This window comes from Streptomyces sp. NPDC036764 (assembly GCF_055609385.1).
On record NZ_JBVJPT010000011.1, the window covers coordinates 228,119 to 283,245 of the forward strand.

Below are 55,127 nucleotides of genomic sequence, written 5' to 3' on the forward strand. Positions count from 1 at the left end.
CGTACGCACACCGTGCGGGAGGTGGCCGCGGATCTCCCGCGCTTCGAGTACACGGTCCGAGGGCTGCAAGGCGAGTACGACTGTGCGCTCTGCATGATCGCTTCGACGCAGCGGTACCACAAGCGCGACCTTGCTCCGATCCATCCGGGCTGTGACTGCCTCGTTACTGCCCCCGGACGCCTGTCCGGGTGGACGGGCGATCACGTCTATCCACCCCTACGGAGATCGCTGAGAGCCCGATAGATAGAGCCCCCGCCGGTTGCTCGTCCGGCGGGGGCTTTTCGCGTTCTGCCGCCCGGATGAGGAGTTTGGCGTCTCGGTCGACTAGATCTAGCCATGTCCGCGCACAGGGTTCTACGCGCCCTTGACGCTAGAGACTGTGGGCGTGATGGCCATAGAACATTGCGCAATCCGCGTGCCGACGGAGGACACCATGGCTCTACGATCATTCGGCAAGGACCCCGAGACGAACGGCGACCACTGCCCCACCGTGTGGCTCGACGACGAGATGCAAGAGTTCGTGTTCCAGGGATGGAAGGCGGGCGAGGCTCTCCAGGCAGAATGCCTTGCGACGGGACCTATCCCCGACAGTGAGGCAGTCGTCCGGCTGCCCGTACGTATGGCGCAGCAGATCAGGGAGGCGCTCGATGCCACAGACGGTTCCGCCGTTCGCTGAGTTGCTCGCCGGGTGCTCGCGCTCCGCCGTCCACCTGGAGACGCGCGACGTCTACGGCGTTGTGGAGGAAGATGCGGACTTCGCCGCCTGGCGCAAGGGGCACCGGTACGACCTCGACGACCGCTCGTCGTGGTGGAACGGCTTCCATGACGTTGTAGCGGACGCTGTCAGCCGCGGAGTCGTCATGCGCCGTGCTCGCGTCGTCTCGGAGCCGGCGAGCGCGTACATCCGGTACGAGCACTCATGCACGCCGCAGAACATCGCGGCCGGCGAAGCCGTGCGGTGGCTCCCGCGCCGTCTGGCGTCGGACCTCCTGCTCCCGGGCAACGATCTGTGGATCTTCGACGACCGGCTGATCCGATTCAGCCTGTTCGCGGGTGACGGACGGTTCGTCGAAGACTTCATGGAGGACGCAGAGGACGTCGTGAAGCGTCACGCGGAGGCGTTCGAAGCGGTCTGGGAGCGAGCCATCCCGCACGACGACTACCAGATCTGAGCGACGCCAACTGATGCAGTCTCCCTACCCGTCGACGGCACTCGACGCCGCCCGCCGTGCGATTGCGGAGCAACTCCGCGAGATCCGACGCGACGCTGGCCTGTCGGGTAGGGAGGTTGCGTCACGCGCGGGATGGCAGCCGTCGAAGGTGTCCCGCCTCCAGAGCGCCACGACACCACCATCAGACGAGGACATCCGCGCGTGGTGCCTGGCGTGCGAGGCACAGGATCGAATCCCGGATCTCCTCGCCGCGAACCGTACGGCTGACTCCATGTACCTGGAGTGGCGCCGGGTCCAACGCACCGGGCTCCGACGACTCCAGGAGTCGCGCATCCCGCTGTACGAGCGAACGCGTCAGTTCCGCGTCTACAGCTCGACCGTAATCCCGGGGTTCCTCCAGACCTACGAGTACGCCGCCGCTCTCCTGGGGATCATTGCGCGCGTCCACGGGACGCCGGACGACGTCGCCGACGCTGCTTCAGCGCGCGTCGAGCGCTCCCACATCATCCGTGAGGGCGACCACCGGTTCGCGATCCTCCTGGAGGAGTCCGTCCTACGTCACGTCGTCGGCGACTCCGCCACGATGGCGGGGCAACTGGGCTATCTGCTCTCCGTCATGGCGCTGCCGGCCGTGTCCGTCGGCGTCGTTCCTGCGGGACAGCCGCGGGACATGTGGACGTTGGAGACGTTCACCGTCTTCGACGAGGAGCGCGTCCACGTGGAGTTGCTGACGGCAGCAGTCACCGTGACGGCGCCCGGTGAGATCGCTCAGTACGCCCACGCCTTCGACGAGATGGCAGCTCTTGCGGTGTACGGAGCGCCGGCGAGGTCACTCATTTCCGCAGCAATCAACTCGCTCGACTGAAGCCGCATAGAATTCCGTAGAACGTCGTGGAACCTCCTCTCTGCCATTCGTCACACTGGCATTGCCAGGTGATCGCAGTAGGGGATTAGGAGGCGCCGTGCCGCTCCCGGATTCAAGAAAACCGCCGGCCGTAGGAACGGCCATGGTGGATACCGCGCGCAGCCTGCTTGGAGAGTTCCGGGGCGTCACGGGGACCCGCTACTTCCTTCGGCCGCTCAATGGCGGCCGAGAGTGGGACGTCGACGAGAAATGGACGCGCGAGGCGACCGACGCTGATCTCAGTAGCGAGTGGCTAACTAGGCGACGGATGCAGTGGATGTCTGCCCTTGCGGGGCGGGGCGAATGAGCGCCTTGCACCCCCCGCTGACGATGGTGTTGAAGAGTACGGGGTTGCCTGTTCAGCAGTTCGTTGAGTGCACCAGATGCCTTGAGGTCAGTCACGACGAGAGCTGCGTTCAGGAGTGGACCGAGAACCACGCCAAGGAACGTCAGGGCCACACCCTTTTCCGCACTGTCAGTCAGGCGACTTGGTTCCTAGTGCCACGACAGAACACCCCCTAGACCCGCGGACTGGCGCCCCGTGCGCCGGCTCACGGTGGGCGCGGCAGGGGTTGGTGAGTCGAGTGAGGCCGGCGGTGGCGAGCGAGAGCGCGAGCACGACCGAGCCCTGTGCACGGCGATGTGCGAAGAGCGTCACTGGATCTCCCTGTGATCGAAGGGGGTTGAGTGGCGCCGCACATCAAACCATCAGGGATTACCCTTGGGTAACACTCGTGCAGGCATTGGATGTCGCGGGGACGTACGGACGGAACTTGTTCAGACAAGCCAGGTTCCGTTTCGCATCAGATGCCGCTGCGGCAGCTCGCGCACCTCGTGCCAAGCCTGCACCGCGTGCGGGCGGACCCGGTAGTAGGCGTACGTGGCGGACTCGCCGCGCGGATCCCAGCCGGTCTTCGCGTGGAACGCCGCGGCCGCCGCGGCCGGCACCTCGTCGCGGGCGTGGACCTCGACCTCGCCGTCGATGAGGACGACGTCACGCGTGTCCCCGAAGGCCAGCCTGGTGCGGCGGCCGGCGGCGAGGTTGCGGCCCGTGGGGTTGCCCGGGCGGATGGCCAGCCAGAGTGCATCGCCGTCCCAGACGAACCACAGCGCGACCAGACAGGGCACCCCGTCGCCGTCCGCCGACGCAACCCAGATGTCCGTCTCCCGCTCCAGCCGGTCCAGAACGTCCTGCCTGCGTCGCTCCGGGCTGCGCGGCTCATCCATGATCGTCATGCCGGGAACGCCAGCCGCCGGCCGCTTCGCGCACCTTGGGCGGCAGGCGTAGGGCTCAGGTTCCGGTGGTGACTGGCGCCGCGTAGGTTTTACGTATAACCTCTCCCGTCAATCGAACCTCCCGGAAGGCCCCGATGAGACGCATCGCCCTGGTCACCCTCGTCGTCGACGACTACGACGAGGCGATCCGCTTCTACACCGAAGCCCTCGGCTTCCGGCTCGTCGAGGACGCCCCGCGCCCGGACGGCTCCCGCTGGGTCGTCGTCCAGCCCGGCGACCAGGGCACCGCGCTGGTGCTGGCCCGGGCCAAGGGGGACGAGCAGAGTGCCCGGGTCGGCGACCAGACCGGCGGGCGGGTCGGGTTCTTCCTGCACACCGACGACTTCGCCCGTGACCACGCCCGCATGCTCGCCGCCGGCGTGACCTTCCTGGAGGAGCCCCGCCACGAGCCGTACGGCTCGGTCGCCGTCTTCCAGGACCTGTACGGCAACCGCTGGGATCTGCTCCAGCCCGCGGACTGATCCCCTCCCGCTCCTCCCGCAGCTTCGAACCGCCCCGCTCAAAGAAAGACCGCACCATGACCGCTACGCGCGTAGACGCCGACGTGATCCGCCGTCTCCCCAAGGCCGTCCTGCACGACCACCTCGACGGCGGCCTGCGCCCCGCCACCGTGGTGGAGCTCGCGGCCGAGGTCGGGCACACCCTGCCCACCACCGACCCGGACGAGCTCGCCGCCTGGTACTTCGAGGCCGCGAACTCCGGCGACCTGGTCCGCTACATCGCCACCTTCGAGCACACCCTCGCCGTGATGCAGACCCGCGAGGGCCTGCTGCGCACCGCCGAGGAGTACGTCCTCGACCTGGCCGCCGACGGTGTCGTGTACGGCGAGGTCCGCTACGCGCCCGAGCTGAACACCAACGGCGGGCTGACCCTCGCCGAGGTCGTCGAGACCGTCCAGGAGGGCCTCGCCGCCGGTATGGCGAAGGCCGCTGCCGCGGGGACCCCGGTGCGCGTCGGCACCCTGCTGTGCGGGATGCGGATGTTCGACCGGGTGCGCGAGGCGGCCGACGCGGCCGTGGCCTTCCGGGACGCCGGTGTCGTCGGCTTCGACATCGCCGGTGCCGAGGCCGGCTTCCCCGCCGCCGACCACCGGGACGCCTTCGAGTACCTGCGCCGTGAGAACGTGCCGTTCACCATCCACGCCGGTGAGGCCGACGGCCTGTCCAGCATCCACCAGGCCCTGCAGATCTGCGGCGCCCAGCGCATCGGCCACGGCGTCCGCATCACCGACGACATCGTCGACGGCAAGCTCGGCCGCCTCGCGGGCTGGGTGCGCGACCGCCGTATCGCCCTGGAGATGTGTCCGACGTCCAACCTCCAGACCGGCGCCGCCACCTCCATAGCCGGGCACCCGATCACCGCGCTGAAGGACCTGGGCTTCAGGGTCACCCTCAACACCGACAACCGTCTGGTGTCGGGGACGACGATGACCCGGGAGATGTCGCTGCTGGTCGAGGAGGCCGGCTGGACGGTGGAGGACCTGCGCACGGTCACCCTGAACGCCCTGAAGAGCGCGTTCATCCCGTTCGATGAGCGCAAGGCCCTCATCGACGACGTGGTCCTGCCGGGGTACGCGGCCGCGCTCTGAGCCGGCCCGGGGGCTACGCGTTCAGCAGCAGCCCCCGCACATAGGCGGCCTGTCCGACGTGCTGGAGATCGTCGGACAGGACGCTGACCAGCCGTACGCCCAGGGTGACCGGCGGATCCCAGCGTTCGTCGACGACCCGTTCCAGATCCCTGGCGGCCACCTCGCGCAGTTGTCCGAGGGTCTGGGCGTGCACAGCGTCGTAGTAGCCGGTCAGCAGGTCACCGGTCTCGACGCGCACCTTGGCGACCTTCGCCGGGGTGTGGCCGTATCCGGTGTCGTGGCGCGGCAGGTCGAGGCCGAAGGTCTTCTGGTAGTCCTGCGTCAGCCACACCTGGTCGAGGTCGAAGGCGTCGGCGATGTGATCGTCCTGGACCCGGGTGAGATGCCAGATCAGCCAGGCGACGGAGTTGGCGTCGGGGGAGGGGCGGGCGCTGAGCTCGTCCGGGCCGAGGCCCTCGACGGCGGCGTGGACTTCTTCCTGGATGCGGTTGTACCCGTCGATGAGGATGTCCTTCGCATGCATGGCTCCACCATCGCGCACCCGTCCGTCAGGCGCCTTCCGTTTCCAGCAGCGCCATCAGCGCCCGGGCCGCCGGGCTGGTGGCCTGCGCGGGCGGCAGCAGGGCGACCGTCTCGTAGACGGTCTCGCCCGCGTCCTTCACCGGCAGGGCGGTCAGGGACGGCCGCTTGTGCCGGAAGTGGCGCGGCACGACGGCGACGCCGAGGTCCTCGTCCACCAGGTCCAGAAGGCTGTGCACGTCGTTGACCTCCAGGGACACGGTCCGCCGTACGCCCGCGGCGGCGAACACCGCGTCGGTGGCGCGGCGCGGCCCCCAGTCCGGGTGGAAGTCGACGAAGACCTCCCCGCCCAGGTCCTCCGGGGTGACCGCGGCTCCGGCCAGGGCCAGGCGGTGGCTCGGATGGCACAGGACGGTCATCGGCTCACTGGTCAGCGGTACGACCCGCAACTGGTCGGTGTCCTCCTGCGCGGTCCGCACGGCGAAGGCCAGATCGAGGCGGCCGGCCGCGACCTCCTCCGCCAGCGCCCCCGAGCCCGCCTGCCGCAGACAGATCTCCACGTCCGGATGCTCTCGCCGGAAGGCCGCGAGCAGCCCGGCCACATGCACCCCGGCGATGCACTGCTCGGAACCGAGCGCCAGCATCCCGCGCAGGACGCCCTGCACCGCGGCGACCGCCTCGTGGGCGGACCGCACCTGCGCCAGGATCCGCTCGGCCTCGCACAGCAGGGCACGGCCGGCCGGGGTGAGCGTCACGCGGCGGGTCGTGCGTACGAACAGGGGGGTCTGCAACTCCCGCTCGAGTGCCCGGATCGAGGCCGACAGGCCCGACTGGGAGACCATCAGGCGCTCGGCCGCCCGGGTGAAGTGCTGGTCCTCGGCGACCGCCACGAAATGCTGGAGATGGCGCAGTTCCATGATTGAGCAGCGTAGCCGCTCAATCCCATCTGATTTACCTGTTGGACCACTGCCCGCAGGTCGCGACAGCATGGACGGCGACTGGAATACCGGCTCTTCGGAGCCGTCCTTCGTGTGCCAACCCCTCTGGAGTCGCGTTGTACACCGCACACACCGACCGCTACGCGGACATGCCCTACCGGCGCACCGGACGCAGCGGCCTGAAGCTTCCCGCGCTGTCCCTCGGACTGTGGCACAACTTCGGTCCGGACCGCCCGGTGGAGACCCAGCGGGCCATCCTGCGCCGCGCCTTCGACCTCGGCGTCACGCACTTCGACCTGGCCAACAACTACGGCCCGCCGCCCGGCGCCGCCGAGTCGGCGTTCGGCGAGGCTCTGCGGACGGACTTCGCGCCGTACCGCGACGAGATGATCATCTCCACCAAGGCCGGCTATCTGATGTGGCCCGGCCCGTACGGCGAGTGGGGCTCGCGCAAGTACGTGCTGTCCTCGCTGGACCAGAGCCTGAAGCGGATGGGCCTGGACTACGTCGACATCTTCTACTCGCACCGCCCGGACCCGGAGACTCCGCTGGAGGAGACGATGGGCGCCCTGCACTCGGCTGTGCAGCAGGGCAAGGCGCTCTACGTCGGCGTCTCCAACTACTCGCCCGAGCAGACCCGCGAGGCCGCTCGCATCCTGGGCGAGCTGGGCACCCCGCTGCTCATCCACCAGCCCGCCTACTCGATGCTGAACCGCCGCCCGGAGGAAGAGGGTCTCCTCGACGCCCTGGACGAACTCCAGGTCGGCTCGATCGTCTTCTCCCCGCTGGCGCAGGGCCAGCTCACCTCCCGCTACCTCGACGGCATCCCGAAGGACTCGCGGGCCGCGAGCGGCAGTCCGTTCCTGAACGCCGACGCGATCACCGACGAGCTGCTCGGCAAGCTGCGCGCGCTCGACGAGATCGCCAAGTCCCGTGGCCAGACGCTGGCCCAGCTCGCCCTGGCCTGGGTGCTGCGCGGCGGCCGGGTGACCTCTGCGCTGGTCGGCGCGAGCAGCGCGCAGCAGATCGAGGACAGCGTCGCCGCGACCCGCAACCTGGACTTCGACGCCGAGGAACTGGCCCGGATCGAGGCGATTCTCAAGCCGTAAGGCGCTCGCTGACCTCCCAGAGGCGGGCCGCCGCCTCTGGGTCCACGGCGTAGGACAGCACGCCCGGCGTCTCCGCCCCGGCGCGCCATTCGGCCTCGTCGGCGTCGGCCACCAGGGGGCTGACGTCGCAGTTCTCGCAGTAGACCCCGCCGAGTGCGGCCAGTTGCGGGCTCGTGGCGCACCAGACGCTGGTGGCGGCCCCCTGCTCCACCGTCTTGAGCTGGCGGGACGGGTCCCGTACGGGCCGCCCGTGCTCGTCGAGGACACCGGCCGCCCGGACGACCTCCGCGGAGACGTGCTTGGCCAGGCCGGTCTCGATGATCGTGCCGGGGTGCAGGGAGAAGGCCCGTACTCCCTCGGCCCGCCCGCGCCGGTCCAGTTCCACGGCGAAGAGCGCGTTGGCCGTCTTGGACTGGCCGTAGGCGACGAAGGGCTCGTAGGGCCGGTGCTCGAAGTGCAGGTCGTCGAAGTCGACGTTGCCGAAGCGGATGCCCCGTGAGGACACGGACACGACCCGCGCCCCGTCGGCCGCGACCAGCGCGGGCCACAGCCGGGCGACCAGGTGGAAGTGCCCCAGATGGTTGGTGGCGAACTGCGCCTCGTACCCGCGCGGGTCCCGGGTCAGCGGGGTCGCCATGATCCCGGCGCTGTTGACCAGGATGTGCAGCGGACGCCCGGAGGCCAGGAACTTCTCCGCGAAGGCGTCGATCGACGCCGGGTCCAGCAGGTCCAGGTACTCGACCTCGGCCCCGGGCACGTCCTGCAGCGCGGCGCGTGCCCGCTCCAGGTCCCGCGCCGGTACGACGACCTCGGCGCCGGCCGAGCGCAGCACCCGGGCCGTCTCCAGGCCGATGCCGGAGTAGCCGCCGGTGACGATCGCGACCTTGCCGGTCAGGTGTACCCCCTTGATCACCTCCTCGGCGGTGGACGCGGCGCCGAAGCCGGAGGGCAGGGGGTGCTGTGCGGTGGTCATGGTGCGTATCTCCTCAACGTGAGCCGACCAGACCACCGTAAGGACGCGGTTCCGTACGATGAATACTTGAGAATCCGCATTACTTGCGTGATAGTTCGAGCATGACCGCAGATCCGCTGTCCGAGGCCCTCGCCGTCGCCGATGCCCGCAGCGTGTTCTCCGGTGGCTTCACCGCCGGCGGCACCTGGGCGATCCGGCTGCGCGGGCGCGACAAGCTGAAGGTCGTAGCCGTGGTGCGGGGCACCTGTCTGCTGGTCCGCGAGGACGGCGGCGAGCCGTTGAAGCTGTCCGAGGGGGACGTGGTGGTCTCCGACGGGCGCCGGCCGTACGTCCTGTGCAGCGAGCTCGGCGTCGAACCGCTGGACTCCGCCGATGTCACCGTGGACACCGTCAGCCGGACGGCGCGGCTCGGTGACGGCACGGACGAGGACGTCGCCTGCGTCTCCGGGCACATCGACCTGAGCCGGGACAGCGGCGAACTGCTGCGCCGGGCGCTGCCGGAGCTGATCCACGTCACGTCCGACGCGGCCGAGGCGTCGGCGCTGCGCTGGCTGATCGGGCAGTTGGCCGAGGAGGTGAAGACACGCCGGGCCGGTGTCGAGTTCGCCTCCGACCATCTGGCCCAGTTGATGTTCGTACAGGTGCTGCGGGTCTGCCTCGTCGAGTCCGAGGGGCTGCCCCCGGGCTGGCTGCGCGCCCTGGCCGACGAACGGCTCGCCCCTGCCCTGCTCCTGATGCACGGCGATCCGAGCCACCCCTGGCAGTTGGAGGAGCTGGCCCGGGCGGCCGCGATGTCCCGGACCACCTTCGCCGTACGGTTCAAGGAGGCGGCCGGGGTGCCGCCCCTGACGTATCTGCTGAACTGGCGCATGAGCCTGGCCGCTCGCGCCCTCAGGCAGGACACGGCCCCGGTCGCGGTGCTCGCCCGTTCCGTCGGCTACACCTCCGAAAGTGCCTTCAGCAACGCCTTCAAGCGGGCCGTCGGCGTCGCGCCCCGGCGCTACCGGGAAGCCGCTAGGAGCTGATCCGCTCCTCCAGGCGGACAGTGACCGTGTCGCCCTCCGCCTTGCCGATGGCTTTGCGGATGTCGGCCTTCACCGGCAGCTTGTGCGTGCCGTCGCCCAGGGCCATGAACGAACTGCGGAAGGGGTGTCCGTCGATCGTGCCGCGGACCTTGACGAGCCCGCGGGTGCCGAAGAAGTCGACGCTGCGCGGCCAGACGAGATAGGTCCAGCCGCCCTCGTTCGGACTCTTGCGCAGGACGGCCGTGAACTCCTCGTCGAGCTTGGCGGTCGTGGTCATGGTGGTTCCTCCGCTCGCGGTGGTCGTGTGGTGAAGACCGCCGCGAGCGCGGAAACTCATCGCGGAACTCACGCCTCGGCCGGCACCCTGTCCAGAAAGCCGAGCACGGCCGTGATCCGCCCCTCGGCATCCAGCGTGATCACATCGGAGCCCGCCACCGGCGCCGAGCCGGCGACTTCGCTCACGAGCTCCCAGGAGAAGCGGGCCGTGTCGTGGTGGCCCTCGACGGACCCGGTGAGCCGGAAGACGAAGCCGGGGAATTTCGCGTGCGCCGCCGAGATGACGGCCACGATCCCCTCGTGTCCGCGGACCTCGGCGAGAGGGTCGGTGTATCCGCCCTGCGGGCTCCACGCCGTGGCGACCGCCCGGGCCAGGGCGTCGGGCTCGCGGGTGTTCCAGGCCGCGAGGTAGAGGGCGACGGCGTTCTCGTAACGATCGGTGTGCGCGGGCATGGCGGATCAGCCTCCACGAGGTCGTCGTTGCTGCTCAGGAACCGGATCCCGGTCTCGGTGACCCGGTACCGCAACGATGCCCGCCCGCGCCGCAAAGCTCGATTACGCCCGAGGTAATGCTCGGCCTGTGATCAGGGGTTGACGTGTCCTCGTCGCGTTTCGGCCAACAAGTGCTGTGAATATGCCAGGAGAGTGGCCGGAAAGTCGTGGTGACAGTGTTTCAGTAGTGAACATACTCAACTACGGGGGCGCGTCACATGGGGCGACGGCGCCCTCACGCACCGCTCACGAGCCGCACGGAAAGCGAGGTCCGCCGACAGGCGAACACGGCACCACGGGGGAGGCTACGTGCACGACGAGTTCCTTTGCCATGTCACCGCGTACGGCGTCTGCGACGGGCGGCGTATCGGGGTACCCCTGGGAACCTACCGGGCACCCACCCTGGCCCTCGCCCTGTGGTGGTTACGCGACCGGGCGTCCTGGATCGCCGAGCGATTAGACCCGCGACCGGAGGCCGAGCACTTCCCGCCCAGCTCGCTCGTCCCGGTCGCCGACACCGTTCCCGACATCCCCGCAGCCCTGCGCACCTGGTGCGGCGACCCCGACCAACAGGAGCTGGTCGCCGACGAGTTGGCCGCCGGCCGACTGGTGCGGATCGCCCTGAGTGACGAGACCACCGAGTACGAACTGCTCGCCGAGTCGGTGGACGCGCTGCGCATGCAGCGGACCATCCCGGCCCTGGTGGTCCCCGTCGCCTGACCCCGCATCGAGGCGATCCCCGCCCGCCGAACCGCCTCGCCGGTTTTCCGGCGGTGAACGGCGCCGGTCTTGTGGTGTTGAACGGCGGCCCGTTCAGCGCTCGGCCCGCGCCGCGACCTCGCCCCTGTGCCGCAGCGGTCGCGCCAGCAGCCCGCCGAGGAAGCCGGTGACCAGCCCCCACAGCAGCGCCAGACCGAAGGCACCCCACACCTCGGGGTTCAGGAACAGCTCGCCGGCCAGATCACCGCCGAGGTCTCCGATGCCCAGCACCGACAGCCCGTAGTGCGCGGAGATCCGGCCCACGAGGCAGATCATCAGCACCGTGAGCGCCAGCGCGACCGCCATGTGCACGGCGTGCTGCCAGGCACGGATGCGGGCCGGTGAACGCCGTGCCATGACGAACGCGGCGGCCAGCAACAGCACCGCGTCCACGACGATGAGCCACCACACCCGCCCGTCCTGCTCGGCGAGCGTGCCGAGGTTCACCTCGGCCACCTCCTTGCCGCGCAGCACCTCGTCCAGCACATGCGGCATGGGCAGCCCGAAAGGCCCGTCGACCCGGCCGTTCCAGGTCGCGCCGAGCCCGATCGTCAGGGCGAACCACACCAGGTTCGGCATCCCGAGCAGGATCACCGCGAACGTCTCGGCCGCGTGCCCGCGCGTCGCCGCGACGACCAGCCCGATGACCACGCCCAGCCCGACGTAGGCCAGCAACAGCACCACCATGGCGTACGCGGCCGGCCGCACCGACTCCTGGAAGCGCAGCAGCCGCCCCGGCAGCGGCGCCCCGCGCGAGACCAGCAGGGCCAGCACCAGCACGCCGGCCAGCCACAGCAGTCCGAAGAACACGGTCGCCACGACGTCGGTCGTGAAGCCGATCTCGGGCGAGATGCCGAACAGGTCACCCAGGTCGCCGAGCACGTCCTGCCCGAGGTCGCGCAGGGACAGGGAGAAGGTCTGGCGGGCGGCGAAGGACAGCCCCAGCACAGCGACCAGCCACAGTACGGCGATCCTCGCGGCCCACCCCGCCAGCTCCCGGGCACCGGCGACCGCCCGGTGCCGAAGCGGCCACAGGAAACCCGCGGCCATCACGAGCGCGCCGGTGAGTGTGACGGACAGCGGCATCACGGTCAGGCCGGCATCGGACTCGGCGAGCCCTCCGGCGTTCCCCGAGAGCTCGACCGTGCCGCCGACCGCCGTGACCACGGTCGCCGCGACGACCCGGGGGAACGCGCCGTCGGGCAGGTCCGCCGCCCCGGCCGCCCACAGTCCGAGGGCCGCGACCGCCCCCATCGCGACCAGCCCGGCCAGCACCACGGCGAGAGCCCGCACCCAGCCATGGGCGGCCACAGCCGGACGGGAGGGGGTCGCGACACTCACCCTGCCCACGCTAGGCAGCGCCTGTGCGGTGCGCCCGCCGGGAGGTCCGTATGCGTCGGCTTGCGGTCGGCGCGGGAACGGAACACAGAATGGGGGCGGCGTGAAATGCCGTAGGAGATCGCGAATACAGCGAAATCGGATCAGGTGTCGCGGGAGCTTCGTACAGGTGGAAGAGGTCCCCGCAGAGGGAGACTCGACGGAGTCCCCCGTCGGGAAGAAGGCTTCGTGAGCGACGAACCTCCGTCGTCCGACCGGCCCACAGGACCTCCCTCGGGCCCCCTGCCGGGCCCCTCCCAGCCGCCCGGGCCGCCCTCGCAGCCCCCGTCCGGCGCAGGCACACCCGAGCCCGACGGCCCCGGACCGCACCGCCCTTGGTGGCGGTCCCCGCCCCGCATCGCGGCACTCACCGCCGTGGCCGTGGCCGGCATGGTGCTCGCCGTCGCCCTCTCCGACGGCGACGGCGGCACCGGACAGAGCGGCGAAGTCTTCCTCCAGGCCGCGGACAAGACGGGCCCCGACCCCTTCACCGAGTCCACGGCCAACGACAGCTCCGCCGCGCCCGCCACCCCGTCCCCGCCCGCCGAGTCGGCACCGTCGAGCCAACCGCGCGGCGTCGACGGCGGCGCGCCGGGCCTGTACGGCGGCACCCGCAACGTCGCCAGTTGCGACGTGGAGAAGCAGATCGGCCACCTCCGGGCGGCCCCCGAGAAGAACAAGGCGTTCGCGTCGGTCGCCCGCCTCGACGCCGACGACGTCCCCGCCTACCTGCGCTCGCTCACCCCCGTCCAGCTCCGCCTGGACACCCGGGTCACCAACCACGGCTACGTGGACGGAGCCGCCACCGGCTACCAGGCCGTCCTCCAGACGGGCACGGCGGTCCTCGTCGACGACCGCGGGGAGCCCCGGGTGCGCTGTGCCTGCGGCAACCCGCTGACCCGGCCCGTCGCCCGGCAGGGCACCCTGAAGCGGACCGGCGACTCCTGGCCGTCGTACCGCTCCTCGAACGTCGTGGTGGTCACCCCCGCGCAGACGGTCATCAACGTGTTCGTCGTCTACGACGCCGCCGGCGACGAGTGGGTCGCCCGCCACCGCGGCGACGACGGCGACAGGACAGGAGGACCGGCCGCCCGGCGAAGCCCACCCCGTCGCTGAGCGCGTCGACGCCGACCTCTGACCGAGCCTGAAACGCCCGACACCTCCACCCCGCCGCCGCCCCCGGACGACGACTCGAACACCACGTCGCAGTCGGCGCCCACCGAGGCCGCACCGCGGTCCCCGGCGCTGTGACGTACGGCGCCACCTGCACGGTGACTGCGCCGCCGCGCTCTGGGTAACAGGACAGGTGCAGCAGCATCCGGCCAGTGCCGGCTTCCGAGAGAGAAACGCATGATCGAGCACGCGGACGGGGCAGTGATTCCTACTGGTTTCGACGTGCCCGTGGAACCACTGAGGCGGGCAGCGCACTTCAGCGGTGAACCGGGATGTATCGCCGAGGCGCGGTCCTTCGCCGCGCTGTTCCTCGGCCGGCTCAGGACCGAGTGGTGCGCCAAGATCGGCGCGCCCGCCGAGGACAAGGTGCTCCTGGTGGTCAGCGAGCTGGTCACCAACGCCGACCGGCACAGCAACGGCCCGTACATCCTGGACCTGGAGGGCACGGACGACGCGGTGTCGGTCTGCGTGTACGACAGCAGCTCCGCCCTGCCCCGCCGTTACCCCAAGGACCCGGAGCGGGTCGGCCGGCACGGCCTGGAGATAGTGCACGCCCTCGCGGCGGAGGTCGCCGTCGAGCGGGTACCGGTGGGCAAGCGGGTGCGGGCGGTCCTGCGACTGGCCGACGAGTGAGGCGCGGCCGGAAATCGGGTGGTGGTCCCGATGCCGACCGCCCATGCTCGCCCATATGACCGATGTCACGCAGCCGGAAGGGAAGCTGCCCCGACGCAGCTTCGGGTGGTGGGACATGTGGGTCACCCCCGACGACGATCCCCGCAGTGACGGCGGCTACGTCGGCGAACTCGCGACCCTCGTCGGATACCTCGGCGACCAGCGGCTGACGTTCGAGATGAAATGCGCCGACCTGGATGCCGAGGACTTGGCCCGCCGCTCGGTCCCCCCGTCCGACCTCTGCCTGCTGGGCCTGCTGCGCCATCTCGCCGGCGTCGAACAGACCTGGTTCCGCCGTGTCATGGCCGGGCACGACATCCCCCGGCACTACCGCACCGAGGACGACCCCAACGGCGAGTTCACCGGCGCCGTACCCCACCCCGGCGTCGTCGCCGAGGCCTGGGCGACCTGGCGCTCGGAAGTCGCCTTCGCGGAACGCTTCGTGGCCGAGGCACCGAGCCTCGACGTCATCGGCAACGGCGGCGACGAGCCGATCGCCCTGCGCGAGGTGCTGGTCCACATGATCGAGGAGTACGCCCGGCACAACGGCCACGCCGACCTCCTGCGGGAGCGGATCGACGGGCGGGTCGGACAGTAGCGGCGATTTCTTCCAGGGCGCAATGCCGATCCCTTCCCCTCGCGCCCCGCGTTCCTAGGCTGGGAAGGTGAGCGAACAAGTGTCGAACGAAGCCCGCGTCATCGCCCTGCGCCCGCCGGCCGCCCGCCCGCCGCTGGCCCGCCCGTCGGCCACGCGCCTGCGACCGACCCGCCCCGCGTCCGAACGCCCTCCCGCCGCCCCGCCGACGACCGCCCCCTCAGCCGCGCCGTCCTCCGCCCCGTCACAGGCGCCCGCGCCCAAGGAGCCCCTCTGGCGCGACCTCGTCGGCGACGTCCTGCGCCGTGAGCGCCTCGCGCAGGAGCGGACGCTCAAGGACGTGGCCGACGCCGCCCGGATCTCGATGCCGTATCTCTCGGAGGTGGAGCGCGGCCGCAAGGAGGCCTCCTCGGAGGTTCTCGCGGCCGCGGCCCACGCCCTGGGGCTCGGCCTCGGCGACCTGCTGTCGCTGGCGCAGGGAGAGCTCGTCCGGGTCACCAGCCGCAGGGTGCCCGGCGGTGGCCGCGGCAGGGCGGGTTCGTCGTACGACGGGCTGTGCCTGGCGGCGTGACGGATGCGCCGGCGCCTCAGACCCTGACGAGGCGCCGGCTCACCACCTCGTCGGCGAGGCAGTACGCGACGGCCTCCTCGGCGGTGAACACCTTGTCGCGGTCCATGTCCGCCCGCAGCGTCGCGATGTCGTGCTGGGTGTGCCGGGCCAGCACCTCCTCGACCTGCGAGCGGATCCGGACCATCTCCTTTGCCTGGAGGGCGAGGTCGGACACCATGCCGCGACTGCCCCCGGACGCGGGCTGGCCGAGCAGCACGCGCGCGTGCTCCAGCACGAACCGGCGCCCCGGATCCCCTCCGGCCAGCAGCACGGCGGCCGTGGACGCGGCCTGCCCCACGCAGAACGTGGAGATCGGAGCCTGCACGTACGTCATGGTGTCGTAGATCGCCATGAGTGAAGTGAACGATCCGCCGGGGGAGTTGATGTAGATCGCGATCTCGTTCTCCGGCGCCGAGGACTCCAGATGCAGGAGCTGTGCGATCACGACGTTGGCGACGCCGTCGTCGATCTCGGTGCCGAGGAAGATGATCCGCTCCGACAGCAGCCTGCTGAAGACGTCGGAGGAGCGCTCGCCGTGCGCCGTCCGCTCGACGACGTACGGAATCGTGTAGTTCCCCATGTCACAGCCCCATCCGTCGCTTCGAGGCGGCCGGGCGGACGTCCGCGAGGGACTCCACGACCCGGTCCACCAAGCCGTACTGAGTGGCCTCCTCGGCCGTGAACCAGCGGTCGCGGTCACCGTCCCGGGAGATGGTCTCCGGGGTCTGGCCGGTGTGCTCGGCGGTGATCCGCTCGATGGTCTTCTTGGTGAAGTCCAGGTTCTCCGCCTGGATCTCGATGTCCGCCGTCGTGCCGCCGATCCCGGCCGACGGCTGGTGCATCATGATCCGCGCGTTCGGCAGCGTGAACCGCTTGCCCGCGGTGCCGACGCTGAGCAGGAACTGGCCCATGCTGGCCGCGAATCCCATGGCCAGGGTCGCGACGTCGTTCGGGATCAGCCGCATCGTGTCGTAGATGGCGAGCCCCGCGTGCACCGACCCGCCCGGGCTGTTGATGTACAGGCTGATGTCGGTGCGCGGGTCCTCCGCCGACAGCAGCAGGAGCTGGGCGCAGATCCGGTTCGCGGAGGCCTCGGTGACCTCGGTGCCCAGCAACACGATGCGCTGGCCCAGCAGTTGGGCGGCGAGGTGGTCGTCGAACCGCGTCGGCGGGGCGTCGCCCTCCTCGGCACGCGGCGTGAGCGTCGAGAGTGGAGTCATCGGTTCTCCTCGTGGTGGTGGGGATGCCGGTGACTCCACTGTTGACGTCGGACCAGGGCGGTGTCCGGTTTCTCTGCCCGTGGCAGATCAGCCGACGGCAGAGCCCTCCCGCAGTTGCCGGAAGAACGCCCGCACGTCGTCAACCAGAAGGTCCGGCTCCTCCATCGCCGCGAAGTGCCCGCCCCGGTCGAGCTCTGTCCAGCGGACGATGTTCTCCGTCCGCTCCGCCTTGTGGCGCAGGGGAATCTGCGGATCGCCGGGGAAGGAGGCCACCGCGGTCGGGGCCGTCGAGGGCTCGTGCGGGGCGGCGACCCGGCCGCCCTTGGCGTGGGCGCGCTCGTAGTAGACCCGGGCGGACGAACCCGCCGTGCCCGTCAACCAGTACAGCATCACGTTCGTGAGCATCTGGTCCCGGTCGACGGCCTCCTCGGGCACTCGCTCGGAGTCCGTCCACTCCTGGAACTTCTCGACGATCCAGGCGAGTTGGCCGACCGGCGAGTCCGTGAGCGCGTACGACAGGGTCTGCGGCCGGGTGGACTGCATGTGGAAGTAGCCCGTCCCGTCCCGGAACCACGCCGCCCACCGACGCCACGAGGCGAGCGTCCGCTCACGCTCCTCGGGGCTCAGCGCCTCCAGTTCCGCAGCGGTCGGCTCGGTGGCCGCCTGCGCCCCGGGCAGCAGGTTCAGGTGGATGCCGATCGCCCGCTCGGGGTGGGCACGGCCCAGCTCACGCGAGATGCCGGCACCCCAGTCGCCGCCCTGGGCGCCGAACCGCTCGTAGCCGAGGCGTGTCATGAGCTCGACCCACGCGTCGGCGATCCGGAGAGCCTCCCAGCCGGTCTCCCGGGTGGGCCCGGAGAACCCGAAACCGGGAATGCTCGGCAGGACCACGTGGAAGGCGTCGGCTCGGTCGCCGCCGTGTGCGGCCGGGTCCGTCAGCGGACCGACGATGTCCAGGAATTCGACGATCGATCCCGGCCAGCCGTGCGTGACGATCAGCGGAGTGGCGTCGGGCTCGGGGGAGCGGATGTGCGCGAAATGCACCCGCGCACCGTCGATCTCGGTCGTGAACTGCGGCCACTCGTTCAGCCGCGCCTCCGCCGCCCGCCAGTCGTACTCGTACCGCCAGTGGTGCACCAGCTCGCGCAGGTAGTCCGACGGCACGCCGTACGCCCATCCCACTCCGGGCAGCTCGTCGGGCCACCGGGTCCGGTCGAGGCGGTCGTACAGGTCGTCGAGGTCACTCTGCGGTATGTCGATGCGGAAGGGACGGATGCCGTTGTCAGCGGGCGAAGACGTCATGAGCGCGATGCTAGTTCCGAACGGTGTAACGGCCACCTGGATTAGTGGGCCCTGCGACCGATGAGTTCCGGGGCGAGGATCGGTCGACACTCATGACAGCGGATCCATGCTCCAGGAGGTACTCATGGCAACCGACGGTTTCACCACGTGTCTCTGGTTCGACGGCCAGGCCGAGGAGGCCGCCCACTTCTACGTCTCGATCTTCAAGAACTCCAGCGTCGGCAAGGTGGCTCGCTACCCCGAGGGAGCGATGCAGCCCGCCGGAACCGTGATGACCGTCGAGTTCACGGCCAACGGCCACAAGTTCCTCGGTCTCAACGGCGGCCCCCAGTTCAAGTTCACCGAGGCGACCTCCTTCATGATCTTCTGCGAGAACCAGGAGGAGATCGACTACTACTGGGCCAAGCTCACCGAGAACGGCGGCGAGCCCGGTCCGTGCGGGTGGCTCAAGGACAGGTTCGGGGTGTCCTGGCAGGTCGTCCCGGACCGGCTGGACGCGATGGTCACCGACCCGGACCCGGTGAAGGCCGCCCGGGTGACCAAGGCGTTCTTGGCGATGCACAAGTTCGACCTCGCCGCCCTGGAGAAGGCCTACGCCGGGGAGTGAGCCCGCATTCCTACGGGTTCTCGCGGATCACCCGGGTGATCTCCAGGGCGATCCGCAGGATCCCGGGCGAGCGGACCGGGCACGGCTTCGGCGTCGAGGTCGTGGGCGCCAGACAGAAGTGCAGGGAGTCGTCGTCGCGGTGCAGGGCCGTCCGGTCACGGCCCGACTGGGTGCAGTACTCGTCGTGCGCGCGCTCGTACGCCGTGCACGGCAGGTATTGGACCCAGGAGTAGCGGGCCCCGGCCGCGCTCACCGCCCTGCCGGCGTCGGCGACCAGTTCGCCCGAGGCGGCGGCCCGCCCCTCGTACAACTCGTTGACGCGTCGGACCCGGTCGGGAGTGATCGGGTCCGGGCCCTGGAGCACCCATACGATCCGCGCGTCCCCGGCGCCGGAGATCTGGTCGGCGAGCCGCTTCATGTCGGCCCCGTACCGCTCGAAGTACCGCTGCGGGGAGGCGTCATGGGTGATGCCGTCCATGCACGGCGTGTAGCCCCAGGCGTTGCCCCAGAACTGGAGCACGACGAAGTCGGGGCGCAGCCGGCGCACCAGGGCGGCCGCCTTGTCCGCGTCCGGGACGAGGGACCGTTCGCCCGTGCCCTGAAGGTAGTCGCACAGGGTGGTGCCCGAGTACGGCGCGCTCGTGTACGTCGCCCGCAGCCCCCGGCGCAACTCCTGCGCGAGCACCGTCTGTGCCTCCATCGCGAGCGAGTCGCCGAGGTACAGGACGCTCGGCGCCTTCGCCGGAGCGGCACTCGGTGAGGCCGAGGCCGGCGCCCGCTGCTGCGTGGTGACCGACGCTCGCGGCGCCTCCGGAGGCGGCGCGGCCTCCGGCCCGGACGCCGGATCCCCGCACGCCCCGAGCAGCACGGCGGCCAGCAGCACCCCCACGATCCACGGCTTGCGCATACGGCGACTCCCGCCCCGGACACCGAAAACGGTTCCCCAGGCAAGCACGGCCGGGCCCAAGGGGGAAGACACGCGTCGGCCACGGAACGCCCGTGGCCGACGTGAGCTCTGACAGTCGTTCAGACGCGGTCCGCCGCGATCAGCAGGTACTGGAAGCTGCCGTTGCGGTACGCGTCGATGAACGTGTCCTCGATCCCGGTCACCAGGTGGTCGGCCTCGCGCCGCAACTCCCAGTAGGGGATGGCCGCCTCCGTCAGATCCTCCACATGGACCGGCACGAGGCGGTTGCGGGCCATCGCGCGGAAGTACTCCGAGCGTGGGTGGATGTCGCAGATGTAATGGGCGTTGATGAGGGACACCTCGCGCGAGGCACGCCCGTAGGTGTCGTTGTAGCAGCCGGTGATCACCACATAGCGGCCGCCGCGGCGCAGCAGCCGCGCGTGCTCGGCGAACAGCAGGTCGAGCTCGACGTACATGGTGGACTCGTTGTTCCAGGACGCCGCGTACGCCCCGGACTCCAGCCCGGTGTCCAGCATGTTGCGGTGGTGGTAGCGCACCTTGCCGTCGATGCCCCGCTTGCGGGCCTGCGCGTTCGCGAACTCGGCCTGCTTCTCGGAGATGGTGACGCCGTCGGCGTGGCAGCCGTAGCGCAGGTTGGCCACGACACTTCCGCCGCCGCGCCCGCAGCCGGCGTCGAAGACACGGTCGGCGGGGGACAGGGGACCGAGACTCGCGGCGAGCAGCTCTGCCTGGGCGTGCTCCAGCCGGTGCAGTTCGGCCGTGACGCGCTCACGGCGCAGTCCGGGATCGGGTTCGTCGAGCACGGAACGGTCGGCGTTCCCGATGCCGTAGTGGTGGTGGTACAGGTCGTCGAGCTTTCCGAGTTCGAGGTTGACCGGGTTCTCCTCGGCGTTCCAGTAGTCCGCGACGCGGTTCTGGTACGTGGACTGGGTCGGCACCGACTTTGCCTTGGTGTCCGCTTCGGGGGCGATGGTCAACGGTGACTCCTCGTGCTGGTGCTTGTGACGTTCTGTCATCAGGTCGCGCTTTACCAGTAGTTGGGCAGGTGGTAGCGGTGCGTGTTGGTGGCGTGCCACTCGTGGTTCCCGGCCACCCAGTCGTCCAGGCCCCGGGTGTAGCGCTCGACGAGCGGGGAGGTGGCGCCGAGCAGCGCCGACTCCTCCTCGAACGCCGCCATGATCTGGTTGTGGATCTCGACCGCCTTCAGATAGGCGGCCTTGAGACCGCAGCGCTCGTTGGCGGCGACGACCTGCGGCAGGTTCAGATGGGTGGGGTCGCCGGCCAGCTCCTTGGTGAAGGAGTACAGGTCGTTGACGATCGTGGTGGCGTTGCAGGCGAGCGCGGTGATCCGCTGGATCTCGGGGCGGGCGTACACGGCCTCGGGCAGTTCGTAGCCGTCGATGGCGTCGACGATCGACAGACAGGGCCGGAAGTTGTTGAACTGCCGCATCACCAGGTACTCCCACACATGGGGGACGTACCGCGTCTCGCTCCAGGCCGCCTCGGCGAGGTAGCCCATGTGCAGCCGGGCGAGGTCGTGCACGAGCCGGTCGGTCTGGCTCGGGGTGGCGAGGGCCGAGTAGTCCTTCAGCGCCCAGTGGTACGAGCGCAGCGGACCGTCCCCCTGCATGCCCTGCGCCCACTGCTCCTGGAACTCGGGGGTGGCGTGGAACGGATCCAGCGCCGACTGGGCCATGATCAGCCGCCCGCCGAGCCCTCTGCGGGTCGCGCCCCTGCCCTCGTCCTCCTCGCAGTAGCAGCTATCGACGATGTTCTCGGCCAGCAGCAGCTTCCCGGCCACCGTCAGCCGCTCCAGGTCGGCGCCGGCGGGATGCTGGAGCACTACGGCCCGGCCGAACTGGAAGCCCGAGAAGTCCCCCGACCAGGCCGGCGGGAACAGGTCGAGACGGCGTGCCCACTCCTCCAGCCTGCGGTCCACCTCCGCGACCTTCTCCGGGTCGGCGGGGGCCACCTGCCGGTAGCGCAGCCCCGGGATCGCGCCGCCGCGCCTGCTCCGGATGGTCCGGGCGAGGTTCGGCGGCCCGGGCAGGGCCGGCCTGGAGGGGGTCGTGCTCATCGGGTTCTCCACGAGCTCACTCAGGGGTCCGGCCGATCTGGGCGTTCTCGAGGATCCCGACCGCGTCGGGCACGAGGATCGCCATCGAGTAATAGGCGGTGACGAGGTAGCGGATGATCGAGTTGGCGTCGATCCCCATGAACCGCACGTTCAGGCCCGGCTGGTACTCCTCGGGGATCCCGGTCTGGTACAGCCCGATGGCCCCCTGGTCGCCCTCACCGGTGCGCAGCGCGATGATGCTGCTGGTGTGCTGTGCGCTGACCGGGATCTTGTTGCACGGGAAGATCGGGACACCGCGCCAGGCCGGGATCTCGTGCCCGTCGACGTTCGCCGTGCCCGGCACCAGGCCGCGCCGGTTGCACTGCCGGAAGAAGGCGGCGATCGCCTTCGGATGGGCGATGAACAGCTTGGTCTTGCGCCGCATCGACAGCAGTTCGTCCATGTCGTCCGGCGTCGGCGGCCCGGTGAAGGTGCTGATGCGCTGCCCGTAGTCGGCGCTGTGCAGCAGCCCGAAGTCCCGGTTGTTGACCAGCTCCCACTCCTGGCGTTCGCGGATCTCCTCGATGGTCAGCCTCAGTTGCTGCTCGGTCTGGTCCATCGGGTTGTTGAACAGGTCGGCGACCCTCGTGTGCACCCGCAGTACGGTCTGGGTGAGTGACAACTCGTACTCGCGCGGGGCGAGGTCGTAGTCGACGTAGCCGCCGCCGATGGTCGGCTCGCCGACGTGGCCGGCCTGCACCGGTACGTCGGCCTCGCCCTTGCGGTTCATGGGCAGTTGCTGGCGCTCGGCATACGCCGACAGGTGCTCCGCGAGGGACGGCACCCGGTCGGTGAACTCCTGGACCACGGTCCAGGGCAGCACCATCAGCACGCCCGATGTCTCGGCGCGCACCGAGCTCAGCCACAGCGGGTCGGGCTGGCCGATGGCCTCGTCGCCGATCTGGTCGCCGTCGGTGACGACGCCGAGGATCTCCTCCTCGCCGTACTTGCCCTCGGTGAAGCGGGTGAAGCGGCCGTGTACGACGAGGTAGGCCTCCTGGACCGGCTGCCCCGCCTCGACGAGGACCTGGCCGGCCCGGACCTCGCGCACCCGGAACCGGCCCGCGACCTCCTTCAGGACGTCCACGTCGGAGTAGCCCCGCAGGGCAGGCAGTTCGGTGAGCGTCTGGGGGATGACCTTGATGTCGTAGGCGCCGTTCTGCTCGAACTGCACCCGGCCGCGGCCGACCCGCAGTTGCAGACGCCGGTTGACCCGGTAGGTGCCGCCCTTGACGTCGACCCAGGGCAGCATCTTCAGCAGCCATCGCGAGGAGATGGCCTGCATCTGGGGTTCGGACTTGGTGGTCGTGGCGAGCTGGCGCGCCGCCTGGGTGCTGAGACTGGTCAGTGGTCCGTCGGTGGTGGGGGCGGGGTCGTCGGCGGCGGGTCCGGCGGCACTCTCGGATACGGACACGTGATCCCTTCCTGGAGGGTGGTCAGGAGTGAGCGAAGTGGTCGGAGACGACGGCAGTCTCTGGGCGCGAGAACGGCGGCCTTGTGGCACGGATGGGCCGTACGCGCCGCAGGACAAGACAAACAGCGCGGGTGGTTCGCCCGGTACGGCGTGAAGGGGGCGGTTTCGTCACCCGGGTGGTGCAAACCCTCCGTCGAGGCGGAGGGCGCGGGACCACGCGCTTGCACGCCGGTCGCGTTCGTCCGGACCTGCGGGCGCGCGACCACCGGCTCGCCGCTGCCGGTTCGCCGCGGGGGCGAAGGCTCAGGGCAGGTCGTTCACCAGCACGGCCGCTCCGTCGAACCGGCCCTCTTCGAGATCACGCAACGCCTGGTCCGCCCGCGACAACGGATAGGTGTGCGTCGTGGCGTGCACCGAGTGCTCGGCGGCGAGCGCCAGGAACGCACGGGCGTCCTCGCGCGTGTTGGAGGTGACGCTGCGCACCTGCTTCTCGTAGAAGAGCTCGCTTTCATAGCGCAGCACCGGGATGTCGCTGAGGTGGATCCCGGCTATCGCCAGCGTCCCGCCCCGGTCCAGGGCCCGCAGCGCGAGGGGGACCAGCTCGCCGGCGGGCGCGAACAGGATCGCGCTGTCCAGTGGCTCCGGCGGCATCGCGTACGCGTCCCGCGCCGAGGCGGCTCCCAGATCGAGCGCCAGCTTCCGCGCGCCGGCCCCGCGCGTGAGGACGTGCACGGTGGCGCCCTCGGCCAGCGCCACCTGCGCGCACAGATGAGCGCTGCCCCCGAAGCCGTACAGTCCGAGCCGCCCGCCCGGCGGCAGCGCCGAGCGGCGCAGCGCGCGGTATCCGATGATCCCGGCACACAGCAGCGGGGCGAGCGACACGTCGTCCAGGGCGCCGGGCAGCCGGTGGGCGAACGCGGCCGGCACGGTCGTGTACTCGGCGTATCCGCCGTCGGCGTCCCAGCCCGTGTACGTGGATCCCGGGCACAGGTTCTCCGACCCGCGCAGGCAGTAGCCGCACGTGCCGTCGGTCCGCCGCAGCCAGGCGACGCCGACCCGCTCCCCGACGTCGAAGCCGCTCACCGCCGCGCCGAGGGCCGCGACCACCCCGACGACCTCGTGCCCCGGCGTGACACCGGGCCGGTGCACCGGCAGGTCGCCCTCGGCGACATGCAGATCGGTACGGCACACCCCGCACGCCAGAACCCGCACCAGCAGCTCGTCGTCCTCCGGCGCCGGAACCGGCTTCCCGACCAGTCGCAGCGGCCCCGCCCCACCCGGTCCGCCCCCGACCGGACCGGGCTCGACCACCGACCATGCCCGCATCGTCGTGTCCGCCATGGCGAGTCCCGTCCGTCGACCGGCAGCCCTCCCCACCAGTCTGGAACGGAACCGGGCATTCGGCGCGCGACCCGACTGCCCGGTGACTAGCGTAAGAATCCGGACAACTCACCGATCCGGGAGAGGGCCGCAGCCATGGCCGCGAAACCTGAGGGAACCCCCATCTGGGCCGACGCGATGTTCAGCGACATCGAGGGAGCCAAGAACTTCTACGGCGACGTCCTCGGCTGGACGTTCGGCGAGCAATCATCGGAGTACGGCAACTACACCCAGGCCTACGCGAACGAGAAGGCGGCCGCCGCGGTCGTCCCGCCCATGCCCGGCCAGGAGGGCCAGTCGCAGTGGTGCCTCTACTTCGCCACCTCCGACGCCGAGGCCACCGCCGCCAAGATCCGTGAGAACGGCGGCGAGATCCTGATGGAGCCGATGGCGGTCGGCGAGTTCGGCACCATGTGCCTGGCCCGCGAACCCAGCGGCGCAGTGTTCGGACTGTGGCAGCCCGGCACGCACGAGGGCTTCGAGGCTCCGATGGAGGAGCCGGGCGCCTTCTGCTGGGGCGAGGTCTTCACACGCGAGCGGGACAAGCCGGACGCGTTCTTCCCGGCGGTCTTCGGATACGGCGCGAAACAGATGGAGGACGACGCGGTCGACTTCCGGATCTACTCGATCGGCGAGGACATGGTTCTCGGCCGGATGCGGATGACCGAGGAGTTCCCGCCCGAGGTCCCCTCCTACATCAACGTCTACTTCACGGTCGAGAACTGCGACGACGCCGTGGCCCGCGCCACCAAGCAGGGTGCGGTGCTCCGCTTCGGCCCGATGACCTCGCCGTTCGGCCGGTTCGCCGCGCTCAGCGACCCGCAGGGCGCCAACTTCTCGGTGATCGACGTCACCACGACCGAGGGCGAGATGCCAAAGACGACCGACGTCTCGTGATCGACGGCTGACCACGACCGACCGGGACTGATCGGCGATCGCACCCGCGACCGGTCGGCCCGCCGGCCCATGGCATGATCGGGCGCATGCGTGAACGTGTTGTGGCCGCGTGCGACGGGGCTTCCAAGGGAAACCCAGGGCCGGCGGGCTGGGCGTGGGTCGTCGCCGACGAGACGGAGACCCCGTCCCGCTGGGAGGCGGGGCCGCTCGGCAAGGCCACCAACAACGTCGCGGAACTGACCGCGCTGGAACGGCTCCTCACGGCGATCGATCCCGGTGTACCGCTGGAGATCCGCATGGACTCGCAGTACGCCATGAAGGCCGTCACCACCTGGCTGCCCAACTGGAAGCGCAACGGCTGGAAGACGGCCGCGGGCAAGCCCGTCGCCAACCAGGACCTGGTCGTGCGCATCGACGAACTGCTCGACGGCCGCAAGGTCGAGTTCCGCTACGTCCCCGCCCACCAGGTCGACGGCGACCCGCTCAACGACTTCGCCGACCGCGCCGCCAGCCAGGCCGCCACCGTGCAGGAGTCCGCGGGCAGCGAGCTCGGTTCACCTCAGCCGCCGCCCTCCCCGGACACCCCGCAGACCAAGGCGCCGCGCCGCAAGATCGCGGCCGCCCGGAAGAACGGCGGCTCCGCGCGGACCATCAAGGCCAAGTTCCCCGGCCGCTGCCTCTGCGGTCGCGGCTACGCGGCGGGCGAGCCGATCGCCAAGAACGCCCAGGGCTGGGGCCACCCGGAGTGCCGCACCGCGGACGCCTGACCGACCGGCCCTGCGCGGCTCAGGCCGCGTCGAAGGTGTAGTGCGCGGTGTGGTCCAGCAGATCGGCGGGGCGCACGTCGTTCCACGGCTTCATCGTGTCATTGAGGTCGATCACGTTCGGCGTCCCGGCGGCCGGCACGTAGCCGGAGCCGGGGTGGCGCCGCTGCCAGTCCGCCCACAGCTTGTCGATGTAGGCGTGGTGCAGCCAGAACACCGGGTCGTTGGGCGACGCACCGGTGGCCATCTGCCCGCCGACCCACACATGGACACGGTTGTGCAGATTGACCCCGCGCCAGCCTTCGAGGTGGTTGCGGAAGCCGTCCGATGCGCTGTTCCAGGGCGCCATGTCGTACGTCGGCATGGCCAGCACGGACTCCACCTCGGCGCGGGTCGGCAGATCCCGCACGGCCGTGCCGAGCGAGCGGCGCAGGAACGTACGGCCGTCGACGCGCACATTGATCGGCCAGTTGCCGGTCGACGCCGCGAACGGCCCGTCCGTCACCTGCCCGTCACGGCTGCGCCCGGTGCCGCCCAGGAAGTCGGGCGCCCACAGGGACGACCGTATCGAGCGGTCGGTGCTCCAGTCCCAGTACGGCAGCGCGACCGAGGCGTCCACCTCCTGCAACGCGCGCTCGAACTCGAGCAGGAATCTGCGGTGCCAGGGCAGGAACGACGGTGAACGGTGGCCGGTGCGCTCGCCGTTGTCGGTGTCGCCGACGATGAAGGCGTTGTGGGTCGTGACGAAGGAGTCGTAGCGGCCGCTGCGCTTCAACTCAAGGAGGGCGGCGACGAATCGGCGCTTCTCGTCGGCGGTCAGGCTGGCCTGGTTCTTACGGACGGTCATGGTCGCTGGTGCTCCAAAGTGCGGGTAGGGCTGTTCAGTTGGCGGGGAAGGGCAGGAGCGCTGCGCCCTGGAGCTCGTCCACGGCGGCGCGGGCGACGGCCCGCGGGGTGGGCACCGGGGCGTAGTGGCTGACGACGCTGATCCAGCTCCCGTCGGCGTTGCGCATCACATGCAGCTCCACGTCGTCGACGAACACGGCATAGCCGCCGCCGTGATGCTGGTGGGCGCCGCCCGAGGCCGGCCGGCCCTGTATCCGACGGCCCTTGTAGACCTCGTCGAAGGGCGCGAGGGAGTGCTGGTCGTGCTCCGAGTGCCCGGTGTGCTCCGAGTGCTCCGACCGGCCCGAGGCGGACGCGGCGGGCGCGTTGAGCGTCTGGACGAGGGCGCCGGCGCCGGCGGCGGTGGCGAGGGCGGCCGCGGCGGTGAGCGCGCGACGACGGCTGAGTTCCGGCATACGGACCTCCTGGGGTGGGTTCGATGGTGCGTTCGGGTGCTGTCCACGCATACCTATCGGGCCCCACGAGAGCGGGAGAAATCGGTCGCGAGTGGTTGGCCTCGATCCGGACAAGTGGCCACATGTCGTGCAAGCTTGAACGAAGATGATCTTGCTGTAGGTGGCCTCGCGCCTAGCCGGAACGGGCAATTCCTTCTCCTGGGAGTCGCGTTTCCGGTGGTCCTTGGCGGGCGGATGCGGCGCCAGTGGTGTGCCTCACCCGCTGAAACTGGCGCGATCCGGAACGTCGCGGAACGGCGCCCCCGCCCTGCTACCCTGCGGATCCAAAATGACCGTATTGGGAAATTTCTAGGGGTATGCGTGAAGGTCGCCTGCGTCGGCGGCGGGCCCGCCGGTCTGTATCTCTCGATCCTGCTGAAGCTGCGGGACCCGTCCCACGACATCACCGTCCACGAACGCAACCCGGAGGGCACCACCTACGGCTGGGGCGTCACGTACTGGCGCGGCCTGCTCGAGGAACTGCGCGCCCACGACCCCGAGACGGCACGCGCGGTCGAGGCGAGCTCGGTGCGCTGGAACGAGGGCGTGGCCCACGTACGAGACCTGACGACCCGTCGGCCCGGCGACGAGGGGCACGGCATCGGCCGCCACCGGCTGCTGGAGATCCTCGCCGAACGCGCCCGCTCGCTGGGCGTACTCCTGGAGTTCGGGAGCACGATCACCCCGGACGACCTGCCCGCCGCCGACCTGGTCGTCGCGGGCGACGGCGTCCACAGTGCCCTGCGCGCCCGCCATGCCGACCACTTCGGCACCCGGATCGGTACCGGCCGCAACCGCTATGTGTGGCTCGGCACCAGCAGGGTCTTCGACGCCTTCACCTTCGCCTTCGTCGAGACCGGCCACGGCTGGATCTGGTGCTACGGCTACGGCTACGGCCCCGAGGCCGGCACCTGCGTCGTCGAGTGCGCCCCCGAGACCTGGACCGGTCTCGGCCTCGACACCGCGAAGGAGGCCGACGGACTGGCCCTGCTGGAGAAGCTCTTCGCCGGGATCCTCGACGGCCACCGCCTCATCGGCCGCCCGTCCGCCGAGGGCGGCACGCAGTGGCTGAACTTCCGCACCGTCACCAACCGCACCTGGCACCGCGGCAACGTCGTCCTGATCGGCGACGCCGCCCACACCACCCACTACTCCATCGGAGCCGGTACGACGCTCGCCCTGGAGGACGCCATCGCCCTGGCCGGCGCGCTGCACGAGCGACCCACCCTCCCGGAGGCGCTCGCCCGGTACGAACGTCAGCGCAAGGCGGCCCTGTTGTCCCCCCAGAGCGCCGCCCGCCACAGCGCCCTGTGGTACGAGAACCTGCCCCGCTACATGGGCCTGCCCCCGCAGCAGATGTTCGCCCTGCTCGGCCAGCGCCACTCACCCCTGCTGCCCTACGTACCGCCTCAGCTCTACTACCGGATCGACCGGGCGGCCGGGCAACTGGAGGCGCTGCGCCGCCTCAAGCGCTGGCTCGGGCCGAGGGTCGCACGCGCCGTGCAGGGCAGAGTGGCCCGCGAATAGCCGCCCGCTACTCGAACAACCGGTCCAGGAAGGCGTTCCCGAACACTCGGTGGGGGTCGAGCCGGTCCAGCACACCGGCGGCCTGCCCCCACCTCCCCGCCCCGAAGCCGCCCGGCACGACCGAGCCCAGCACCTCGCCGTCGCTCCACGCGGCGTCATCCGTGTAGGCATAGCCCTTCGACCACTCGACGCGCGTCATGGCGTCTCCGCCGTCGAAGGTGCCCAGCATGAACTGCTCGATCTCCCGCAGGAACGCCTCCGCGTACGGCGTCCCGGGCAGCGTCAGGATGTTCAGCCACACCGCGGTGTCCCACTCGGGCCGGTCACCTCGCGGGCTCAGCGCCGAAAGCAGCGGCGTCCGCGCCCCGTCCAGGCCGACGTCCGCCGGATCGTCGAGGCCCGTCACGCGGATCTCCACCGATCCGTTGACCGGGAACCGGCCCCGGGCGGCGTACGCCGTGAGCCGCTCCCGGTAGAAGGCGGTGAACTCGCTGACGACGCGCTGCACCTGGCTCCGGGCGGTGAGTACCGCGCACCCGTTCGTGGCGATCCTCAGCGTCGTCGGCCTCAGATACAGCAGCGTGTTCTTGGACGGCCCCCAGATGTCCGCCGACAGCGTGGCCACCAGGCCGAGCGCGGCAGCGTCGTACTGCGCGTTGCCGAGCACCGGGGCCAGATACCAGGCCCCGTCCGACACGATCCGCCCCGCCAGGTCCGCCACCGGGGTCGGAACGCTGTCGGAGAACGGGTAGTTGTACGGCGTCCTCACCTGCCGTGCGGTCAGTGGCCGGGTGGGGGAGACGCTCCACACCTTCAGCCACGGGTGCTCGGTGAAGGCGAACCAGATCGCCTCGATGCGCCCGGCCCGGTCCAGGAAGCTCTCGAAGGTGCGCCCGCCGGCGCCGGGCGCGGCGAAGAGCTCCCCGGCCGGGATGTCCGTACGGCTGACGCATCGCAGGTTCGTGTTCGCGCCCACCCGCAGCACCACCTCGGTGACCAGGGACCGGCCGAGGTGGGTGAGCAGCGCGGCACAGTCCGGCTCGTCGCGGTGGTAGGTGCGCAGCGTGTACGCGCCGCTGTCCTCGTCCCAGACGACGGCCGTCAGCGACAGCACGAGATTGCTCAGCGAGCCGTACGTGTGCCCGGGCAGCCGCCGCTCGCCCAGTGCCGGTACGGCGGAGCCGTGCGCGTCGACGGCGAGGGCGCCGCCGAGGGTGAGGTTGCCGGGCGCGGGTGCGGCGGTGACGCCGAGGCCGTGCCCCTCCAGGTAGGTGAGCAGGGCCTCCAGGGTGACGCCCGCACCGGCGCGCACGGACGTCGGCGATTCCAGGGAGATGCCGGTGAGGTGGGAGGCGGTGTCGACGAGGAGGACCGGCGCGTCCGACGGCGTGCCCGGCGTGATCGTCAGCGGCGACCAGCCGTGCGAGGCACCCCGGGCGCGAACCCGCCGGCCGTGCCGCCAGGCCCAGTTGACGGCGGCGACCACCTGGTCCGGGCCGGCCGGCGCGCAGGCCCACAGCCCGTCGGCGGTGATCTCGCCGACCCAGTTGCGGTAGGCCGAGCGGTACAGCGCCACATCCGCGGGAAAGTCCGGCAACTCCTGTGCCGCGACGGCCGGATCGGCCGGGAGCAGGGTCGGTACAGCGGCCAGGGCGGCGGTGCGCAGGAAGCTCCTGCGGCTGATGTTGTCGATCACGGACCCAACCTAGGATCGGCCCGACAGTAACCGCTTGCCCGTTCGAGCCGATTCACTCGTGTGAGTGAAGGATTCACGGGGGGCGTCAGCGGAGGGGCCAGCTCCGCACCGATGACCGGCGAATGACACACTGACGCCATGGACGAGCGTGTAATCGGTAGGTCGGGTCAGCGGGCATCCGTCGTCGGTCTCGGTACGTGGCAATTGGGTGCCGACTGGGGAGACGTCGACGACAAGCAAGCCCTTGCGGTGCTGGACGCCGCAGTCGAGTCGGGGGTGACCTTCTTCGACACGGCCGACGTGTACGGCGACGGGCGCAGCGAGCAGACCATCGCGGGCTTCCTGCGCGGCAGGCCCGAACTGGACATCTTCGTGGCGACCAAGATGGGCCGCCGCGTCGACCAGATCCCCGAGAACTATGTCCTCGACAACTTCCGTGCCTGGAACGACCGTTCGCGGCGCAACCTCGGCGTGGACCGCCTCGACCTGGTCCAGTTGCACTGCCCGCCGACGCCCGTCTACTCCACGGACGAGGTGTTCGACGCCCTGGACACCCTGGTCCAGGAGGAGCGCATCGCCCAGTACGGCGTCAGCGTGGAGACCTGCGCCGAGGCGCTGACCGCCATCGCCCGGCCGGGCGTGGCCAGTGTGCAGATCATCCTCAACGCGTTCCGGATGAAGCCCCTGCTGGAGGTGCTGCCCGCGGCGCAGGAGGCGGGCGTCGGCATCATCGCCCGCGTCCCGCTGGCCTCCGGCCTGCTGTCCGGCAAGTACACCAAGGACACCGTCTTCCCCGCGAACGACCACCGCACCTACAACCGGCACGGCGAGTCCTTCGACCAGGGAGAGACCTTCTCCGGCGTCGACTACGACTCCGGTGTGGAGGCGGCCGTCGAGTTCGCCGCCCTCGCCCCTGAGGGCTGCACGCCCGCCCAGCTCGCGCTGCGCTGGATCATCCAGCAGCCCGGCGTGACCACCGTCATCCCGGGTGCCCGCTCACCCGAGCAGGCCCAGGCCAACGCGGCCGCCGCCGCGCTGCCGGAGCTGTCCGCGGACACGCTCACCGCGATCCGGGACCTCTACGACCGGCGGATCAAGGAGCAGGTGGAAAACCGCTGGTAGGCGCGTCGGCTCCGGGAGCGGCGGCCTCGCCCCTCCCGGAGTCCGGCCGTTTGACCGGTCCACGACGGGGTTACCTGTTAGCGCATGACTGAACCGGACGGACAGATGGGCCGCGACGAGACCGAGGAGGAGCGGGCCGACCGCAGATGGGCCGAGCTGCTCCAAGAGGTCCGGGTGACCCAGATGGGCGTGCAGATCCTGTTCGGCTTCCTGCTCACCGTCGTCTTCACGCCGAGGTACAACAGCCTCAATGACACGGACCAGGCCATCTACATCGCGACGGTGGTCCTGGGTGCCGCTGCCACCGGCGCGCTGATCGGCCCCGTGTCGCTGCACCGTCTGGTGTCCGGGCGGCGTATCAAGCCGCAGGCGGTGGAGTGGGCCGGCCGGTTCACCTGGGTGGGCCTGGTCCTGCTGCTGTGCACCATGACGGGCTCGCTCCTGCTGATCCTGCGCGTCGCCACGCACGACGACTTCGTGCCCTGGCTGGTCGCCGGCGTGGTCGTCTGGTACCTGGTGTGCTGGTTCGCGCTGCCGCTGTGGGCACGCCGCCGCCACACGGAGTGAGCGGCGGCGCTGCGCCGTCATGAGGCCCGCCTACTCCTGCGGCGCCGACCCGCCCCGCGCCCTTTGAAGCGCGGCGATGCACGTGGAGACGGCCTGCTGGAGCTCCTCCAGCCGCTGGACCATGTCGTCCTCGACGAACTCCTGCACATCGTCGAAGGTCAGCTCCTCGAAGACCTTCGTCGCCCGCTGGAGGCTGTTGTAGAACTTCGTCCGCCGCTCCTGGACCCGCAGCTCGGGGTCGGCCTCCACGGCCTCGACGACGAGGGACTTCATGGTGTCGTAGGCATCGGTGGCCCACTCGCCGGTGTCCTCGTCCTCCTCCAGCTCGTCGATGAGCGACAGATGCCGCTCGGCTTCCTCACGCAGGTCCACGGGCGCGTCCACGGTCTGCCCGGCCGGAGTCTTGATCTGACCCGACTCGGCGATCTGACGGACGTAGCCGATCCGGTCGGCCGACCGGCTCTCGGTGGCGACGGCCTTCTTCAGGTCGTCGGTTCGTACGACGTCGCGCGCCAGCTCGGCCTGCAGTTCCGGGTCCTCGCGCACTCGGTCCAGGAGCGCCTGGCGGGCCGCGCGGGCGGTGGAGGGGTCGGCGAGGATCGCGGCGCGCAGCGCGGTCGGGTTCTCGGCGACCTCCAGGGCCTTGGTCGGGCGGATGCCCTCGGCCTCGGCGGCCTCGGAGATGGCGGTGCCGCGCTCGGAGGTGGCGCTGTTGCGGGAGACGTAGTAACTGAGCCACACGTCGGCGTCCGGCAGCTCGACCTCCTGGCCCGGCGCGAGCGCCTCGAACTGCGGCACGAGACCGTCGTCGGCGGCGCGGTCCCAGGCCTTGTAGTAGCGCATGACGCGCTCGGCGGAGCAGCCCGCGAGTTCGGCGAACTCCTTCGCCGACACCTTCGGCGTCTCGCCGGCGCCCTGACCGCCGGGCCGGACGCTGCGCGCCACCATCAGGCCGAAGGCCCAGCCGCCGGTCCGCGCGTAGACCCCGAACTCACGCGCGTCCCGCGCGACGAGGTCGGACAGCGGGGCCTGAGGTGCGGAGGACGTCTCGGGTGGGACGAACGCCAGTGTCACGGGTGACTCTCCTGTACGAGCTGCTCGGAAGGCGAAAAGTGCCGACCGGCAGCCTATTGCACCCGTGCATGACGTTCGTGCGGCACCCGGCGCCGCCCGGGGCGCGGTGGTGTGCGTGCGGTCAGCCGAGGGCGTCCCGCAGCGCGGGCAGCAGTGCCGACTCCGCCCAGTCGAGATAGGGCAACTGCGCCTCGCCTCCGATCTGTACCAGGGCGATCTCGGTGAACCCCGCCTCCGCGTACGGGCGGACGGCCTTGACGAAGGTGTCCGGGTCGTCGCCGCACGGGATCGACTCGGCGACGTCGTCCGCCGTGACGAACCGGGTCGCCGCCTCGAACGAGTCCGGGTGCGGCAGCTCCGAGTTGACCTTCCAGCCGCCGCCGAACCAGCGGAACTGGGAGTGGGCGCGCCTGAGCGCGACGTCCGGGTCGGGGTCGTGGCACACCGGTAGCTGACCCACGCGCGGCTTGCCCTCGCCGCCGTGCCGGTCGAACGCCTCCAGCAGGTGCGCATTGGGTTCCGTGGCGATCACCAGGTCGGCGAGCCGGCCCGCCAGCTCGCAGGACTGCTCCCCGGAGACGGCGACACCGATGGGCGGCGGCTCGTCCGGCAGGTCCCACAGGCGGGCCGACTCCACGTCGAAGTGCGTGCCTCGATGGTTCACATGGCCGCCGCCGAAGAGCGCCCGGATGATCTCCACCGCCTCTTCGAGCATCTCGTGTCGTACGTCCACCGACGGCCAACCGCCGCCCACCACATGTTCGTTGAGGTTCTCGCCCGACCCGAGCCCCAGCCGGAACCGGCCCTCGGACAGCAACTGCATCGTGGCCGCCTTCTGCGCCACGACCGCCGGGTGGTAGCGGACCGTCGGACACGTCACAAAGGTCATCAACGGGATCCACCGCGTTGCCTGGGCCGCCGCGCCCAGCACGCTCCAGACGTACGGCGAGTGACCCTGCGAACGCAGCCACGGAAAGTAGTGGTCCGAGGCCACGGAGAAGTCGAAGCCCGCCTCCTCGGCGCGGACCAGGTGGTCCACCAGGTCACGGGGGCCGGCCTGCTCCGTCATCATCGTGTATCCGATCTTCACCATGGGGCCCGAGTCCCCGGACAGGAGCGTCGAAAACGGGACGGAGGGGGCAGGGTCCCGAACTGGGGTGCAAGGAGTTCCGGACGACGCCCGCAAGCCGGGGGAGGATGCACGTATGTCTGCCCGCGCGCTGCCTTCGAGCACCCCCGCCGCCCAGGGCGTCGACGCCGCCGGTGTCCTCGCCTTCCTCGACGCCCTCGACGCCGCCCCCACGATCGAGCCGCACAGCCTGATGATCCTGCGGCACGGCCATCTGGTCGCCTCCGGCTGGTGGGCGCCCTACACGGCCGAACGCCCGCACCTGCTCTACTCGATCAGCAAGAGCTTCACCGCGACCGCCGCCGGGATCGCTGCAGCCGAGGGGCTGATACGGCTCGACGACCCGGTGATCTCGTACTTCCCCGAGCTCGACGCCGACATCACCGACCCGCGCAGCCGGGCGATGCTGGTGCGGCATGTGGCTTCCATGGCCAGTGGGCACGAGACGGACACCGTCTTCGAGGCGCGCGAGCGCGATCGTGAGGATCTGGTGCGCGGATTCCTCCTGGTGCCCCCGCCGCGCGATCCGGGCACGGTCTTCGCCTACAACCAGCCCGCCACCTTCACGCTCTCCGCCATCGTGCAGCGTACGAGCGGCCAGTCGCTGACCGAGTATCTGCGCCCGCGGCTGCTTGATCCGCTCGGCATCGGCGAGGTCGCGTGGCTGCGTGACCGCAGTGGCCGGGAGCTCGGCTTCAGTGGACTCCATGCCACCACCGACGCCATCGCCCGGCTCGGCCAGCTCTATCTGAACGGCGGCGTCTGGGAGGGTGAGCGGCTGCTGCCCGAGTCGTGGGTCGCCGAGGCCACGCGCACGCAGATCGCGAACGGCGGTGTGATGCCCGGCGACGACTGGCAGCAGGGGTACGGCTTCAAGTTCTGGATGTCCCGGCACGGCTATCGCGGCGACGGCGCATTCGGCCAGTTCTGCATCGTGCTGCCCGAGCACGACGCCGTGATCGCGACGACGGCGGACACCTGGGACATGCAGACCGTGCTGAACCTGGTCTGGGAGCATCTGCTGCCCGCGTTCGGGCCGGCGCCCCTGACGGCCGGCGAGTCGGCGGACGCGGCCCTGGCGGAGCGGCTGGCCGGCCTGGCCCTGCCGCCCGCCACCGGTGAGCCGGCACCGCCCGAGGGGGCCGAGGCCTGGTCCGCCGCCGCGTTCACGCCGGACGGCGGTGTCTGCGCACCGCTGCCCAAGCTGACGGCGATCGACCTCACGCCCGGCGCGGACGGCTGGGCCCTGACGCTCACCGAGGACGGGCACCCGTTCGAGGTGCGGCTCGGGGACACCGGATGGACCGTCACCGAGGGACGGGTGCCCACCGCGGTCAGCGGCGGCTGGACCGACGCCGACACCCTCGCCGTGGACGTCGCCTTCCTGGAGACCCCGCACCACCTGGACGTCACGTGCTCCCTCAAGGACCGCACGTTCAAGGCCCGTTGGCGCACGGACCCGCTGCATGCCCTGCCGCTGCGGGCGATGAGCGCTCCCCGCGCGTCGGCCTGATCAGTCCCCGGGAACCCGCAAGGTCCGCAGGAACGTGTCCAGGGCCTCCTGGTTCCCGGGGTCGTCCCAGTCCTCGTCCGGCGTCGTCCAGCGCAGCGAGTAGCCACGGTGGTCGTCGATGAGGAAGCCGCGGCCGAAGGTGCGCAGCCGGGTGCCGTCCTTGTCCGAGACCCATTCCATGTCGGCTGCCCGGTAACCCTGGTACGTGGTCGCCTCGATGTCGCCGATCCGACGGAAGCCGCTGCGCTCCTCCAGGTCGGGCTGGACGTCGTCACGCCAAACGGCGACGGGGTCCGGACCGAGTGCCTCGCTGTATGTGATCGCGAGCCTGCGGTCGTCGCCCTCGGCGCCGAAGAAGACGCGGTACGCCACGCCCGAGGCCCGACTGGTGGCCAGGGGCTTGAAGCCTTCGGGCAGCGCGACGGAGAAGCCGTCGGGTGAGGTGTACGTCCGGAACCCGTCGGGCAGCGCCGTGCCCGAGGGGGAGACGGTAGGGGCCCCTGCCCCCGGCCCCGCCCCTACCCCCGGCACCGTCTCCTCCTGGGTGGGGGAGGTGCTGGGCGTGGCGGTGGGGGACGGGCCGGTCGGTGCGCCGGTGGAGGCGGACGGACCGGGTGCCGTACCCGTCGCCGAGGAGTCCGAGTCGTCCTGCCCGCCGCTGGTCACCACCAGGACGGCGGCCGCCACGGTGACCACGGCCAGTGCCGTGCCGATGACCATGGCGCGTCTGCCCCAGGTGGGGCCGACTGCGTATCGACCACGCAGCCGAGGGCGCTGCATGGCCTGCGTGGCCGTCTCGGGGTCATCGTTGAGGACACGGGCCAGCGCCTCACGGACCACCGGTCTGCTGAGCCGCTCCCGCGAGTCCTTGCGCAGCAGCCCCTGCACGGCCTGGGTGAGCGGTCCGGCGCGCACCGGGGCGCGCAGCGGAAGCCGGTCGACCCCCTTCAACGTGGTCTCGGGCCGGTCCCGTTCGCGATAGGGCGGGCGCCCCTCGACCATCGTGTAGAGGATCGCACCCAGTGCCCACAGATCCGACGCAGGCCCGATCCGCTCGTCGCGGGCCTGCTCCGGCGAGGCGTACGACGGTGCGGCGACGCGGGGGGCGAGGGTCGCTCCGGCCAGGCCGAAGCCGGTGACCACGACCGACCCGTCGGCGCCCACGAGCACCTGGCCCGGACTCAGCTCGCCGTGCGTGATGCCCGCGACGTGCGCGGCCTCCAGCACATCGAGCAGTTCGAGGCCGATACGCGCGGCCCGCACATGGTTCAACGTGCCCTGCTGGGCGAGGAGTTCCCCCAGCGGTGTGCCGTCGATCCATTCGGTGACGATCCACAGGCTGCCGGACTCCTCGACGGCGTCCACAACGGTGGCCACCCGGCCCGGGCGCAGCAGCCCTATCCGCTCCGAGGTGCGCAGGATGCGCGAGGTGGCCCGGCGTGCGTCGTCGGGGCCCGAATCGTCGGGAAGCCCGATCTGGGTGAGGAGGCACGGACGTTCGGTCTCCAGGTCCTCGCCGAAGTAGCCGACGCGGTTCGTCTCGCGATGTACGACATCGACGAGGCGGTACCTTCCGGCGACCAACTCGGGTGTGGAGACTCGCGCCTTGACCATGGCCATCCCTCGCTGAACCCCTGGCTCTCATTTCTCACAGGAAGTACGCGAGACGTCATGGGAAGCGTTCAACGAAATCCTCAACTAAAGGGTGCTTCTTTTCATTTGCTTTCTTACGCATGAGTAAGCTGGTGAAAAGGCGCGAGGAATTGGTCTCGAATGCTCAGCGAAGGCCGAAATCCGTCGCCCAGCGATGCATGTCGGAGGTCGTCGCGTTGCCGCCGCACACGACCAGCCCGAGCCGGGCGCCTTCCCCGACCCGCTCCAGCACGCGCCGGGCGGCCGGCAGCAGACAGCCCGCGGCCGGCTCGGTCCAGACTTTGGCGTGCTCGGCGAGGTCGAGCACACCCCGGACCGCCTCCCGGTCCGGGACCACGAGCACCTCGTCGACCTGGGCCGCCACATGGTCGTACGTGAGCTGCGAAACCGATGGTGCGCTGAGCGTCGACACGATCGAGGCCAACGCCACCGGTACCGGCCCGCCCGCGGCCAGCGCCTGGGACATGGCCTCAGCGCCCTCGGTCTCCACACCCCAGATCCGCACGCCTGGACGCCGGGCCCGCAGCGCCGCCGCGACTCCGGCGATGAGTCCGCCGCCCCCGACGCTGACGATCACGTCCGTGAGCTCACCGGCGTCGGCGGCCAGTTCCAGCCCGACGGTGCCCTGCCCGGCGATCACCAGGGGGTCGTCGAAGGGATGGACGAGGGTCAGCCCCTCGTCCCGCAGTCGGGTGACGAGCGAGAACGCTCCGGGCATGTCGTCCGTCAGGCGCACCGACGCCCCGGCGTCCTCGACGATCCGCACGGCGTGCGCGGGCGCCGAGCGCGGCATGACCACTGTGGCCTTCACGTCGAGGACGGCGGCGGTCATCGCCAGGGCGATGCCGTGGTTGCCGCCGCTCACCGCCACGACCCCGGCCGCCCGCTGGTCCTCGCTCAGCGACAGCAGCTTCGCCGTCGCCCCACGGGCCTTGAACGACCCGGTGCGCTGGAGGAGTTCGAGCTTGGCCGTGACCGGGACACCGAGCAGGGCCGACAGGCCGGGGCTGGGTACGGTCGGGGTGTGTACGACGTGGCCGGCGATGAGGTCGGCCGCGGCTTCGACGTCCGAGATCCCGATCAAGGCAGTCACCTTTCCGGCGTGGGGCGGGGTTCCACGCCGCCTGGCACCCTGACGCGCGGGATGCCGCCGGTCAACCCGGTTTCGCGGGCGGCGGCGAGATGCCGGGGAAGGTCGCCGCCGCACGCGTGGACCGGGCTCTCACAGATCGCGTCGTACGAGGAAGTCGAGGAGCGAGGCCAGTTCCTCCGCGGGCCCCTCCTGAAGCGGGACGTCCGCCAAGGCCGCCTCCACGGCGGCGACATGGCGCCGTGCCTCCGTGAGCGCTGCCGCCCGGCCGCCCGCCTCCTCGATCAGCGCGGCCACCTCGCCGGGTTCGGCGGCCGATTCCAGCAGCGCGGCGAGCCGGCCGGCGACGGGCGAGTCGAGCGCGGCCAGTACGGGATACGTCTTCTTGCGCTCCCGCAGATCGCCGTGGACCGGTTTGCCGGTGACGGCGGGGTCGCCCCAGATGCCGAGTAGATCGTCCACGACCTGGAAGGCGATGCCCAGATGCCGGCCCGCGCGGTCGAACGCGGCGACGGTGGCGGGCGGTGCGCCGCCGAGCAGGGCGCCGAGTGCGGCCGCGCAGCCCAGCAGCGCGCCCGTCTTGTGCTCGGCCATCGTCCGGTACTCGTCGGGCCGCACCCGCTCAGGACCCGTCCAGGGACGCGTGGTGAACAGCAGGTCGTCCGCCTGCCCGCGCACCAGATCCTGCAGCGCCACGGACAGCAGCCGCACCGCCCGAGGGCCCTCCGCGGCCGCGGCGAGCGTCTCGACGGCCAGCGCGAACAGCGCGTCCCCGGCGAGGACGGCGGGTCCCGTGCCGTACGCCTTCCACACCGTGGGGCGGCGCCGCCGTGCCTCGTCACCGTCCATGATGTCGTCGTGCAGGAGGGAGAAGGCGTGCACCAGCTCCACCGCGACCGCCCCGGGCACCGCAGCCCGGCCGGGCGCACCGGCCGCCTCCGCCCCGAGCACGGCGAGCGCCTGGCGCACGCCCTTGCCGCCGGAGGCCGCGGCCGGCGCCCCGCCGACCTCGCACCAGCCAAAGGAGTACGCGGCCATCTCGCCGACCCACGGATGGGTCCGCTCCACGGCCTCCCGCAGCGCGGGCCGCACCAAGGTCCGGCAGCGGTCCAGGACTTGGCCGGCGTCCACCGGAAAGTGGACCGTCGAGGTGCGCCGGTGGGCGGCGGACGGAGCCCGCAGCGCCGAAGAGGAGGCCGTCACAGTGCGCCCACCGCCTCGGCGCCCGCCACGGCGCCCTCGTCGACGCCGAACTCCCGCTGGGCACGTGCCACCATCTCCCGCGCGTGCCGCAGCCCGATGCGCTCCAGCACATCGGCCAGCTCGGCCAGTTCGGCGGCCGTCTCCGTACGGTCCCGCCCCAACTGGGCCCGCGACTTCGCCAGCCCCAGGCGGGACAGCGCCTCCCCGCGCGGCTCGCTCATCGCACGGAACTCCGACAGGGCCTGCTCGTACAGCGCCCGCGCCTCGGTGTAACGCCCGGCCCGGTAGAGGACGTTGCCGCGCATCTTGTGGTTGTAGGCCAGCGCGCTGGACAGCTTCATCGCGCGGCACGTGGTCTCCGCCTCGGACAGCAGGGCCAGTGCCCGCTCCACGTCGCCGTCGCGCACGGAGACGACGTCGGCGAGCCCGCGCAGCGCCCAGGCGTGGCCACGCCGGTCCTCGGCGCGCGCGGCGATCTCGGCCGCCTCCTCGAACAGGGTGTACGCGGTGTCGTACGAGCCGGTGTTGCGGTGGATCTGCGCGATGCCCTCCAGCGCCCACACGGTGTGCCGGGCCTCGCCGCGCCGCCGGGCCTCGGCCAGCAACTGTTCGTGCAGCCGGTGGACGGCCGCGTAGTCGCCCTGGATACGGCCGGTCTCCGCGAGCCCGGCCAGCGAGTAGCCGCGCACGACGATGTCGCCGCCGCGCTCGCCGAGGTCCGCCGCGAGCTGAAGCAGCCGCCGGGCGAGCGGGAACGCGCCGCGCTGGCGGGCCAGCGTGCCGCCGCTCCACAGCGCCCAGGCCATGGCCCCCGTGTCGTCGGCCTCCCGGGCGGCGCGGTAGCTCGCCTTCCAGGCACGGTCCGCGTCCCCGATCTGCCCCAGCCGGCGGTGCGCCTCGGCCACCGCGAGCCCGGAGCGGGCCGCCTCGCCGTGCTGTCCGGACCGCTCGGCCGCTCTCAACTGCTCGGTGCCGGCGGCCAGGACGTCGGTGAGCGACGAGTTCACGGACAAAGTGGTCAGGGCGCCCTGGTACTCCGGGGCGAATGCCTTGCCGTACATCGATGCCTTTCGATCGATATACACACCGTCTCTACCCGCTGTGTATACATGGTGCGTATACAGCAACGGTATACATGGCGTGTATAGAGCGTTGAGAACCGGCCCTGGCCATATGCTCGGGCCAGGGCTTCACTTGTTGTCGATCAAGACGTCGGCAAGGCGGAGAGGGTTGCTCGTGAGGCGCAGATCACCTCGCGGGGGCGCTTCAGTGCTGCTGCGGCTTCTGCGGTGTCGCCTCGCTCGGTCGCACCACGACATAGCCCTGACCTTGCAGCATCAATTGCACGGCCTCACCGGAACCGCCGCGCAGCATCGATCCGAGGGACTGCGAGCGGTGCAGCGAGGTCTGGAGTCCGGCGGTCCAGCCGACCACCGCGTCGGTGTCGACGTACACCGGGTACTGCTGCGAGACCGGAATGACCAGGGGGTTGCCGTCGCAGATCAGCCCCAGCCTGCCCTGGCCGGTGAAGACGCTGTTGAACAGACCGCCGCCGGTGATGCCCGCGCCCTTCACCGTCGCTATCCGGTACGACAACGAGGCGTCGAAACACAGCACGTTGCGGCCGTTGACCGTGAACTCGTCGCCGGGGTCGACGTCGACGATGAAGCAGTTCTGCGCCTCGTGCGCGAACCAGGCCTCACCCTGTCCGCGCACCGCCATCAGCGGCAGCCCCTCACCCGTCACGGCCCGCTTGAGCATGCCGCCCACGCCCTGGCCCTTGCGCTCGAACTGGAGGTTGCCGCGGTAGGCGACCATGGCGCCCTGACGGGCGTGCATCTCGCCGTTCACCGCGTACTTGATGCACTTGGCGTTCTCGATAGTCATGCCCGGCGCGGTGGCCGGCTGGACCATGTGCTCGCTGGAAAAGAGGTCACCCTTCATGCGGGCATCGTGTCCCGGACGACCCCGTTCCGCCTAGATCGCGGCGTGTCGCGGACTCGATCCGGTCAGCCGCCGAAGAGCTGTGTCCAGTACGTGCCCGCCGGGCCGCCGCCCGCGAAACCGATGCCTATGTGGGTGAAGTCGCGCTTGAGGATGTTGGCGCGGTGTCCCGGACTGTTCATCCAGCCCTCCACGACCTCGGCCGGGGAGCGCTGACCGCACGCGATGTTCTCGCCGATCGCCCGCATCCGGGAGCCCGCGGCGGCCGCCCGGTCCCACGGCTGGGTCCCCTCGGGCGAGGTGTGGGAGTAGAAGGCGCGGGCCGCCATGTCCGCGCTGTAGGACTGCGCGGCCGCGGTCAGCGCTGGATCGACGGCCAGGGGGTGCAGCCCGGCCCTGGCCCGCTCACGGTTGGTGAGGTCGACGACCTCGGCCGCGGTGCGGGGCAGAACGCCCGGTGCGAGGGGCCTGGCCCACAGCGCCGTCCAGTACGTGTCGTCCGAGCGCCCGCCGCTGACCTGCGCCACGGCGGCGTGCGTGAAGGCGGCGTCGTGCAGGGTGCGGCGAGCGCCTTCCGTGCGCAGGCAGTACGCGACGAACTCGGCGGGGGTGCGGGGGCCGGAGACCAGGTGCTCGCCGACGGTGATGTACGCGTACCCGGCGGCGGTGATGCGCTGGTACACGGAGACGCCGTTGGGGCCCTCGACGCCGAGGCGGCCCGCCGCGGCCATGGCGGAGGCGTGCGCCCGGGCCGCGGAGGCGAGACGGGCGTCGGGAGCGACGGGCGGCGAACCGACGTCGGCGCGCGCGGAGTTGACCAGACCGAGGAACCCGTCGGGGTCGGGGGAGGGGAAGTCCGGGACCGTCAGAGCGGCCAGCGTCTGCATCCTGGACCGCGACGTGGGCATCGGCGGAGCGCTCGGCATGGGCGGAGCGCTGGGCATGGGCGGGGCGGCTGTCCGCTGTGCCGGCGACGGCGTGGCGTCCTCGATCACATCCACCCCGAAATCCCGCGCGAGCCCCGCCAGCCCGTCCGCGTACCCCTGCCCGAGGGCCCGCAGCTTCCAGCTTCCGCCACGCCGGTAGACCTCGGCGAGCAGCAGCACCGTCTCCGGCCCCGGGCGCGGCGGGGCGAACCGGGCGATCGGGCGCCCGCCCGGGTCGGTGACCTGGAGCACGGGCGCGGGCAGCCGGCCCAGGGGGATGCCGGGATCGGCGGGGCTGACCACCACCGTGATCCGGGTCGCCCCGGTGCGCAGACGCGGCGGGTCGACGCTCAGCGTGTCGCCGTTCAGGCGGGCGCCGGGCGCGGACGGCTGGTTGTAGAACACGAAGTCGGCGTCGCCCCGCACCTTGCCGCTGTCGTCGGTGATGAGCGCGGACACGTCGAAGGGGCCGGGCACCCGGACGGTCACGCCGCCGCCCGGGAGGGGCAGATTGCCGCCGGGGACCAACTCGCTCATCGGGCCGTCCTGGTGGGTGGTTCGGGATCCGGTGGGGATGTCCGGAAAACGCGCACCGGACCCCGAGGGTTCCCACCCGACGCGCGCCCTCAGTCCTCGTCGAGGTCCAGCGAGTTGCCCGGCGCGATGTCCTCGTGCCGTTCGACGGGCGCGTCGGCAGACCGCGCCTTCTTCGTCGCCTTGCCGCAGAACGCGGACTCCAGCGTGCGCAGCATCGTGTTGTGCACCGTGCCGTTGTTGGAGGCGTTGGCGAGCGCGGCGAGGCTGCGCTTGCCGTCCTTGGACGCGAACGCGTAGGAGTAGTAGCCCTGTACGGCGCCCGTGTGGCCGTAGACGGAGACTCCGCACGACAGATCACGCCGCCGCAGCCCGAGCCCGTACGCCTGGGTACTGCCGGCCGGCACCCAGCGCTGCATCTGGGCCAACTGCGTCCGGGAGGTCAGCCTGCCTCCGAGCAGCGCCGACAGGAAGGTGTTGAGGTCCTGTGTGCTGGAGATGACCGCTCCCGCGCTCTGCGCCCAGGACGCCGTCTGCTCGGTGGCGTCGACGAGCGCCGCGCCGGCGGTGTCCGGGGTGAGATAGCCGCGGGCGTACCGGCCGGGGATCTTCGTCCCGGGGTGCACGTAGAAGGTGTCGGTGAGCGCCAGCGGCTCGATGATCCGGTTGCGGTACTCGGTCCCCACCGAGTGCCCGGTCAGCTTCTCGATGAGCATGCCGGCGACGACGAAGTTGGTGTTGGAGTACGAGTACGCCCCGCCCGGCTTGGTGGTCCGCGGCTTGCTCAGGGAGCGGTTCACGAGCTGCCGGTAGGTGAAGACCTTCTTGCGGACCGCCTCGAAGCCGGGGACCGACCGCGCGAACATGTCGTTGGTGTAGTCGGACAGGCCGCTGCGGTGGCTGAGCACATGACGCACCGTGATGCGCCTGTCGGGGAGCAGCCCCGGCAGATAGCGGTCGACCGGGGCGTCGAGCGACAGCTTCTTCTCGTCGGCCAGTTGCAGCAGGACCACCGCCGAGAAGACCTTGGTGATGCTGCCGATGCGGAACCGGTCGGCGTTGCTGAGGGCCCGTCCGCTCTTGCGGTCGGCGACACCCACGGCCGCCCAGTGGACCGTGGCGCCGTCCTCGAGACGGGCCATCGCGCCGGGCGCGCCGTTCCGCCGCGCCGTGCGCAGGACGTTCCACAGCCCCGTGACGTCCGGGGTCGGGGCGCCGGCCCTGGTGGTGCCGGGCTCCACGGGCGCGGCATGCGCGGGGACCGCCAGGAGCGACACAAGGGCCGCCGCCACCGCCGTACCTCTGACCACCGCTGCTGAGACCATGCGGGTTCCTCCCGTTTTCCGTCGATGTGCTGCCGATACGAGAACGATCATCTGCGTGCGGGGCAACCTTCTCGCATCCCGTCACATCGCCACAGACGACGCACAGTTGGACAGACATCGATCACCGGGTAGGAGTCCTCGAACGCCGGGGTCCGGAGCCGGCGAACGAATCCTGCTTCTTTTATTGACGACGGAAAATAAGGGCTCTAGGTTCCGGTCATGTCCTCGATCCACCGCGCCGAGACGTTCCCGGCCAACACGCCGGCCGCCTCGCAGATCTTCACCACCGTCCTCAGCCATGGGCCCCTCACCCGTCTGGAGGTGGCCCGGCGGGCAGGACTGTCCCCGGCCGCCGTCACCAAGGCGGTACGGCCCCTGATCGAGGCCGGCTACCTGGTGGAGGACGTGGACGAGAACGCCCGCCCCGCGCTCGGCCGCCCCGCCAACCCGGTACGGGTCGACGGGGGACGGGCGCTGTTCATCGGCCTGAAGGTGACCGGCGACGCGATCATCGGTGTGCTCACCGACCTGTGCTGCCGCATCCGCGTCGCCCGCCACGCCCCGCTCCCCGACCGGGAGCCCAAGAGCGTGCTGGCCTCGGTCGCCGAACTCGCCGGCGCGCTGCTCGCGGAGGCGGGCGACCTGGGCGTCCCGGTCCTCGGCCTCGGCATCGCCGTCTCCGGAGACGTGGAGCGCGGCGCCGGAGTCGTCCGGTACTCGCCGTTCCTGGAGTGGCGGGACGTACCCCTCGCCGAACTCGCCACCGCCACCACCGGATTGCCGGTCACCGTCGACAACGACGTACGGGCCCTCACCGTCGCCGAGCAGTGGTTCGGCGCCGGTGTCGGACTGTCCGACTTCGCCGTCGTGACCGTCGGCGCCGGCATCGGCTGCGGCCTCGTGGTGCACGGCCGTGTCGTCGCCGGGGCGCACGGCGTGGCCGGGGAGATCGGGCATGTGACCGTCGACCCGGCAGGGCCGCCCTGCCACTGCGGCAACCGCGGCTGCGTGGAGGCCATCGCGGGGGACGCCGCGATCGTCCGGCGGATCCGCGAGAGCACCGGTGTCGAGGTCGCCGACACCGCCGAGGCCGCGGCGCTCGCCCACCGGGGGAACGCCGGAGCCCGGGAGGCCTACGCCCGCGCGGGCGAGGCCATCGGCCGGGGCATCGCCACCGTGGCCAACCTGCTCGGCCCCGAGCGGGTGATCATCTCCGGCGAGGGCCTCGCCGCCTACGACCTGTTCGCCGAACAGATCCGCGACGCGTTCGCCGCGGCCGCGTTCGGCACCGCCGCCCAGTGCGACGTACAGACCCGCCCACTGCCCTTCGAGGAGTGGGCGCGCGGGGCCGCGGCCACCGCGATCCAGTCCTTCATCCGAGCCGACGACCAGCGCCAGAACCGCTGAACCAACCCCTGGAGGTACGACCCATGAGGTCATCCTCGTACTCCGTCATGCCCGCACGCGCCCTGAGAGCCATGGTGGTCCTGGCCCTCACCGCCGGTGTCACCGCCGCCGTCCCGTCCGCACAGGCCGAGACCACCACGCCCCCGGCCGCCCCGACCACCACCGCCGTGGCCGCCAAGCCCTACATGGGCTGGACGAGCTGGACCATGCAGTCGTCGAAGTACCCGGGCCTCAACCCGAAGGGCGACTACAGCTACCTGTCCGAGGCGAACGTCATCAAGCAGACCGACGCCATGGCCGCCAAGCTGAAGAAGTACGGCTACGAGTACGTCAACATAGACGCCGGCTGGTGGATGGACTGGTCCTGGAAGTCGCAGTTCGACGAGTACGGCCGCCAGAAGGCCGACCCGGTGCGCTTCCCGAGCGGCATGAAGGCCGTCGCCGACCGCATCCACTCCAAGGGCCTCAAGGCCGGCATCTACCTCCCGGTCGGCCTGGAGAAGGGGGCGTACAACGACGGGAAGAACCCGATCTGGAACGCCGAGGGCTGCACCACCGGCGACATCGTCTACGACGACCTGCGCACCACCAACGGCTGGGACAGTGCCTACAAGATCGACTTCGCGGATCCCTGCGCGCAGAAATACATCGACTCCCAGGCGCAGATGTTCGCCGACTGGGGCTACGACTTCCTGAAGCTCGACGGCGTCGGCCCCGGCTCGTTCAAGAACGGCGACAACTACAACAACGTCGCCGACGTCGCCGCCTGGCAGAAGGCCATCGAGACCGCCGGCCGCCCGATCCACCTGGAACTGTCCTGGTCCCTGGACTACGGGCACGTCGCGGACTGGAAGAAGTACTCCAACGGCTGGCGCATCGACACCGACGTCGAGTGCTACTGCAACACCCTGGTCACCTGGGAGAACTCGGTCGACGACCGCTGGGACGACGCCCCCGCCTGGACCGACCATGCAAGCCCCGGCGGCTGGAACGACCTCGACTCCCTCAACGTCGGCAACGGCGAGATGGACGGCCTCACCAAGGCCGAGCGGCAGAGCTACGCCACCCTGTGGGCCATCGCCAAGTCCCCGCTGTTCACCGGCGACGACCTCACCAAGCTCGACTCCTACGGCCTGTCGCTGCTGACCAACCGCGAGGTCCTCGCGATCAACCAGAGCAGCGCCCCGCCCGCCGAGCCCGTCACCGCCTCCGACCCGCAGCAGGTGTGGGCCGGGAAGAACCCCGACGGCACCTACACCGTGGCCCTGTTCAACCTCTCCGACGCACCCGCCTCGGTGACCGCCAACTGGCAGACCCTCGGCTTCAAGGGCAAGGCCGCCGTGCGCGACGTGTGGAACAAGGAAGGCCTCGGCACCTACACCGACAAGATCACCCAGGCCCTTCCCGCCCACGGCTCCCGCCTGTTCACCGTCACCCCGCGCGGTACCGACCTCGCCTGGACCGCCCACGAGGCCGAAGCGGGCACCCTGAGCGGCAACGCCTCCGTCGCCGACTGCTCCGCCTGCTCCGAGGGCCGCAAGGTCGGCAACCTCTACACGGGCGGCAAGGTCACCGTCAACGACGTCGTGGTGGCCAAGGCCGGCACCTACATGGTCAAGGTCGCCTACGTCAGCGGTGACTCCCGTTCGATCCTCGTCTCCGCCAACGCAGGCGGCGCCACCTCGCACAAGTTCGCGTCCACCGGCGACTGGGGGACCGTCAACAGCGTCTACGTGCCGGTAAAGCTCAAGGCCGGGGCCAACACCGTCACGTTCGACAGCGGCACGGGCTACGCGCCGGACATCGACCGGATCGACGTACCGAAGTCCCTCTGATCTCCCTCCCGTCGGGGCCCGGCCGTGCGCCGGGCCCCGGCCCGGACGACCCCGGAGCCGCACATGGACACCAACCCGAACGAGCCGAGCAGAAGATCCGTCCTCTCCCTGGCCACCACCGCGGGCCTCACCGCCGCCCTCGGTGCGCTGCCCGCCTTCACCGCCACCGCCGCGCCCGCCCGCCCCGCCGAAGTCCCGCTGCCCGCCGACGCCGCCCGCCACCAGTTGTGGTGGCAGGCCCCCGGCGACGAGGGCTCACTGATCGAACAGGGCCTGCCCGTCGGCAACGGCCGCATCGGCGCCCTCGCGAGCAACGACCCCGGCCGCGAACTCCTCCTGATCACCGACGCCACCATGTGGACCGGCGGCCTCAACGACACCCTCGACCAGGACGGCCAGTTCCCCTACGGCCGCTCCGACTTCGGCTCGTTCACGCTGCTGGCCAAGCTCACCGTCGACATCCCCGACCACGACCTCGGCGGCGTGGGCGGTTACCGCCGCACCCTCGACCTCGCCCAGGGCCTGGTCACCAGCTCCTACGTCCGCTCCGGCGTCACCTACCGGCGCGAGATGTACGCCAGCCGGCCCGACGACGTCATCGTCCTGCGCTTCACCCAGAGCGGCGGCGGCCGCTACACCGGCACCATCACCCTCACCGGCACCCACGGCGAGCACCCCACCGCCGCCGAGTCCTTCGGCGCCACCATGCCCAACGGCCTGCGCTACGGCGCCGCCGTCAAGGCCCGCGGCATCGGCGGCAAGATCACCGTCGACGGCGGCCGCATCGACTTCACCAACTGCAAGGACCTCACCGTCGTCGTCACGGCCGGAACCAACTACGCGCCCGACGCCGACGCCGGCTTCCGCGATCCCTCACTCGCCCCCGAGCGACTCGCCCGTACGAAGGTCCACGCCGCCGCCGCGGAGTCCGCCGACGCCCTGCGGCGCACCCACGTCGCCGACTACCGCGCCCTGTACGGACGACTCGGCCTCTCCCTCGGCACGTCCACGGCCGAGCAGCGGGAACTGGACACCTGGGAGCGCCTGCACGCCCGCAGCCGCGACCCCGAACCCGACCCGGAACTGGAGGCGGCCTACCTTCAGTTCGGCCGCTACCTGATGATCTGCGGCTCGCGCGACAGCCTGCCCCTGGGCCTCCAGGGTCTGTGGCTGGACGGCAACGACCCGGACTGGATGGGCGACTACCACACCGACATCAACATCCAGATGAACTACTGGATGGCCGACCGGACGGGCTTGTCCCCGTGCTTCGACGCCTTCACCGACTACTGCGTCGCCCAGCTCCCGTCCTGGAACGACCTCACCCGCCGCCTGTACAACGACCCGCGCAACCGCTACCGCAACTCCAGCGGCAAGAACGCCGGCTGGGCCGTCGCCTTCTCCACCAACCCCTACGGCGGCAGCGGCTGGTGGTGGCACCCGGCGGGCAACGCCTGGCTGTGCACCACCCTGTGGGAGCACTACGAGTACACCGGGTCGCGCGAGTACCTGGCGAAGATCTACCCGCTGCTCAAGGGCGCGTGCGAGTTCTGGGAGGCGCGGCTGCTCACCGTCACGCTCCCCGGCACCTCGAAGGAGGTGCTCGTCGACGACAGCGACTGGTCCCCGGAACACGGCCCGCAGGACGCCAAGGGCATCACCTATGCTCAGGAAGTCGTGTGGACGCTGTTCGGGAACTACTGCACCGCGGCCGCCGAACTCCGGCGGGACGCCGGCTTCGCGGATACCATCGCCTCACTGCGCAGGAAGCTGTACCTGCCGCAGGTCAGCCCGACCAGCGGCTGGCTGGAGGAGTGGATGTCGCCGGACAACCTGGGTGAGACCACGCACCGCCACCTGTCCCCGCTGATCAACCTGTTCCCGGGCGACCGCATCCGCCCCGACGGCTCCACCCCGGCCGACCTCGTCGCCGGCGCCACCGCCCTGCTCACCGCACGCGGCATGGAGAGCTTCGGCTGGGCCAACGCCTGGCGCAGCCTGTGCTGGGCCCGCCTGAAGGACGCCGACAAGGCCTACCAGCTCATCGTCAACAACCTCCGCCCCTCCATCGACGGCAGCAACGGCACGGCCTTCAACCTCTTCGACATCTACGAGGTGGAACGCGGCCGGGGCATCTTCCAGATCGACGCCAACTTCGGCACCCCCGCCGCCATGGTGGAGATGCTGCTGTACTCCCGGCCCGGACACATCGAACTCCTCCCGGCCCTCCCCGACGCCTGGGCCACCTCGGGTTTCGTCGAGGGCGTCCCCGTACGCGGCGGCTTCGAGGTCGATCTGCACTGGCGGGACGGCAAGCCGACCGAGGCGCGGATCCGCAGCGTCGGCGGCCGCACCACGACGGTCGCCTACGGCGCGGAGTCCCGCACGGTCTCGCTGCGGCCCGGCGCGTCCGTCACGCTGAAGGACCTCGCCCGGTGAGGGCCAAACTGCCGCTGGCCGCCGTCCTGTTGACGGTCGTCGCCTGCCAGTCCGCGCCCACCGAGGCGACCGCCGGCCCGAGCGGCGTCGTCACCTGGGCGGCCAGTGCCGACCGGATGTCCGACGGCGTCGCGGGCCGCAGCTACCGGCTCGTCGTGCACACCAGCGCCGGCGGAACCGGGGTGCGGGTCCGGCTCTCCAACGCCTTCGGGGACCGGCCGATCACCTTCGACAGCGCCTACGCGGGCCTTCAGAAGCAGGGCGCCGAACTGCGGCCGGGCAGCAACCGGCGCCTGGCCTTCGGCGGCGAGCGCACCGTCACCGTGCCGGCAGGCGCCACCGTGTGGAGCGACCCGCTGCCCGGCAAACTGCCCGCCGCGTCCAACCTCGTCGTCAGCCTGCACAGCCCGGACGCGGCCGGCCCGGCGAGCGGCCACTGGATGGCCATGCAGACGTCGTACGCCACCCAGGGCGACCACACCGCCGAGGAAAGCGGCACCGCCTGGACCATCCCCACCGGGTCCTGGTTCTACCTCGACGCCGTCTCCGTGCACGCCCCCAAAGGCACCGGAGCGGTCGTCGCACTCGGCGACTCCATCACCGACGGCTGGCAGTCCACCTCCGACCTGAACCGCCGCTGGCCCGACTACCTCGCCCGCCGGCTTCAGAAGACGGACACGGCGGTCAAGGGCGTCGCCAACGAGGGGATCTCCGGGAACAAGGTCCTCGCGGACGGCGCCGGGCAGAGCTCCCTGAACCGGCTGGAGCGGGACGTGCTGTCCCAGCCGGGCGTGCGGACCGTGTTCCTCTTCCAGGGCGTCAACGACATCAAGGCGCACACCGGCGTCACCGCCGACGACCTGATCGAGGGCTACCGCGAGATCGTCGACCGGGCGCACGCGGCCGGCAAGTGCGTCGTCGGCGCGACCGTGGCCCCGTTCAAGGGCTGGCACGAATGGGACGCGGCCGGCGAGGCCGTACGCCAGGAGGTCAACACCTTCATCCGCACCAGCGGCGAGTTCGACGCCGTCACCGACTTCGACCGCATCCTGCGCAGCCCCTACGACCAGGAGAGGATGCTGCCCGCCCTCGACGGCGGCGACCACATACACCCCAACGACAAGGGCATGCAGGCGATGGCCGACGCCGTCGACCTGACCGCCCTGGACTGCGACACCAGCGGGTGAGGGGCGTCAGCCGACCGTCTCCCCGCGGGTGATCAGCCCCTCCCGATAGGCGATGGCCACCGCCTCCGTACGGCTCGCCGCGTCCAGCTTGGCGAGGATGTTGGAGACGTGGACGCTCGCCGTCTTGCCCGTGATGTACAGCTCGTCGCCGATCTGCCGGTTGCTGCGGCCGAGGGCGAGCAGACGCAGGACCTCCTGCTCGCGGGCGGTCAGCGGGGAGGAGCCGTCGGCGGCGGCCTCAGCCAGGCGGCCGCGGCGGATCATGGCATCCGCCCGCTCCAGCAGCGGCGTCGCACCGAGCCGGGCCGCCGTCTCCCGGGCGGCCCGGACCTCGGCGGCCGCGGCCTCCCGGTCGTCCGTCGCCAGCAGGGCCTCGGCGTGGCGCAGCCTGCACCGGGCCCGCTCGTAGTCGTCGCCGTAGTCGAACGCGGCCACCGCCTTCGCCCACGCCCCCGCGTCCGGCCCGGTGACGGCCCGCGCCCACTCCGCCTCCGCGCGGGCCAGCCACGCCATGCCCTCCGGGCCCTGCGGTGTGCCGACCTCGCCGCGAACGGCCGTCGTCCGCGCCTGCTCGACCAGTTCGGTCGCGGTGTCCGCCCAGCGGCGGGCGCCCGCCTCGTCACCTGCCAGGCGCAGTGCGGCGGCCCGGTCGGCGGCCGCCGACAGCGAGAGGGCGGCGAGCCGGACCGTGACATCGGGGGGCCTGCCCACGTCGTCCGTGAGAGCAGCGACGGTGGTCCGCATCCGCTCCACCGCCTCCTCCGCGTCACCGCGCAGCGCGGCGGCGTCGGTCAGCGCGATGCCCGCGACGAGGGTGCCCATCCAGTCGAACGGCCCGTCCAGCAGCGCACGGGCCCGCTCGACGGCACCCAGGTCGCCGCGGGCGAGGGCGACGTAAAGCGCCGGACCGGCCGTGAAGCCGCCCGTCGCGGGCAGTACTTCGGCGTCGGCCGCGGCGACGCTCAGGCACTCGTCCCAGCGGCCCAGCGTGTACAGCACCAGCAGCCGCAGATACCGCATCTCCAGCGGATACGGCGACGACAGCAACCCCGCACGCCGGGCCCGGTCGAGGCCCTCCGTCAGCCAGGGCAGGCACTCGTCCAGCTCACCGGACTCGAAGCAGCCGACGGCGAGGTTGAACAGGGCCCGCATCTCCACCGGCGCGTTCCCGGAGGCCCGCGCCAACTCCCGGGCCGCACGCAGCCGTTCCCGCCCCTGCGGGGTGCGCCGGCCGCCGCCCTCCAGCGCGGCCAGCGAGATCAGCAGGTCCGCCTGGGCGTCCGTCACCCGCAGTTCCTCGGCGGTGCGCAGGGCCTCGTGGGCGATCCGCAGCGCGGTCTCGTCCTCGCCGACCTGGCGTGCGGCCAGGACATGCGTGGCCGCCGCCCACACCCAGGTCCGCGACGGAGGCTCCGCCGGGATCAGGGCGAGCGCCTCACTGCTGTAGGCGTAGGCCGCCGTCAGGCTGTCCACGCCGAGCAGGTTGCCGGCGAGCGTGTAGCGGACCCGGGCTGCGAGTTCGGCGTCGGTGTCCTGGCCGACGCCCGCGAGCGCGGAGCGGGTCAGGGAGACCGCCCGGTGCGACTCGCCGGCGTGGGCGGCCGCGGCCGACGCGCGCAGCGTGAGCGTCACGCGGTCGTTGCCCTCGCCCGAGGGCCGTGCCGCCGGCTCCACCGACGACCACAGATCGAGGGCGGTCTCCAGATGCCGTAGTTCCTCGGCCGGCGCGCCGACCCGGTGCGCGTGGGAGGCGGCCTCCAGCGAGGCTGCCAGGGCCTCGGCGAGATCGTGGCTCTCCCGGTAGTGGTGGGCGCGCTCCGCCGCCGTCTCGTCCGGGCGGCCGCGTCCCGTGAGCAGCCGGGCGAACGCGCCGTGCAGCCGGGCCCGTTCACCGGGCAGCAGGTCGGCGTACACCGCCTCGCGGGCGAGCGCGTGCCGGAACGCGTAGGTGTCGCCGACGCCCGGCACCAGCAACTGCCGCCCCACGGCCTCGCGCAGCGCCGACTCCAGCTCCTCCTCCGGAATTCCCACGGCACCCCGCAGCAGCTCGTGCTCGACGCGGCGCCCGGCGACCGCGGCCGTACGCAGCACCTGCTGGGCGGTGTCGGAGAGCTGCTCGAACCGGATGAGGAGGACGTCGGCCAGCCCGCTGGGCACCCCACCGGCCTCGGTGTCCGTGGCGGCGACCAGCTCCTCGGCGTAGAAGGCGTTGCCCTCGGCCCGCTCCACGATCCGCCGCACCGTCGTGTCGGGGAGCGGCTGTTCCTGCACGGCACGCACCAGCCGTGCCACCTCGGCGTCGCCCATGGGCCGCAGCTCCAGCCGCTCGACCGCGGGCAGCCGCACCAGCTCGGCCAGCAGCGGCCGCAGCGGATGGCGCCGATGCAGGTCGTCCGCGCGATAGGACGCGAAGACGGCCAGCCGGTGCCCGGGCGCCCCACCGGCCGTCCGCTGGAGGATGCCCCGGCTCAGCAGGAACCGCAGCAGATCCCGCGACGACTGGTCGGCCCAGTGCAGATCCTCCAGCAAGAGCAGCACCGGCGCGATGTCCGAGAGATCGGCCAGCAGCCCGGCGATGCCCTCGAACAACCGCAGCCGGTCGCTCACGGCGTCCGTGCCGCCGCCCAGCAATCGGCCCACGACCGGATGCGCTTCGAGGGCACCCGCGAACCGCTCGTCACCTGCGAGCACCCCGAGGACCTCGGTGAACGGCAGATACGGCAGCCCGACATCACCCAGGTCGACACAGTGCCCGGTCAGCACGATCATCCCGCCCGCGGCGGCTCGTCCCGAGACTTCATCGAGCACCCGCGTCTTGCCTACCCCCGCGTCCCCGGCGACCAGCACGGCCCGGGCCTCTCCGCCCCGGGCACGCTCCAGCACCCCGGAGAGCCGGGCGAATTCGTCGTCCCTGCCGATGAGCGGGGTACTGAAGGAGGCTTGCGACACGAAAACATCCTGCCACTTGCCGCCGACAGAACCCGTGGCCTTTCAGGGGCGCGGGGAACTGCGCGATCAACCCCCACGGACCCGCGGCTGCCATCAAGCCGAAGGCCCCGAGCTGTCAGGCGCGCAACGTCTTCGCCCAGTCCGCCGGCACCCGCCCCGCCGGCCCCGGCGTCGGCTGGTCCGCCGGATGGCTCGCCGGGGGAGCCAGATCGGGCCCCGACTCGAACATCTCGTTGGTGTCGTAGTTCCAGTACCAGTCCTCGCCCGGCTCGAAGCTCTGCACCAACGGGTGCCCGGTGTCCCGGAAATGCGCCGTCGCGTGCTTGGCGGGGGAACTGTCGCAGCAGCCCACGTGCCCGCACTGCGCACACCGTCGCAGGTGGAACCACCATCCGCCGGCCTCGTCGCACTCCGTACAGCCGCCGCCGCTCGGGGGCACGCTGGGATCGATGCCGTTTGCGCTGGTCATGAAGCCTCCTCGGACGTGAACGGCAGAAGCACCTGGAAACGTGTGTCGCCCGGCTCGGACTCGACCTGGATCGTGCCGTGGTGCTTGTTGGT

At 71.1% G+C, this 55,127-nt stretch carries 55 protein-coding genes (2 of these 55 running past the window's edge); 25 read left to right on the plus strand and 30 right to left on the minus strand.

What is annotated here, in order from left to right; all coding sequences use genetic code 11:
- The 5 genes from ACZ69Q_RS32465 to ACZ69Q_RS32485 all read left to right on the plus strand — a co-directional run.
- Window positions 1–243, plus strand: the 3' portion of a protein-coding gene (locus ACZ69Q_RS32465; RefSeq protein ID WP_471048752.1) for a hypothetical protein. Its footprint begins 360 nt before the window's first position; the window shows 243 of its 603 coding nt (coding positions 361–603); the start codon falls outside the window, past its left edge; its stop codon occupies window positions 241–243.
- A gap of 190 nt (window positions 244–433) precedes the next feature.
- The gene (locus tag ACZ69Q_RS32470) at window positions 434–676 is read left to right on the plus strand and encodes a hypothetical protein (protein ID WP_471048950.1); all 243 of its coding nucleotides are present in this window, start codon (window positions 434–436) and stop codon (window positions 674–676) included.
- Window positions 648–1,172: a DUF6879 family protein gene (locus tag ACZ69Q_RS32475; RefSeq protein ID WP_471048754.1), complete on the plus strand. Its 525-nt coding sequence runs from the start codon at window positions 648–650 to the stop codon at window positions 1,170–1,172. The genes ACZ69Q_RS32470 and ACZ69Q_RS32475 overlap by 29 nt, the downstream gene beginning before the upstream one ends.
- A 13-nt stretch (window positions 1,173–1,185) precedes the next feature.
- Window positions 1,186–2,037, plus strand: coding sequence for a helix-turn-helix domain-containing protein (locus tag ACZ69Q_RS32480; RefSeq protein ID WP_471048756.1), 852 nt, complete (start codon window positions 1,186–1,188; stop codon window positions 2,035–2,037).
- A gap of 369 nt (window positions 2,038–2,406) precedes the next feature.
- Complete coding sequence (locus ACZ69Q_RS32485) at window positions 2,407–2,598, plus strand: DUF7848 domain-containing protein (RefSeq protein ID WP_471048953.1); 192 nt, start codon at window positions 2,407–2,409, stop codon at window positions 2,596–2,598.
- Window positions 2,599–2,853: 255 nt separating this feature from the next.
- On the opposite strand, the gene ACZ69Q_RS32490 is transcribed toward ACZ69Q_RS32485, so the two are convergent.
- The gene (locus tag ACZ69Q_RS32490; RefSeq protein WP_471048760.1) at window positions 2,854–3,312 is read right to left on the minus strand and encodes a pyridoxamine 5'-phosphate oxidase family protein; all 459 of its coding nucleotides are present in this window, start codon (window positions 3,310–3,312) and stop codon (window positions 2,854–2,856) included.
- 134 nt (window positions 3,313–3,446) lie between these two features.
- Here ACZ69Q_RS32490 and ACZ69Q_RS32495 point away from each other — a divergent pair, with 134 nt between their 5' ends.
- Window positions 3,447–3,833 (plus strand): VOC family protein, encoded by a 387-nt coding sequence (locus ACZ69Q_RS32495; RefSeq protein WP_471048763.1) that lies wholly within the window; start codon window positions 3,447–3,449, stop codon window positions 3,831–3,833.
- 56 nt (window positions 3,834–3,889) lie between these two features.
- Window positions 3,890–4,960 (plus strand): adenosine deaminase, encoded by a 1,071-nt coding sequence (locus ACZ69Q_RS32500; RefSeq protein WP_471048766.1) that lies wholly within the window; start codon window positions 3,890–3,892, stop codon window positions 4,958–4,960.
- A 13-nt stretch (window positions 4,961–4,973) separates the two neighbouring features.
- Here ACZ69Q_RS32500 and ACZ69Q_RS32505 read toward each other — a convergent pair whose 3' ends face one another.
- Window positions 4,974–5,483, minus strand: a complete 510-nt coding sequence (locus ACZ69Q_RS32505; RefSeq protein ID WP_471048769.1) for a mycothiol transferase — start codon at window positions 5,481–5,483, stop codon at window positions 4,974–4,976.
- A gap of 25 nt (window positions 5,484–5,508) precedes the next feature.
- A complete protein-coding gene (locus tag ACZ69Q_RS32510; protein WP_471048772.1) occupies window positions 5,509–6,396 on the minus strand; it encodes a LysR family transcriptional regulator in 888 nt (295 codons plus the stop codon).
- A gap of 137 nt (window positions 6,397–6,533) precedes the next feature.
- Here ACZ69Q_RS32510 and mgrA point away from each other — a divergent pair, with 137 nt between their 5' ends.
- The gene (gene mgrA, locus ACZ69Q_RS32515; RefSeq protein WP_471048774.1) at window positions 6,534–7,526 is read left to right on the plus strand and encodes an L-glyceraldehyde 3-phosphate reductase; all 993 of its coding nucleotides are present in this window, start codon (window positions 6,534–6,536) and stop codon (window positions 7,524–7,526) included.
- Here mgrA and ACZ69Q_RS32520 read toward each other — a convergent pair.
- Complete coding sequence (locus ACZ69Q_RS32520) at window positions 7,516–8,499, minus strand: oxidoreductase (protein ID WP_471048776.1); 984 nt, start codon at window positions 8,497–8,499, stop codon at window positions 7,516–7,518. The two genes, mgrA and ACZ69Q_RS32520, sit on opposite strands and share 11 nt — an antisense overlap.
- Window positions 8,500–8,600: 101 nt before the next feature.
- On the opposite strand from ACZ69Q_RS32520, the gene ACZ69Q_RS32525 reads away from it, so the two are divergent.
- The gene (locus ACZ69Q_RS32525) at window positions 8,601–9,524 is read left to right on the plus strand and encodes an AraC family transcriptional regulator (protein ID WP_471048778.1); all 924 of its coding nucleotides are present in this window, start codon (window positions 8,601–8,603) and stop codon (window positions 9,522–9,524) included.
- Here ACZ69Q_RS32525 and ACZ69Q_RS32530 read toward each other — a convergent pair.
- Both ACZ69Q_RS32530 and ACZ69Q_RS32535 read right to left on the minus strand, forming a co-directional pair.
- On the minus strand, window positions 9,514–9,801 hold the full coding sequence (locus ACZ69Q_RS32530; RefSeq protein ID WP_147994653.1) for a DUF1905 domain-containing protein: 288 nt from the start codon (window positions 9,799–9,801) through the stop codon (window positions 9,514–9,516). The genes ACZ69Q_RS32525 and ACZ69Q_RS32530 overlap by 11 nt on opposite strands.
- A gap of 68 nt (window positions 9,802–9,869) precedes the next feature.
- Entirely contained in the window at window positions 9,870–10,253 is a 384-nt protein-coding gene (locus tag ACZ69Q_RS32535; protein WP_471048780.1) for a nuclear transport factor 2 family protein, read from the minus strand.
- Between the two features lie 348 nt (window positions 10,254–10,601).
- On the opposite strand from ACZ69Q_RS32535, the gene ACZ69Q_RS32540 reads away from it, so the two are divergent.
- The gene (locus ACZ69Q_RS32540) at window positions 10,602–11,012 is read left to right on the plus strand and encodes a hypothetical protein (RefSeq protein ID WP_471048781.1); all 411 of its coding nucleotides are present in this window, start codon (window positions 10,602–10,604) and stop codon (window positions 11,010–11,012) included.
- 93 nt (window positions 11,013–11,105) lie between these two features.
- On the opposite strand, the gene ACZ69Q_RS32545 is transcribed toward ACZ69Q_RS32540, so the two are convergent.
- Window positions 11,106–12,392: a streptophobe family protein gene (locus tag ACZ69Q_RS32545; RefSeq protein WP_471048784.1), complete on the minus strand. Its 1,287-nt coding sequence runs from the start codon at window positions 12,390–12,392 to the stop codon at window positions 11,106–11,108.
- Between the two features lie 225 nt (window positions 12,393–12,617).
- Here ACZ69Q_RS32545 and ACZ69Q_RS32550 point away from each other — a divergent pair, with 225 nt between their 5' ends.
- The 4 genes from ACZ69Q_RS32550 to ACZ69Q_RS32565 all read left to right on the plus strand — a co-directional run bounded on the left by ACZ69Q_RS32550 (window position 12,618) and on the right by ACZ69Q_RS32565 (window position 15,439).
- Window positions 12,618–13,544 carry a DUF6777 domain-containing protein gene (locus tag ACZ69Q_RS32550; RefSeq protein ID WP_471048787.1) on the plus strand — a complete coding sequence of 309 codons (927 nt, stop codon included), beginning with the start codon at window positions 12,618–12,620 and terminating at the stop codon, window positions 13,542–13,544.
- Window positions 13,545–13,778: 234 nt separating this feature from the next.
- Window positions 13,779–14,234 (plus strand): ATP-binding protein, encoded by a 456-nt coding sequence (locus ACZ69Q_RS32555; protein ID WP_471048790.1) that lies wholly within the window; start codon window positions 13,779–13,781, stop codon window positions 14,232–14,234.
- A 55-nt stretch (window positions 14,235–14,289) separates the two neighbouring features.
- Window positions 14,290–14,871: a DinB family protein gene (locus ACZ69Q_RS32560; protein WP_471048792.1), complete on the plus strand. Its 582-nt coding sequence runs from the start codon at window positions 14,290–14,292 to the stop codon at window positions 14,869–14,871.
- Between the two features lie 67 nt (window positions 14,872–14,938).
- On the plus strand, window positions 14,939–15,439 hold the full coding sequence (locus ACZ69Q_RS32565) for a helix-turn-helix domain-containing protein (RefSeq protein WP_471048794.1): 501 nt from the start codon (window positions 14,939–14,941) through the stop codon (window positions 15,437–15,439).
- 16 nt (window positions 15,440–15,455) lie between these two features.
- On the opposite strand, the gene ACZ69Q_RS32570 is transcribed toward ACZ69Q_RS32565, so the two are convergent.
- From ACZ69Q_RS32570 to ACZ69Q_RS32580, 3 genes are all read right to left on the minus strand, one after another.
- Window positions 15,456–16,058 carry a ClpP family protease gene (locus ACZ69Q_RS32570; protein ID WP_471048797.1) on the minus strand — a complete coding sequence of 201 codons (603 nt, stop codon included), beginning with the start codon at window positions 16,056–16,058 and terminating at the stop codon, window positions 15,456–15,458.
- A gap of 1 nt (window position 16,059) precedes the next feature.
- Window positions 16,060–16,698 (minus strand): ATP-dependent Clp protease proteolytic subunit, encoded by a 639-nt coding sequence (locus ACZ69Q_RS32575; protein WP_471048800.1) that lies wholly within the window; start codon window positions 16,696–16,698, stop codon window positions 16,060–16,062.
- Between the two features lie 87 nt (window positions 16,699–16,785).
- Entirely contained in the window at window positions 16,786–18,000 is a 1,215-nt protein-coding gene (locus ACZ69Q_RS32580; protein ID WP_471048802.1) for an epoxide hydrolase family protein, read from the minus strand.
- A 124-nt stretch (window positions 18,001–18,124) separates the two neighbouring features.
- Between ACZ69Q_RS32580 and ACZ69Q_RS32585 the strand changes: the two genes are divergently transcribed.
- Window positions 18,125–18,607 carry a VOC family protein gene (locus ACZ69Q_RS32585; RefSeq protein WP_471048804.1) on the plus strand — a complete coding sequence of 161 codons (483 nt, stop codon included), beginning with the start codon at window positions 18,125–18,127 and terminating at the stop codon, window positions 18,605–18,607.
- Window positions 18,608–18,617: 10 nt separating this feature from the next.
- Here the strand turns inward: ACZ69Q_RS32585 and ACZ69Q_RS32590 are convergent, their stop codons facing one another.
- The 5 genes from ACZ69Q_RS32590 to ACZ69Q_RS32610 form a co-directional block, all read right to left on the minus strand.
- Window positions 18,618–19,514: an SGNH hydrolase domain-containing protein gene (locus ACZ69Q_RS32590; RefSeq protein ID WP_471048805.1), complete on the minus strand. Its 897-nt coding sequence runs from the start codon at window positions 19,512–19,514 to the stop codon at window positions 18,618–18,620.
- Window positions 19,515–19,633: 119 nt separating this feature from the next.
- Window positions 19,634–20,512 carry a geranyl diphosphate 2-C-methyltransferase gene (locus ACZ69Q_RS32595; protein WP_471048955.1) on the minus strand — a complete coding sequence of 293 codons (879 nt, stop codon included), beginning with the start codon at window positions 20,510–20,512 and terminating at the stop codon, window positions 19,634–19,636.
- 50 nt (window positions 20,513–20,562) lie between these two features.
- Entirely contained in the window at window positions 20,563–21,612 is a 1,050-nt protein-coding gene (locus ACZ69Q_RS32600; protein WP_471048808.1) for a family 2 encapsulin nanocompartment cargo protein terpene cyclase, read from the minus strand.
- 16 nt (window positions 21,613–21,628) lie between these two features.
- Entirely contained in the window at window positions 21,629–23,065 is a 1,437-nt protein-coding gene (locus ACZ69Q_RS32605; protein ID WP_471048810.1) for a family 2B encapsulin nanocompartment shell protein, read from the minus strand.
- A 303-nt stretch (window positions 23,066–23,368) separates the two neighbouring features.
- The gene (locus tag ACZ69Q_RS32610) at window positions 23,369–24,391 is read right to left on the minus strand and encodes a zinc-binding alcohol dehydrogenase family protein (protein ID WP_471048956.1); all 1,023 of its coding nucleotides are present in this window, start codon (window positions 24,389–24,391) and stop codon (window positions 23,369–23,371) included.
- 150 nt (window positions 24,392–24,541) lie between these two features.
- Here ACZ69Q_RS32610 and ACZ69Q_RS32615 point away from each other — a divergent pair, with 150 nt between their 5' ends.
- Both ACZ69Q_RS32615 and ACZ69Q_RS32620 read left to right on the plus strand, forming a co-directional pair.
- Window positions 24,542–25,342 carry a VOC family protein gene (locus tag ACZ69Q_RS32615; protein WP_471048813.1) on the plus strand — a complete coding sequence of 267 codons (801 nt, stop codon included), beginning with the start codon at window positions 24,542–24,544 and terminating at the stop codon, window positions 25,340–25,342.
- Window positions 25,343–25,416: 74 nt separating this feature from the next.
- The gene (locus ACZ69Q_RS32620) at window positions 25,417–26,109 is read left to right on the plus strand and encodes a ribonuclease H family protein (RefSeq protein WP_471048814.1); all 693 of its coding nucleotides are present in this window, start codon (window positions 25,417–25,419) and stop codon (window positions 26,107–26,109) included.
- 19 nt (window positions 26,110–26,128) lie between these two features.
- On the opposite strand, the gene melC2 is transcribed toward ACZ69Q_RS32620, so the two are convergent.
- Both melC2 and melC1 read right to left on the minus strand, forming a co-directional pair.
- The gene (gene melC2 / locus ACZ69Q_RS32625; protein WP_471048817.1) at window positions 26,129–26,953 is read right to left on the minus strand and encodes a tyrosinase MelC2; all 825 of its coding nucleotides are present in this window, start codon (window positions 26,951–26,953) and stop codon (window positions 26,129–26,131) included.
- Between the two features lie 34 nt (window positions 26,954–26,987).
- A complete protein-coding gene (melC1, locus tag ACZ69Q_RS32630) occupies window positions 26,988–27,407 on the minus strand; it encodes an apotyrosinase chaperone MelC1 (protein WP_471048820.1) in 420 nt (139 codons plus the stop codon).
- Between the two features lie 360 nt (window positions 27,408–27,767).
- Between melC1 and ACZ69Q_RS32635 the strand changes: the two genes are divergently transcribed.
- A complete protein-coding gene (locus ACZ69Q_RS32635; protein ID WP_471048823.1) occupies window positions 27,768–28,973 on the plus strand; it encodes an FAD-dependent monooxygenase in 1,206 nt (401 codons plus the stop codon).
- A 7-nt stretch (window positions 28,974–28,980) separates the two neighbouring features.
- On the opposite strand, the gene ACZ69Q_RS32640 is transcribed toward ACZ69Q_RS32635, so the two are convergent.
- Window positions 28,981–30,669, minus strand: a complete 1,689-nt coding sequence (locus ACZ69Q_RS32640) for a cholesterol oxidase substrate-binding domain-containing protein (RefSeq protein ID WP_471048825.1) — start codon at window positions 30,667–30,669, stop codon at window positions 28,981–28,983.
- A gap of 138 nt (window positions 30,670–30,807) precedes the next feature.
- On the opposite strand from ACZ69Q_RS32640, the gene ACZ69Q_RS32645 reads away from it, so the two are divergent.
- Entirely contained in the window at window positions 30,808–31,791 is a 984-nt protein-coding gene (locus tag ACZ69Q_RS32645) for an aldo/keto reductase (RefSeq protein WP_471048826.1), read from the plus strand.
- 84 nt (window positions 31,792–31,875) lie between these two features.
- On the plus strand, window positions 31,876–32,358 hold the full coding sequence (locus ACZ69Q_RS32650) for a DUF6328 family protein (RefSeq protein ID WP_471048830.1): 483 nt from the start codon (window positions 31,876–31,878) through the stop codon (window positions 32,356–32,358).
- Between the two features lie 30 nt (window positions 32,359–32,388).
- On the opposite strand, the gene ACZ69Q_RS32655 is transcribed toward ACZ69Q_RS32650, so the two are convergent.
- Window positions 32,389–33,432 (minus strand): hypothetical protein, encoded by a 1,044-nt coding sequence (locus tag ACZ69Q_RS32655; protein ID WP_471048832.1) that lies wholly within the window; start codon window positions 33,430–33,432, stop codon window positions 32,389–32,391.
- A gap of 121 nt (window positions 33,433–33,553) precedes the next feature.
- Window positions 33,554–34,525: an LLM class F420-dependent oxidoreductase gene (locus ACZ69Q_RS32660; RefSeq protein ID WP_471048835.1), complete on the minus strand. Its 972-nt coding sequence runs from the start codon at window positions 34,523–34,525 to the stop codon at window positions 33,554–33,556.
- A 112-nt stretch (window positions 34,526–34,637) separates the two neighbouring features.
- Here ACZ69Q_RS32660 and ACZ69Q_RS32665 point away from each other — a divergent pair, with 112 nt between their 5' ends.
- Window positions 34,638–36,074, plus strand: coding sequence for a serine hydrolase domain-containing protein (locus tag ACZ69Q_RS32665; protein WP_471048838.1), 1,437 nt, complete (start codon window positions 34,638–34,640; stop codon window positions 36,072–36,074).
- Here ACZ69Q_RS32665 and ACZ69Q_RS32670 read toward each other — a convergent pair whose 3' ends face one another.
- From ACZ69Q_RS32670 to ACZ69Q_RS32700, 7 genes are all read right to left on the minus strand, one after another.
- On the minus strand, window positions 36,075–37,688 hold the full coding sequence (locus ACZ69Q_RS32670; protein ID WP_471048841.1) for a serine/threonine protein kinase: 1,614 nt from the start codon (window positions 37,686–37,688) through the stop codon (window positions 36,075–36,077).
- 163 nt (window positions 37,689–37,851) lie between these two features.
- Complete coding sequence (locus tag ACZ69Q_RS32675) at window positions 37,852–38,811, minus strand: threonine/serine dehydratase (protein WP_471048844.1); 960 nt, start codon at window positions 38,809–38,811, stop codon at window positions 37,852–37,854.
- A gap of 138 nt (window positions 38,812–38,949) precedes the next feature.
- A complete protein-coding gene (locus ACZ69Q_RS32680) occupies window positions 38,950–40,020 on the minus strand; it encodes a polyprenyl synthetase family protein (RefSeq protein WP_471048845.1) in 1,071 nt (356 codons plus the stop codon).
- Window positions 40,017–41,081, minus strand: a complete 1,065-nt coding sequence (locus ACZ69Q_RS32685; protein WP_471048958.1) for a tetratricopeptide repeat protein — start codon at window positions 41,079–41,081, stop codon at window positions 40,017–40,019. Before ACZ69Q_RS32685 ends, ACZ69Q_RS32680 begins: the two co-directional genes overlap by 4 nt.
- A 205-nt stretch (window positions 41,082–41,286) precedes the next feature.
- Window positions 41,287–41,964, minus strand: coding sequence for an AIM24 family protein (locus ACZ69Q_RS32690; protein WP_107909757.1), 678 nt, complete (start codon window positions 41,962–41,964; stop codon window positions 41,287–41,289).
- A gap of 65 nt (window positions 41,965–42,029) precedes the next feature.
- A complete protein-coding gene (locus ACZ69Q_RS32695) occupies window positions 42,030–43,427 on the minus strand; it encodes a CAP domain-containing protein (protein WP_471048848.1) in 1,398 nt (465 codons plus the stop codon).
- An 89-nt stretch (window positions 43,428–43,516) separates the two neighbouring features.
- The gene (locus ACZ69Q_RS32700; RefSeq protein WP_471048850.1) at window positions 43,517–44,749 is read right to left on the minus strand and encodes a serine hydrolase domain-containing protein; all 1,233 of its coding nucleotides are present in this window, start codon (window positions 44,747–44,749) and stop codon (window positions 43,517–43,519) included.
- A 219-nt stretch (window positions 44,750–44,968) separates the two neighbouring features.
- On the opposite strand from ACZ69Q_RS32700, the gene ACZ69Q_RS32705 reads away from it, so the two are divergent.
- The 4 genes from ACZ69Q_RS32705 to ACZ69Q_RS32720 all read left to right on the plus strand — a co-directional run bounded on the left by ACZ69Q_RS32705 (window position 44,969) and on the right by ACZ69Q_RS32720 (window position 51,617).
- Entirely contained in the window at window positions 44,969–46,156 is a 1,188-nt protein-coding gene (locus ACZ69Q_RS32705; RefSeq protein WP_471048851.1) for an ROK family transcriptional regulator, read from the plus strand.
- A 23-nt stretch (window positions 46,157–46,179) separates the two neighbouring features.
- Window positions 46,180–47,991, plus strand: coding sequence for an alpha-galactosidase D (locus ACZ69Q_RS32710; RefSeq protein ID WP_471048853.1), 1,812 nt, complete (start codon window positions 46,180–46,182; stop codon window positions 47,989–47,991).
- 63 nt (window positions 47,992–48,054) lie between these two features.
- A complete protein-coding gene (locus ACZ69Q_RS32715; protein ID WP_471048854.1) occupies window positions 48,055–50,430 on the plus strand; it encodes a glycosyl hydrolase family 95 catalytic domain-containing protein in 2,376 nt (791 codons plus the stop codon).
- Window positions 50,427–51,617 carry an SGNH/GDSL hydrolase family protein gene (locus ACZ69Q_RS32720; RefSeq protein WP_471048856.1) on the plus strand — a complete coding sequence of 397 codons (1,191 nt, stop codon included), beginning with the start codon at window positions 50,427–50,429 and terminating at the stop codon, window positions 51,615–51,617. The genes ACZ69Q_RS32715 and ACZ69Q_RS32720 overlap by 4 nt, the downstream gene beginning before the upstream one ends.
- A gap of 6 nt (window positions 51,618–51,623) precedes the next feature.
- Here ACZ69Q_RS32720 and ACZ69Q_RS32725 read toward each other — a convergent pair whose 3' ends face one another.
- The 3 genes from ACZ69Q_RS32725 to ACZ69Q_RS32735 all read right to left on the minus strand — a co-directional run.
- Entirely contained in the window at window positions 51,624–54,566 is a 2,943-nt protein-coding gene (locus ACZ69Q_RS32725) for a helix-turn-helix transcriptional regulator (protein WP_471048858.1), read from the minus strand.
- 115 nt (window positions 54,567–54,681) lie between these two features.
- Window positions 54,682–55,035, minus strand: a complete 354-nt coding sequence (locus ACZ69Q_RS32730) for a UBP-type zinc finger domain-containing protein (RefSeq protein WP_471048859.1) — start codon at window positions 55,033–55,035, stop codon at window positions 54,682–54,684.
- Window positions 55,032–55,127, minus strand: partial view of an ATP-binding protein gene (locus ACZ69Q_RS32735; protein WP_471048862.1) — the final stretch only. The gene runs 1,344 nt beyond the window's last position; the window shows 96 of its 1,440 coding nt (coding positions 1,345–1,440); its start codon lies beyond the right edge, outside the window; the stop codon is at window positions 55,032–55,034. Before ACZ69Q_RS32735 ends, ACZ69Q_RS32730 begins: the two co-directional genes overlap by 4 nt.

Coding starts and splice junctions, on each gene's coding strand:
- ACZ69Q_RS32470 (WP_471048950.1), top strand. CDS start 434: ATGGCTCTACGATCATTCGGCAAGGACCCCGAGACGAACGGCGACCAC.
- ACZ69Q_RS32475 (WP_471048754.1), top strand. CDS start 648: ATGCCACAGACGGTTCCGCCGTTCGCTGAGTTGCTCGCCGGGTGCTCG.
- ACZ69Q_RS32480 (WP_471048756.1), top strand. CDS start 1,186: ATGCAGTCTCCCTACCCGTCGACGGCACTCGACGCCGCCCGCCGTGCG.
- ACZ69Q_RS32485 (WP_471048953.1), top strand. CDS start 2,407: ATGGTGTTGAAGAGTACGGGGTTGCCTGTTCAGCAGTTCGTTGAGTGC.
- ACZ69Q_RS32490 (WP_471048760.1), bottom strand. CDS start 3,312: ATGACGATCATGGATGAGCCGCGCAGCCCGGAGCGACGCAGGCAGGAC.
- ACZ69Q_RS32495 (WP_471048763.1), top strand. CDS start 3,447: ATGAGACGCATCGCCCTGGTCACCCTCGTCGTCGACGACTACGACGAG.
- ACZ69Q_RS32500 (WP_471048766.1), top strand. CDS start 3,890: ATGACCGCTACGCGCGTAGACGCCGACGTGATCCGCCGTCTCCCCAAG.
- ACZ69Q_RS32505 (WP_471048769.1), bottom strand. CDS start 5,483: ATGCATGCGAAGGACATCCTCATCGACGGGTACAACCGCATCCAGGAA.
- ACZ69Q_RS32510 (WP_471048772.1), bottom strand. CDS start 6,396: ATGGAACTGCGCCATCTCCAGCATTTCGTGGCGGTCGCCGAGGACCAG.
- ACZ69Q_RS32520 (WP_471048776.1), bottom strand. CDS start 8,499: ATGACCACCGCACAGCACCCCCTGCCCTCCGGCTTCGGCGCCGCGTCC.
- ACZ69Q_RS32525 (WP_471048778.1), top strand. CDS start 8,601: ATGACCGCAGATCCGCTGTCCGAGGCCCTCGCCGTCGCCGATGCCCGC.
- ACZ69Q_RS32530 (WP_147994653.1), bottom strand. CDS start 9,801: ATGACCACGACCGCCAAGCTCGACGAGGAGTTCACGGCCGTCCTGCGC.
- ACZ69Q_RS32535 (WP_471048780.1), bottom strand. CDS start 10,253: ATGCCCGCGCACACCGATCGTTACGAGAACGCCGTCGCCCTCTACCTC.
- ACZ69Q_RS32555 (WP_471048790.1), top strand. CDS start 13,779: ATGATCGAGCACGCGGACGGGGCAGTGATTCCTACTGGTTTCGACGTG.
- ACZ69Q_RS32560 (WP_471048792.1), top strand. CDS start 14,290: ATGACCGATGTCACGCAGCCGGAAGGGAAGCTGCCCCGACGCAGCTTC.
- ACZ69Q_RS32570 (WP_471048797.1), bottom strand. CDS start 16,058: ATGGGGAACTACACGATTCCGTACGTCGTCGAGCGGACGGCGCACGGC.
- ACZ69Q_RS32575 (WP_471048800.1), bottom strand. CDS start 16,698: ATGACTCCACTCTCGACGCTCACGCCGCGTGCCGAGGAGGGCGACGCC.
- ACZ69Q_RS32580 (WP_471048802.1), bottom strand. CDS start 18,000: ATGACGTCTTCGCCCGCTGACAACGGCATCCGTCCCTTCCGCATCGAC.
- ACZ69Q_RS32585 (WP_471048804.1), top strand. CDS start 18,125: ATGGCAACCGACGGTTTCACCACGTGTCTCTGGTTCGACGGCCAGGCC.
- ACZ69Q_RS32590 (WP_471048805.1), bottom strand. CDS start 19,514: ATGCGCAAGCCGTGGATCGTGGGGGTGCTGCTGGCCGCCGTGCTGCTC.
- ACZ69Q_RS32600 (WP_471048808.1), bottom strand. CDS start 21,612: ATGAGCACGACCCCCTCCAGGCCGGCCCTGCCCGGGCCGCCGAACCTC.
- ACZ69Q_RS32610 (WP_471048956.1), bottom strand. CDS start 24,391: ATGCGGGCATGGTCGGTGGTCGAGCCCGGTCCGGTCGGGGGCGGACCG.
- ACZ69Q_RS32615 (WP_471048813.1), top strand. CDS start 24,542: ATGGCCGCGAAACCTGAGGGAACCCCCATCTGGGCCGACGCGATGTTC.
- ACZ69Q_RS32620 (WP_471048814.1), top strand. CDS start 25,417: ATGATCGGGCGCATGCGTGAACGTGTTGTGGCCGCGTGCGACGGGGCT.
- melC2 (WP_471048817.1), bottom strand. CDS start 26,953: ATGACCGTCCGTAAGAACCAGGCCAGCCTGACCGCCGACGAGAAGCGC.
- melC1 (WP_471048820.1), bottom strand. CDS start 27,407: ATGCCGGAACTCAGCCGTCGTCGCGCGCTCACCGCCGCGGCCGCCCTC.
- ACZ69Q_RS32645 (WP_471048826.1), top strand. CDS start 30,808: ATGGACGAGCGTGTAATCGGTAGGTCGGGTCAGCGGGCATCCGTCGTC.
- ACZ69Q_RS32650 (WP_471048830.1), top strand. CDS start 31,876: ATGACTGAACCGGACGGACAGATGGGCCGCGACGAGACCGAGGAGGAG.
- ACZ69Q_RS32660 (WP_471048835.1), bottom strand. CDS start 34,525: ATGGTGAAGATCGGATACACGATGATGACGGAGCAGGCCGGCCCCCGT.
- ACZ69Q_RS32665 (WP_471048838.1), top strand. CDS start 34,638: ATGTCTGCCCGCGCGCTGCCTTCGAGCACCCCCGCCGCCCAGGGCGTC.
- ACZ69Q_RS32670 (WP_471048841.1), bottom strand. CDS start 37,688: ATGGTCAAGGCGCGAGTCTCCACACCCGAGTTGGTCGCCGGAAGGTAC.
- ACZ69Q_RS32685 (WP_471048958.1), bottom strand. CDS start 41,081: ATGTACGGCAAGGCATTCGCCCCGGAGTACCAGGGCGCCCTGACCACT.
- ACZ69Q_RS32690 (WP_107909757.1), bottom strand. CDS start 41,964: ATGAAGGGTGACCTCTTTTCCAGCGAGCACATGGTCCAGCCGGCCACC.
- ACZ69Q_RS32695 (WP_471048848.1), bottom strand. CDS start 43,427: ATGAGCGAGTTGGTCCCCGGCGGCAATCTGCCCCTCCCGGGCGGCGGC.
- ACZ69Q_RS32700 (WP_471048850.1), bottom strand. CDS start 44,749: ATGGTCTCAGCAGCGGTGGTCAGAGGTACGGCGGTGGCGGCGGCCCTT.
- ACZ69Q_RS32705 (WP_471048851.1), top strand. CDS start 44,969: ATGTCCTCGATCCACCGCGCCGAGACGTTCCCGGCCAACACGCCGGCC.
- ACZ69Q_RS32710 (WP_471048853.1), top strand. CDS start 46,180: ATGAGGTCATCCTCGTACTCCGTCATGCCCGCACGCGCCCTGAGAGCC.
- ACZ69Q_RS32715 (WP_471048854.1), top strand. CDS start 48,055: ATGGACACCAACCCGAACGAGCCGAGCAGAAGATCCGTCCTCTCCCTG.
- ACZ69Q_RS32730 (WP_471048859.1), bottom strand. CDS start 55,035: ATGACCAGCGCAAACGGCATCGATCCCAGCGTGCCCCCGAGCGGCGGC.